Raw genomic sequence first — 51,275 nt, 5'->3', positions numbered from 1 at the left:
TTTTCCTTATTTTGGGCCATTTTACCGCAAAGACGCAAAGGTATTCTCTCTTTGAACTTATATTCGCAAAGGTCGCAAAGCTGGATTTTACTTTGTTTTTCGTTGTCTTTATAACAGTATCATGGTGCAGAGTCTTCCTTTTTCTTCTGGAAACCTTCATCTTCTTTTGAAAACGACTCCCCTAGCCCCGATAGTCCCGAAGCCTCGGGAGGAAATCCTTTTGCTTTTTCCTTTAAAAAGCAAAAGATTGGAACGGATAGCGGGAATAGCTCCTGAATAAAATCCAAATTCCAATTTTCAATTACAAGAGCTTCTCCCAAAGTCTCGGGACGCTCAGCAGGACAAGAGGACTACTCTTATTATATTACAGTAGTATTTCATTCCTTATACATATATATGCATAAAAAACAAACCCGACAGCTTTTGGAAAACTGTCGGGTTAGAAATTATAATGTAGTAAAACAATTAATCAAAACGAATAGCCTTTACCGGTGAGATCTTGGTTATGATATAGGAAGGAATTAATAGTACCAGAAAACAAACCGTAACCGTTAGTAAATTCAACAATATTATATAACCCCAGTTTATATAGACTGGTGCTACGTTGACATAATAATTTTCGGGGTTTAAATGGATGACTCCGAATTGTTGCTGAATTAGCAATAATGAAATACCAATTAAGTTACCCCAGAAGAGTCCTCTTACAATAAGATAAAACGCATTGTATAAAAATATCTTACGAACTGTCCAATTATTTGCGCCGAGTGCTTTTAGAATCCCGATCATTTGTGTGCGCTCGAGAATAAGAACCAACAATGCAACTACCATATTAATTGTCGCCACTAATATCATTACAGCAAGAATGACGATTATATTGAAATCAAAAAGCTGTAGCCAGTCAAAAATGTAACTGTATTTTTCGATTATTGTTTTAGTATCGAGATTTGAAGATGTCTGATCGTAAATTTGATCACCAGTCGTTTTAATGTTGTTAAAGTCTTTTACAAAAACTTCGAATGCACCAATTTGATCCGGTGTCCATTTATTTATTCTTTGAATATGGCGAATATCTCCAATTATATAGGTTGCATCGAAATTTTGGAACCCTGAATTAAAAATTCCTGTGATTTTAAATCGGCGGCTATTAGGCATTTTACCCTGCTCTTCTTTAATAAAGAAAGTATTGAATTGATCTCCTACTTTTAAATTTAGGCGATCTGCAAGAAATCTTGAAATTATAACCTCTTCATTTAATTCTTTGGTAAAATCAGGCAATTTACCTTCGACTAAATACTCTTTTATATTATTCCAGTCATAATCTGCACCTACACCTTTAAAAATAATTCCTTCAAAAGCATTTTCTGTTCTAATGATTCCTGCTTTGCTTGCGATCGCCTGAATATGTTTTACTTCTGGAACTGATTTAAAATTGGGATAAAAATCTTGTTTTTTAGAAATAGGAATTAAGGTTACTTCAGAATTATTATTATCGTAATTTGAAATAATAACCTGACCATTGAAAGCTGAAACTTTGTCGCGTATTTTTTGTTGCAGACCAATTCCGGTTGCTACCGAAACCAACATCATAATAATACCAATAGCGATCGCCGAAATGGCAATTTTAATAATGGGTGCCGAAATACTGCTCTTATAATCTTTAGCAGTAATAAGTCTTTTGGCTATAAAATATTCTAGATTCAATTTATGAGGTCTGATTAATGATTATTTCTTTGTTTGATTTTCATAACTGTTCAAAAATACATTTTAAAAAGCAAAAAAGAATTATCCTGAAAAACAATTACAAAACATTTAAGTTCTAAAGAGGCAGTTTCTTTTTCATTTCTTCAACAATATTATAGGCTGCCGGGCAAATTGCTACATTTTTCAAAGTAAGATCTGCAATCTGATGAAACTTTTTACGATCTGTATGTGGAAATTCTCTACAGGCTTTTGGACGAACATCATAAATCATACAATAGTTTTCATTATCCAAAAAAGTACACGGAACACTTTTTAGAACATAGTCTTTGTCTTCGTCGATTCGAAGATACTGATCGATGAATTGCTGCGGTTTTTGCCTAAAAGATTTTGAAATTCTTTCGATATCGGCCAAAGTAAACAACGGCCCGGTTGTTTTACAACAATTGGCACATTGCAAACAATCCGTTTTTTTGAATTCGGCATCATGCAAATCCTGCATAACGTAATCCAAATTCTTCGGTTGCTTTTTTTTCAGCTTATCAAAATACTTTTTGTTTTCGATATGCTTATCTTTGGCTAACTTATTTAAGTTATTTAAAATTTGTTTCAAGTTTAAAATTTAAAGTTGATCTGCAAAATTAAACAACTTTGAACTTGAAACCTTAAACTTTGAACTAAATTACCATGAAAGATCTTTTTGGAAAAGCGATGTATGATTTTCAGACCAATAATTCACCTGAAAACATAATAACAGAAACTTCTATTTCTGAAGAAGATGAAATGAGTGTCGATTACTTATTCCGTTCTTATAATGAAATGCCAAAACTGGAACAAAAAGCACTACAATTAGCTTTCGGAAAAACCTTAGATGTGGGTTGCGGAGCCGGAAGTCACAGTTTATCATTACAAAATGATCGTAATTTAAATGTAACTTCCATCGATATTTCAGAAAAAGCAATAGCAACCTGCAAACTTCGTGGTATTACCAATGCTAAAGTTCAAAATATATTAGATTTTGATGGAGAAAAATTTGACACCATTATATTATTAATGAATGGGGTTGGGATTTTTGGAAAATTAGACAACTGTAACAAATATTTATCAAAACTTAAATCGCTTTTAAATCCTGGTGGTCAAATTCTATTGGACAGTTCTGATATTATCTATATGTTTGATGAAGATGAAGACGGCGGGAAATGGATTCCGTCTAATAACGATTATTACGGTGAACTAGTATTTAATATTTCTTACAAAGGTGAAAAAGAAGAACCATTTGATTGGTTATATTTGGATTATAATACACTGCAAAACGCTGCTATTGCAAACGAGCTAAAATGTGAACTTCTTTTAGAGGGAGAACATTATGATTATTTAGCCAGACTTTCAATATAAAAATATCATTATACTATTATGGAAGAATTAGATTTAGAGAAATTAAAATTTCCCATTGGGAAATTTAAAACACCTTCGTCCTTTACGCCTGAATACATTTCAGATAAAATCGAAGAAATTGTCACTTTTCCTGAAAGAATAAAAAAAGAGACTCTTCATTTAAACGATGAACAATTAGACACGCCTTATCGCCCTGGCGGATGGACCGTACGTCAAGTAATTCATCATTGCGCTGAAAGTCATATGAATTGTTTCATTAGAATCAAATGGGCTCTGACTGAAAATAATCCTGTGATAAAAGCATACGATGAAGTATTATGGTCTGAATTACCCGATAATTTAAAAATGCCAATTCAACCAACATTAAATTTACTGGAAGGATTACATTATCGATTAGCCTTCATAATGAAAAATTTATCAGAAGCTGATTTAGAAAAATCATTTATTCATCCCGAAAATAATTCTGAATATCGAATTAAACAAATTATCGGGACCTATGCCTGGCATGGAAATCATCATTTGGCACATATCACCAATTTAAAAAAATACAAAAACTGGAAATAAAGCAAAGCTGTTTCTTTTTTACACATTGTAAACACTTTACTAAACAAAAAATCTCTTCAGTTGAAGAGATTTTTTTATTCTATTTACGGAATATTCAAATATTTATGAGTCTGAAGTGAAACTCTCCATTTTGGATTATTCATTACATAATCAACAATCAAAGGAGTCATTTCTTCTTTTTTACTCCATTCTGGCTGAAGGAATAAAATCGCGTTATCATTAACGAGTTCTGCTTGCTCTTCTGCAAAGATAAAATCATGTTTATTGTAAATAATCACCTTTAACTCATGCGCATTATCATATACGGTCTGAGTAGGCAATTTATTCTTTTTAGGTGAAAGACAAATCCAATCCCAGGTTCCTGAAAGCGGATATGCTCCGGAAGTTTCAATATGAACTTTTAAATTTTTATCTTTTAATTGCTGGGTTAACAAACTCATGTCCCAAGTTAAAGGCTCTCCACCAGTAATAACAACAGTATCGGCATAACTTGAAGCATTCTTTACAATTAAATCAACACTTGTTGGCGGATGTAATTCAGCATTCCAACTCTCCTTCACATCACACCAGTGACAACCAACATCACAGCCTCCAATTCTAATAAAATATGCGGCTGTACCCGTATGAAAACCTTCTCCCTGAATGGTATAAAATTCTTCCATCAAAGGCAACATCGCTCCTTTATTAACTTCTAATTGTATTTCTTTTGATAACATTATTTTATTTTAAAGTGCAAAGATAGTCAATTAAATACGGAACAAAAAAAACCGATAGTTCAAGAAACTATCGGTTTTATATTTAGTAAATAACTTTTCTTATTTTAAAGCTTTCACAGATTGAGTAGCGTAAGCATTAGTTGGGTCTAAAGTCAAACTTTTATTGAAATATTCAATAGCTTTTGCTTTATCAGTGTTAGCATAAGCAGCACCAATTGAATTGTACGATTCCACAACTTTTTTAACTGTTGCAGGTTTTGCTAATTCTTCAGCACCTTTTGCAGTTGTTCTAGTGATATACTCCTGGTAGTTTTTGATAATTAAATCATCTTTCTCCAATAAGTTATTGATTCTTCCTTTGTACAAGTAAGCCTCATCATAAGTTGGAGAAGCAACTAATACTCTGTCAAAAGCAGCATCAGCCTTAGTTAAAGCGGCAGCATCCATCGCAGTTTTTTCTTTATTTGCATTTGCATAATAAAGAGAAATACCATAGTATACATTATCATTTAGATAATTTTTTTGCTCAGTATTAGTAGTGCTCAATTCATAAATTGCAGCAGCTTGATTATATTGTTTTTTACCAAACAATTCTTTACCGAAATCCCCAAGATCTTCAACAGCTAATGGCTCCACGGCAACTGCTTTTTTGATTTCAGCTAGACCAGCCTCAAAAGCAGCAGGGTCAACTACACCAGCAGCATCAGTTCCTTTTTTAATTTTAGCAAATCCTAAGTATAAATTATCTTTTGCAATAACTTTGTTAGAAGGCACTTTCATGTAATCTTCTAATGATTTAATCGCAATGTCATAATTACCATTTTCATAAGCAGAATATCCTAAATATCTGTAAATTCTAGGATTAACTTTATCCAACTCAATCATTTTGTTTGCTTCCTTTTCAAGAGCTTTATAATCTTCAACTAAAATCAAGAAATCAGCATGACGCATTCTAGAGTTCATAGAATAATCTGTTAGACTCAGGTATTTCTCGTAGTTTTGAATTGCTTTTTGATAATTTGTTTGTCTTGTAGAAGGTTTGTTTCTTGCCCACTTGTAATAAGTTTCAGCCAATTCTCTGTAAACTGGTCCGTAATTAGCATCAATAGCAATAACTTCATTGAAAGCTTTAATCGCTTCATCATATGATTTAGCACCTTTTAATAAAACACCTAATTGCATTTTCGCTCTTAAAAGTGTTGGATCTGCAGTAAATGCGTCACGATACGCTTTGTAAGCATCATTTTGATTATTTGCTCCATAATAAGCATCACCAATTGCCAAAAGCGCCGTTGCATTTTGAGGCTCAAGTGCTAAAGCACGTTTCAAACTTGCAATTGCATTTGTATAATCAGGACTTGTAGAGTTCATATAGGCTCTACCAATGTAAATAAATTCATTTACATCTTTACGCTTTATATCTTTTGTAGCTAAACCAAAATTAGCCTGAGCAGAAGCTGTATTTTTTGAATCAAGATCTAACTGACCTAAACCAATATAATTTAAGTTTTTCTTGTCAGCAGCTTCTAAACCATTTAAGTAATAAATTTTAGCAGAATCAACAATAGCCTGATTTAAGTAAATATTACCCAATACAAAGTTAGCTTCCCCATCAGAAGGTTTAGCTTTGATGATTGATTTCAGCAAAGATTTAGCTTTCTCAAATTGTTCAGCATCAATTGCCTTTTTGGCCTGGTTTATATCTTGCGCTTTTGCAACAGAAGCTGAAGCAACTAAGGCAAGACTAAAAATTTTAAATTTATTCATCTTTATTGTAATTAATTTATTCTTTATCGTTAATAATTTCATTTCTAATTTTAAGTTTTCTTCCAGGAGTTCTGACAGGCATCAATCCGGATTTCAACACGATTCTTTGTCCAATATCACCTGCGATGAATGAAGCAAAACCCATCCCTAATCCAGAATACCCTTGACAATTTATAATAAACAAATCACGTGCCAAAGGGTATTTTTTTAATGCAATATCAGTTTGGCTTGGGTTATAATACTTATTATCATTTAAGCCTTTTACACTTATAACATTAATTTTCTTAATTGTCTCGATCATATTTGGAGAAGGCTGTGACAACCAATTAACACCAACTACCCCAATCATCCCATCATTTTCAGAAACAAATTTAATCACTTCATCATTTGTTTTAAAAGAAAAAACACCAGTAGCCGGAATCTCTTTTACCTTAGCTAATTCCTTCATATAACGAACCGTGCTTGAATTTGGATTATCAAAAACAAGACCTTTAATTCCTGTATTTGTTTTACCCTGCATAAAATCTAGTACAGCTTTCAACGCAATTAATGTATCATTATTGCTTTTGTTTGAAATTAAAGCAATTGCATCGGTTGCAAATGGAGTAACTCTGGGATTTATTTTATTCTTTTCGAATCTGCTTTTTTCTTCTGTTGTCAAATCTCTCGTAACAACAACTACTTTAGCTTTCTGATCTAATAAATCGTTTATAACCTCCGCTTCAGATTTTGGTTTAACTGTAATTTTTGCATCATAGTAAGTTCCTTCAAAAACAGCAACCTGATCATCAACAATTGGTTTTACAGTTTCATCAACTGTAATTTCAATAGCTCCTTTTAGAATTGTCTCTTTACCTGATTCATTCTTGCTTTTTTGGTTGCACATTGCAAACAAAAAAACAAAAGCTACCAAACCAAAAACTTTACTGTATTTTAACATATTTACTCAGCGTTTGAATTAATTAATCTCAGAAAACGGATTGCCGAATAAACGATCAACAAACCACCAAAAGCATATCTATATTTAGGTTCCATGTTTAACGGCAATTTCTCCCAAAACATAATCATTAAACCAAGCACAAGATATATTAAAAAAAACAGTATTCCTAAAACAAGAAGAAATCGCTCTTTGAGCGATTTCTTCTGAATATTATTAAGCATATCTTTTAACATTATTCTGCAGATTGAATAGTAATAGGAAGAGAATATAATACCCTAACTTTTTTACCATTTTGCTCACCAGGTGTCCATCTTGGACATTTTTTAAGAACACGAATTGCTTCTGCTCCTGTACCGTAACCGATATCCCTTAGAACTTTAATGTCGGTTAATGAACCGTCTTTTTCAACTACAAACGTAACGTAAACTTTACCTTTCAAACCTTCTTCTTCCGGAGTCTTGTAATTGTTTCCTACGAATTTGTAGAACTTCTCAATTCCTCCAGGGAAATCTGGTTTTACTTCGATACCAGCTGTGTTATATACCTGGTTATCTTCTTCTACTACTGCAGCAGTTCCGGTACCTACTGGCTCATCAACAGTTAAAACTGCATCCGGATCTCCTTTGATAGTTTCAGAACCTACTTTTTTATCTTTAAGATCTTCAATTTTTGGAGGATCTTCTGTAACCTCTTCTGCCTTGGCAACCACTGGTTTTGTAAACTTCACCTGATCCACTTTTGGTGGTGGTGGTGGTGGTGGTGGTTGATTCGGTTTTACTTCCTCTTTTTTAGGAGGTAATTTTACTGTAGCAATCTTAACATTGTTATCTACTTCATCTTCACCAGAATCTGGCAAAAAACTAGCAATAAGAGGAGCAGCAACAGCAAAGGCAAATATAACAGAACCAATGATAAGTGCTTTTATCGTTGTTTTACTGTTAGATTTTCTTAACTCATATGCACCATAGATCTTATTACGTCCTTCGAATACGATATCAAGCCACTGATTTTTTATAATATCTAATTTCATTTTTCTTGATTATTAGGATGTTAAAATAAGATAGAACTTACTTTTTCTCTACCAATTTATTTTCTTCTGCTGTAAACTCAGGAACAATAGCATAAGTTTTAACTCCACTAATAGCCATTTCATCCAAAATATCCACTAAATTACGGTAATTCGATTTTTTAGTTGGCTTAATGATAACTATAATCCCACTTTTAGGTTTTCCTATCGAAGCAGCATATTCTGTAGCTAATTTCTTTCGTTTAAGCAATTCCTTACGAATACCATCTTTACCATAAGCAATATCTTTTGGACCAACTTTAGGTGCAGATAATAATCCCATATAGTAGGTCAATTTATTATTTTCTCCTAATATCACAGTCATAGTAAGATTTTCATCTACTTTAGTATCTTCTGTCTTTGTCGAATCCGGATCTTTATCTGGCAGAGACAAATCCATCGATTGAGGTTTTGACAACGATGTGGTTAACATAAAGAATGTGATCAATAAGAATGCCAAATCCACCATTGCCGTTAAATCGACTTTTGAATTTTGCTTTTTACTTCTTACTTTACCACCTTTTCCGCCACCACCGTCGCCGGTATTTAATTCAGCCATTTTAGTGTATCTTTTTTAATTAAAAGTCTTTTCCTCTCGTACCTGTAACTAAGTTAAAGGAATTGATTTTCTGATCTTGTAGAATATCCATAATCTTTTTGATTTGTGGATACTGTTCTTTTGCATCTCCTTTAATTGCAATCTGCAATTCTTTATCATCAATATCGATAGCAGCTCTTCTTGAAACCAAAAGCCACTCTTTTAATTGATTATCCAAAGAATCGATTGGAATTCCAGGTTGATTTGCTTTCACTCTTTCAGATGCCTTCATAGCAATGATTTGCTTTAAATTTGCAACTGGTACACCGAAGTCATCCATTAAAGCAAATTTAGTTTTATCATCTTCTGTAAAAGTAACACCAAATTTCGCCCCCATTCCTTCAAGAGACCTTTTACGAAGTTCTCTTCCTTTTAGGTCAAAAAACACTTTGCTTTTCCCGTCTGCACCTTTTCCTACTGTAATAATTGCCAAATCTGTATCAGGCAATTTAAATTCAGCAACAGAAGCAGGCATATCTACAGGAAGTGCTTCAGGCACCTTAGCAGTAGCGGTCAAAATAAAGAACGTAAGCAAAAGGAACGCAACATCACACATGGCAGTCATATCTGTCGATGTAGACTTTTTTTTCATTTTTATTTTAGCCATTCTCTTTTATTTTTATTCTGATAATTAATATCAAAAATTAATTATTGTTTCAAACTTCCTCTGAATCTTCTGTAAGTATTCACGATTGTAGTACCAGCCTCATCGATAGAGTAAGTTAAATCATCAATTTTAGCAGTAAAGAAGTTGTAAGAAACGATAGCTAAGATAGAAGTAGAGATACCTGTTGCAGTGTTGATAAGTGCCTCAGAAATACCTGTTGCAAGAGCAGCCTGATCTGGAGTTCCAGCAGAAGCTAACGCACCAAACGCTTTAATCATTCCTGATACAGTTCCTAATAATCCTCCTAAAGTTCCTAATGATACTAAAGTAGAGATAATAGTCATATTTTTTTCTAACATTGGCATTTCTAATGAAGTTGCCTCTTCGATTTCTTTGTGGATTACTTCAGAAGCTTCTTCACTGTTGAAACCTTCTTTTTTAACATCTTGATATTTAATCAAAGCAGATTTAATTGCATTTGCAACTGAACCTTGTTGTTTGTCACATGAAGCAATAGCAGCCTCGATGTTTCCTTCTTTGATACTTCCTTGAACGCTTTTCATAAATTTATCTAAGTTCGCTTTTCCAGCAGCTTTTCCGATAACGATAAATCTTTCAATTGAAAAAACAACAACCATTAAAAACATACCTAATAATACTGGTACAATAAATCCTCCTTTATATACCTGTCCTAATGTATTGATTGGGTGACCTGTTTCTGGATTTCCTCCTTCGAAGTTCGCTGCGTCTCCCATGATTACTTTCCAAATAAACACCCCAACTAAAATACACGCAACAATAATGATTCCAGTAATCATTCCTCCTCCATTTGAAGTGCTTTCTTTTTTAACTTTAACGTTTGCCATTTTTTTTAATTTTAATAGTTTTAAATAATTTTTATTTTTTAGTTATATTTAACTTGTAGAGGAGCAAATTTATACGTTTAGTTTAAATAAAAAAACTTTTTTTAATTTTATTGAAGGAAATTTAACGTCAATTTAAAAAATATCTCATTAAATTGCCAACTCTATTTTTTTGATAAAACAAAAAACACGACGAAATATGGGAAAATTACAACGTTTTAGTAAATATTCAAAGATTCCGTTGATATCTTCTTAAAAAGTTGCGAAATTTTTTTTTATCATATTTTTAATCAAAAATAGCTTTTTCCTACTAAAATATATATATCGAAATTCTTAAAAAATTAAGCATTACTCTTATAATCATCTAAATTACAAATAAAACATGAATAAAAAAGATAATTTCATTCAGGATATTAATACAGGCTATCTTTCGAAAGGCGACAGTATTATTTTGGGAGGCGCTATGCTGGATGGGGAGCCAATTGCTGAGGCTCATGTAAAAATCCCTCTTAAAACATTAAATCGTCACGGCCTGATTGCCGGAGCAACCGGAACAGGAAAAACCAAAACTATTCAGGTTTTTTCAGAACAATTATCAAATGCCGGAATTCCTGTTTTGATGATGGATATAAAAGGTGATTTTAGTGGTATTGCAAAAGAAGGAAAAGAAGAAGGTTTTATAACGGAGCGCCACACCAAAATAAACATACCTTATAATATAGCTTCATTTCCTGTTGAATTAATGTCATTATCAAAACAACACGGAGTTCGCCTGCGCGCAACTGTTTCTGAATTTGGTCCGGTATTATTTTCCCGAATTTTGGATTTAAATGATACGCAAGCTGGAGTTGTCGCTGTCATTTTTAAATATTGCGATGATAATCAGATGCCTCTATTAGATTTAAAAGACATTAAAAAAATTATCAATTATATTACTGAGGAAGGCAAAGACGAAATCGCTGCGAGTTATGGCAAAATCTCAACGGCAACAACCGGAACGATTTTGAGAAAAATCATTGAATTGGAACAACAAGGAGCTGATTTGTTTTTTGGCGAATTGTCGTTTGAGATTGATGATTTAATGCGCATTGACGAAAATGGAAAAGGATACGTAAACATCATCCGCCTGACGGATATTCAGGACAAGCCTAAATTATTCTCTACTTTTATGTTGAGTTTATTAGCTGAGATTTACCAGAAAATGCCTGAAAAAGGAGATGCAGAACAACCTGAATTAGTCATTTTTATTGATGAAGCACATTTAATTTTCAATGAAGCCAGTAAAGCTTTATTAGAACAAATTGAAACTATTGTAAAACTGATTCGTTCTAAAGGTATTGGGGTTTATTTTGTAACTCAAAATCCAATGGATGTTCCAAGTGGAGTTTTGGCTCAATTAGGATTAAAGATTCAGCATGCTTTAAGAGCATTTACAGCAAACGACCGTCAGGCCATCAAAAAAACAGCTGATAATTATCCAACCTCTCCTTATTATAAAACAGATGAATTATTGACAAGTCTGGGAATTGGAGAAGCTTTGGTTACGGCTCTAAACGAAAAAGGAGTTCCAACCCCGCTTGTTGCAACCATGATGCGTGCGCCACAAAGCCGAATGGATATTCTGACTTCATCAGAAATCGACGAAATAAACAACAAATCAAAACTGGTTAAAAAATATAACGAGGAAATTGATCGCGAAAGTGCTTATGAATTGTTATGCAAAAAAATCGAAGATGCTACACAAGCTGCAGCCGAGCAAGAAGAACAAACACCAACTAAATCTTCAAAATCTGAACCTAGTACAGCCAGCGTTGTTGGGAAATCAGTTTTGAAAGTGGTAACGAGCGCTACCTTTATAAGAGGTGTTTTTGGCGTACTATCAAAAATCTTTAAAAAATAAAATCTCACCATATAAGTGATATAAGTTCATTTAAAACTTTGCATCTAGATTAAATGAACTTATATGGTGTAAAAAATTACGTGTTTTAAAGCAATAGATTGATTCTACAAGAAACCCGACAGGTTTTTAAAACCTGTCGGGTTTACTGCATATATAAAATAAACTTATATCACTTATATGGTGAAAAAAAATTATGCGTTTTGCAACAACTCCAGAATCTTATTTTCTACTTCCGGGGTGTTCCAAATATTTTCAATATTATTGAGTTTTAGAATCTCTTCCATGATTTCGTTTTGGAAATCTCCAATTGCCAAAGCTTCGGCATAGGGACGGTCGCTAAAAGTTACACGACTGTACAATGGAATCCATTTATCTGGGTATTTATCTGAAAATGCTTTTTCAATTTTCTTTTGTAATAAGAATTTTTCATCGGCAGTTTTGGTACTCATTTCCATGAAATTGCGATATGATAGTTCTGCAATGGCATCGGCATTTGGTTTGCGCGAAATTTGATATTCAGAGAAAATCTTTTTCCAGTCGTTTCCGTATTTTTCAATCATTTCATTCAGAACCGTAATGTCTTCAAAACCGGCATTCATTCCTTGTCCGTAAAACGGAACAATGGCATGACAGGCATCTCCAATTAAAGCAATTTTATCTTCATAAGTCCACGGAAAACATTTCATCGTAACCAAAGTACTTGTTGGATTCTTAAAGAAATCCTCTGCCAGCTTCGGAATCACTTCAATCGAGTCCGGGAAGTTTTTCTCAAAGAAATCTTCGACCATTTTTCGGTCTGTTAGGGATTCAAACGAATTTTCACCCTCAAAAGGCATAAATAAAGTACACGTAAAACTTCCATCTAAATTAGGAAGCGCAATCAACATGTATTTACCGCGAGGCCAGATATGAAACGAGTTTTTATCCAGTTTGTGAGTTCCGTCGGCATTGGCCGGAATATTCAATTCTTTGTAACCCATATTCAAAAATTCCTGCGAATAATTGAACATACTCTGGCGTTGCATTCTGTGTCGAATTCTCGAAAAAGCACCATCGGCACCAAAAACCATATCGTATTTTTTCTCTTCCCACTCCCCTCTTTCGGTTTCGCCAATATGCAAAGTCGCATCGCTCAGCGTTACATCCCAGATTTTTTCTTCAAAATAAAACTCTGCTCCCGCTTGTTCCGCAAGATCAATCATTTTTCGGTTCAAAGTTCCTCTTGAAATCGAATAAATCGATTCGCCTTCCTGCCCGTAATTCTGAAAATTGAGTTTATCCACCAAATGAATCGCACGTTTGTCCATCGGAATCGCGATTTCACGAACCGCATCGCCAACGCCAACACCATCAAGCGCTCTCCATCCCCGGTTAGACATTGCCAGATTTATAGAACGACCCGAGAAATTAATTTTGCGAATATCAGGACTACGATCATAAACATGAACGGTGTGACCTGCTTTTTTAAGGTAAATTGCCAATAGCGATCCTACCAATCCAGAACCTACAACGGCAATTTTTAGTGAAGTTTGCATCAAGAAAAATCTAAATATAAGATCGTAAAAATAGGTAATAATTCTACAAGAGCTTAAAAATAAAGGAAATATTTATGATTTATATGGGCATGACCCGCCGAAAAAAGCGGGTCGGGCTTTCGGCTATATCTTTTATTCCGCTTCTCTCCATAAAAGGATACCGCCTCTATCCCTCATGCAAGACCCGTTTTCATAACAAAATCTCGTTTTTATAAATTTATTAGGAATCTGAAAAGAACTATTTTCGTTGAAGAAATAATCTCGCAAAGGCGCAAAAGCGCAAAGTTTTTTTAACCACAGATTAAAGGATTAAAATGATTTAAAAAAAATCTGCCAGATCTGCCAAATCTGCGAGAAAAAAACTTTGCGTCTTTATGTCTTCGTGGCAAAACAGAAACCAATGAATAGCGAACTATTACAATCAAACATCATTTTAGAAAACGAACGCGTTTTATTACTCCCATTTGAAAACGAAAGAAACCAAGAACTCAAAGAAATCATTTTTGATGATGAAATCTGGAAATATATGGGAATGTATGTGCGAACTGAAACTGACTTCGAAAACTACATAACAAACACCTTAAAACAAAAAGAGGACGGCATTTGTTATCCCTTTTTAATTATTGACAAAGCCACCAACAAAGTTGCCGGAAGTACACGATATGGCTACCTTAACCATGCAAGTCAAAAATGTGAAATTGGCTGGACCTGGTACGGAAAAGCATTTCAGGGAACAGGTTTAAACAAAGCCTGCAAGTATGAATTACTAAATTTCGGTTTCGAAAATATTCAATTCAAAAGAATACAATTTAGTGCTGATTTGGAAAACAAAAAATCACAAAGAGCGATTGAAAAATTGGGTGCCGTTAAAGAAGGTATCTTTAGAAATAATTATGTCGATTCTGAAGGAAAGAGTAAGGATGATGTTTATTATAGTATTATTTTAGAGGAATGGGAAGCTACTAAACGAGAATATTTTTCGGAGTTTAACTAGAAAAAATGCGTTCTGTTATTGTAATGTAAAAAATGGTAATTTAGCGTAGAAATTTCAATTTAAAAACCAGAAAAAACTCTCTAACATAATACAATAAATGAACCTTTATTCAGAACATTATGTCAGCAAAAATTGCGAAAGGTTCGTGAATAAGATTTGGTGTCTTGACAACAGCATCGGCGAAAGCCTGATCGAAAACAAATTGGTTTTACCAAATGGCTGTTTTAATATCGCTATTGTGAGCGGAAATGCAATAGAAGTTCACACAAGCAAAAACAAATATATTATGAACGAAGGTTTTTACTTTTGTTCGCAAATGACCAATAAAGTTTTGGTTAATATTCAACCCAAAACTAAAGTTACGATTATTCAACTACACGCCTGGACACTTTCATTTTTTCCGAATTATGACTTGAATAATTTTGTCGATTCTATTATCAAAATTGATCAATCTGATTTGCCTTTTGTAACCGAAAATGATTCTGTTTTAAACAACGATATCTTTCTTTTATTAAATAGAATCAATACTTACTTTGAAGAATTAGATTCGATTAATTCTTCAAAAAACACAATTGAAAAAATCTGTGAAACTATCAAACTTCGCCATGAAGAGATTTCAGTTTCGGAAATTGGAAAAGTTCTAAATGTTTCTCAACGAATGCTTCAAATCAAATTTAAATCGGCAACCGGACTTACGATTAAAAAATACATTCAGATTCTGAAATTTAGAAAATCGGTCGACCAAATGGTGAATTCTGGTTTAGAAAAACTAAAACTAACCGATGTTGCACTTTACAATCAATATTTTGATCAGTCACATTTTATAAAACAATTCAAAGATGTGATGAAAACAACTCCAAAAATGTTCAATTCGGGTTCGTATTTTCTTTCCAAAAAAAGATAAGATTTCGCATTTATACAATTTTGTGGTCGTTCATTGATTTAATTTTGCAATCATCAATCAATAATAAATCACAAATGAAAATCAATCCATCATTTTTCCATTTAAAAACCATTTTAATTGGAATTCTGTTCTTCCAAATCCATTTTGGATTTTCTCAGGAAGAAAAAAACTCGGCCTTATACAAAACCATTATGTCAAAAGACAGCCTACTATTTAATGTTGGTTTTAATACTTGCGACATAACCCAATTTGAAAACTTATATACTGAGGATTTCGAATTTTATCACGATAAAGACAGTATTTCTGATAAGGCTCAATTTCTCCGTAATCTTAAAAAAGGTCTGTGTGGTTCTCCAGACACTTATAAATCCAGAAGATATTTGGTTCCGAATAGCACCGAAGTTTATCCGTTATATAAAAAAGGTGTTTTATACGGCGCAATACAAATGGGTATTCATCAATTTTATGAAAAATCAGTCGGTAAAAATGAATCACTTGCAGACGCAAAAGAACATTTTGGAAGTACAGCTAAATTTACCCACGTTTGGCTATTACAAAATGGCGTTTGGAAACTAAGAAGATCGTTTAGTTATGATCACCAAACAACCAGCACAGCCGGAACAAAATCAGGCATTTTTGATAATGACAAAGAAATCGAAAAATGGCTAAAACAAAATAATGTTCCAACTCTCGGAATTGGCGTCATTAACAATGGAAAATTACAAGAAATAAAGGTATTTGGCGAACTCAAAAAAGGTGTTTCGGCACCATACAACACCATTTGGAATGTCGCCTCATTAACCAAACCCGTAACCGCAATAGTGGCGTTGAAATTGGTAAGCCAGGGAAAATGGAATTTAGACGAACCTTTATACAACTATTGGATCGATCCGGATGTTGCCAATGATCCGAATCATAAATTACTTACTACAAGAATTGTGTTGAGTCATCAAACCGGTTTCCCGAACTGGAGATATATGAACGAGTCCAAAAAATTAGATTTCAAATTTAAACCCGGAACTCAATATTCCTATTCAGGTGAAGGAATGGAATATTTACGAAAAGCTCTTGAAAAGAAATTCCATAAAACATTAGATCAACTTGCGGATGAATTAATTTTTAAACCGCTAAAAATGAATGATACTAAATTCATCTGGAATGATATAACCGATGTTTCGAGATATGCCATTAATTACGACAATAAAGGAAATGCATATGAACCTGTTAAAAACAAAGTCGCAAATGCTGCTGATGACTTATTAACTACCATTCAGGATTACGGCACTTTTTTGTGCAGCGTAATGAACGGAGATGGTTTGAGTAAAAAGGTTTTTGAGGAAATGAGTTCGCATCAGGTTGCTCAAAAGAAAAAAGATAAATACTTCGGTTTGGGTTTTGAAATCTATGATTTACGAAATGATAATTATGCTTTGTCGCACAGTGGTGCAGATCAGGGTGTGCAAACTCTTTTTTTTCTTCTTCCAAAAACAAAACAAGGCCTTATAATTTTCACCAATGTTGACGATGGCTACAAAGTTTATGAAAAGCTTCTTTTGAATTATCTTGGAGAAAATGGACAGAAACTGATTGATATCGAAACGAAATAATGAATCGCAAGAAAATCAAAACTATGGAACCTATGATGAATGTATTAGTTCTTTTTATGCTTTTTTTAAGCAGGGAGGTGAAAGCGCAGACCAACAGTGAAGTTTTAAAAATGGATGTTTTAAAAACAGAAATTATGAAGATGGACAGTTTGTTATTTGATGTTTCTTTCAATCAATGTGATGCTGCACTTTTTAAAAAAATAATAGCTGATGATATCGAATTTTACGACGATCGTTCCGGATTAAACACCTCAAAAGGAAATGAAATAAAATCATTACTCGATAAATGTGGAAGATCTGAGAAACTGACCAGAAAATTAAATTCCTGTACCATTGATAAATTAGGCGATTTTGGAGCTGTGCAAATAGGCGAACACACTTTCTATGTTGATGGAAAACCCTCAGGAACCGGAAAATTTGTTCATATTTGGGAACGAAAAGATAATAATTGGATACTAAAAAGAATTGTTAGTTATGAACATAGAGCTATTAAAAAATAGCTCTTTTTTTATGTCATTTTATTACTTTTAATAAAAAACACAAAAAAGTTGATTGCTAGTGAAACCAAATCGTATTTGAATCGTCTAACAAGAATCAAACGCAAACATCATCATCGTTTTAATTTGTACATTCGTATAACAAATTAAATTTCAGATGATTAAACAGTTTCAATCATCAATCAAAAAATCAAACAACGGATCATTAATCTTAATCAATAATCACCATGAACAAATCAATCAAACTATTTGCAGTTTGCATTTTGGCACAACTGTTTACCCTTCATGTTGCCGCACAAGACAAAGCAAAAAAAATTGACCAGCTCTTAAGCAAATATAATGAGTACGGACAATTTAACGGATCTGCACTTGTATCAGAAAACGGAAAAGTTATTTTCAAGAAGGGATATGGTTCTGCCAATATTGAATGGAATATTCCGAACCAACCCGACACAAAATTCAGATTGGGTTCAATCAGTAAACAATTTACCGCTTTCTTACTTGTTAAACTGGCTGAAGACGGAAAACTAAAACTTGATGTTCCGATAACTACTTATTTACCGGATTACCCAAAAGCAAACGGCGATAAAATAACGATTCATCATTTACTAACGCATACTTCCGGAATACCGAATTATACTTCGGCCCCCAATTTCTTTAAAGAAAAAAGTAGAAATCCCTATTCACCAGAAGAATTTGTAAAAACATTTTCAAGTTTACCGCTTGAATTTACACCGGGTGAAAAATTCACCTATAGTAACTCCGGATATTTTTTATTGGGTTATATCATTGAAAAAGTTTCAGGCAAAACCTATGAGCAATATTTGCAGGAAGTAATTCTTACACCTTTAAAAATGACCAATACAGGATACGATCACAGTGATGTTATTCTAAAAAACAGAGCTGCCGGATATGAAAAACAAGGCAAGAAAATCGTCAATTCTGCTTATTTAGATATGAGTATTCCTTATGCTGCAGGATCATTATATTCTACTGTAGAAGATTTGTATTTATGGGACCAGGCGCTTTATACCAATAAATTGCTTTCAGCTAAATCTATGGAATCGTTGTTTAAGCCTTATATTAGTACAGGTGGTGATGATTCTTACGGATATGGCTGGTTCTTAGAAGAAGCTCGAAACGGAGACAAAGCTAAATTGAAAATTATTGAACACGGAGGAGGCATCAACGGATTTAACACTGTTATTTCGAGAATTCCAGCAGATAAAAACTTAGTAGTCTTATTAAATAACACTGGCGGAACAATTTTAGGTGAAATGAATGAGGGAATCAGAGCTATTTTATACAATCAGCCTTATAATGAACCTAAAAAATCGATGGCACTTGAACTTTTAGATGTTTATTCAGAAAAAGGTGCAATTGCTGGTACGGAGCTTTATAAAAAATTAAAAAAGGATCCAACTTATCGCATTAAAGAAGGCGACATGAATAGTGTTGGGTATCAATTATTACAAAGCGGCAAAAAGAAAGAAGCCATTGAAGCTTTTAAAATTAATGTTGAAAATTTTCCGAAATCCGGAAATGTATATGATAGTCTTGGCGAAGCTTATTTAGCCGATGGAGATAAAAATCTGGCTATTGCAAATTACACCAAATCTATTGAACTGGATCCAAAGAACGAAAGTGGAAAAAAAGCTTTACAAGAAATTTTAAAAAAATAATTCTTAAAAAGTTACAAAGCAACTTCGATAGTACCAATTTAAAAAAGGTATTATCGAAGTTTTTTTGTTACAATTTCTAACATTGAAATTCGATAATTTATCATAAAAAATACTATTTTAGCCGTGCCCAAAAACACTAAAATAACCTATGAAAAATTTAAAAAAGTTCGCCTTTTTAGCTCTCTTGCTATGTCTTTTTATTCCTGCAATTTCTATTTCTCAAACCAACCCTCCGCCTCCGGCAATGCCGACTCAGCAAAATAAAATTATAGTCGACAGAATTATCGAAGCAGCACATTACAAAACTTATGTTGTTGATTATTGCTTAACCAAAATAAATGAGGCTTCTGCCAAAGAAGGCTGGAATGAGCAAAAAGCAATGGAAATAACAGAAAGCATCAATTACAAAAACTTCAGAGATGCCATTTATAATGTCTTTGCCTTTTATGATGAAGTCGAATTAGAAACGTTATTAAAAGCGTACGAAAAAGATACGGCATACCAGACAACAAACATTATGACAACAAATAAAGTGTTGCTTAATAATCTGAATATTTTTGCGAATGATATTGTGAAAGGAAAATATATATCTAAATAAAGGTTCAAAGGCGCAAAGACACAAAGGTTCAAAGGTTTAAAATCTTTGAACCTTACTGAAACCTGAAACAAAAGAAACTTGAAACTTTTTTATTTTTTTGGTTGCAAAAGCAGCTTTGTCGACGTTTTTATAATCTCCTCTTTATTCAGTTTCATTTTTCTGAATTTACCCGCATTAAACATTTCTGCCTGATCGCTATAATGTTCGCTAAACGGGTTTCCGGATTGTCCGGTTGGAATAATGCTCCAGCTGTTTTCTATATCAGAGAAATCTACAACCCTTCTTGTTGACGGTCCACCTTTTACATAATATTTTCCCTCATCATTAAATCCAAAAAACTGATTATTAATTACTTCATTTGATCCGGGAGCAGCAAAAGGTCCAACATTAAATAATTTGCGAAGCGCAGCCACTTTTCCAAGCGGATGTTCGTGTTCAACGGTATGTACTTTAGCCCAATTCCAATCTTCAACAGCAGTCCCTAATTGTGATGTAAGTTGTGAAACCGCATCATGAAAAGATTTTGAAACAATTTCACTTCTGGTTTCTTTTACATTTTTAGTTTTGATATTATCCCACCAAACCGAATTCCCATTAACAATTTGTCTGGCAATGATTTGTTTCCCTAAATGAGTTCCAAGAAATATATTAAAATCCTCCTTGCCCATTTCGTCTTCAAACGTATTTTTCAAATACAAATAAATCCATTTGTTGTAAATCGTCGGGGCTACATCTTCTAAATTCGTTGTTCCTTTCCATGCTTTCAAAACATTCAGTACTTCTTTTTCTTCAGCTGAAATCGCCTTAGTATTCAAATTCGCAATTAAATTCTGAACAACTCCAGTGGCAGCAGAAGACGTATTGTCAAAAATCATTTTACTAATCGCTTGTTTGTCCCAATCTGATTTTGCATCCATTAAACCTGAAATTCTTTTCGCTCGATCTTCAGGTAAATAATAACCCGGATACAAATAACCGTCGACAGCTTCCGGCTGATTATTTGCTGAATATACGTAACCCCATTCCGGATTTTCAGCCGATGGATTTTTAGTAAAATCTAAATATTCCGTTATATCATCTTTTCCGCTGGCGCCATCCAAAATAAAAAAGGAATTCACTCCTTTATTATGTTTATAAAGCGTTCCTGTCGCCCACCAGGCCACATTTCCTTTGGAATCGCCATACATTACATTCAATCCCGGAGCGGCAACCAATTGTACTGCTTTTCTAAAATCGTCCTTGCTTTTAGCATGCGAAAGTCCGTAAACCGCATCTAAAATTTGAATTGGTTGTTGCGTATAAATCCACGACATTGCGATAGTCTTTTTACTTTTCAGGTTTGCCAGTAAATCGTTCATGATTGGTCCGTGTCGGCTTGATTTAACCGTCAAAACTACGTCTGATGTATCTTTTATTTTTATTGTCTTTTTTCTGGTTTCATAAGTTGCAAAACCCGTTGGTGTCTTATATTGATTTGCATCATCAGCTTTGCTTGTTTCCTGATAAAAATCGATATCATCATTTTCAAACATGGTCAAACCATAAGCATAATCGCGATTGTGTGCCAATAACGGAAACGGAGTTCCGGCCAAATAACATCCATACAATTCATGTTCCGGCGTTACAATATGCGCTTCGTACCAGGTGGCAGGTTGCGAAAAACCAATATGCGGATCGTTTGCAAAAATAACTTTACCGCTTTTGGTTTTGTTTGGGCCAACAACCCAACTGTTACTCCCTACGAATGGCGGAATTGGAGATTTATCCAGCAAACTTGCCACCGATTTTGAAATCTCGGCATATTCTCCCAAATTCTCTTTTGAGCTTCTAATTTTCGTTGTATTAAATTCCCCTTCAAGTCCTAACTCTTTTACGTATGCAGCTCCGTATTTGTCACGAAGATCAGTCAATAAGGGGTCTGTTTTTTGAGCCATCGCAAAACTGAAAGACATGTATCCAAAAATATTATAAACGTCTTTTATCGTAAATTTTTCCTTTTTTACACCTAACAAAGTAAATTCAATTGGCGTAACGCCTTCCTCCAAATATTGATTTATTCCATCTAAATAGGCCATCGTCAATTGATAACTCGGGCTGTTTTTATCTAATTTGGCAATGGCTTTCGCCGAAGCTTCTTCGATACCAATTCCGGAAAAAAACATATCATTTTTAAGGGCCACTGATCCGAATATTTCAGACAAACGTCCTGGCGCAATTCTGCGTAGCAACTCCATTTGCCATAATCTTTCCTGTGCATGTACGTAACCCAGTGCTGTCATCGCATCTTTCTCAGAATCAGCATAAATATGAGGAACACCAAAATCATCAAAATAAACTGTGGTTTCTTTTTGCAAATTTTTCAACTGAACTTCACCTTCGTATTTGGGTTTCAAATGAAAAATATAAGCACATAAACCTATTCCTAAAAAAACAATTATGATAACTAAAACCAACAGTAACTTTTTAATTTTTTTCATATTCAAAAAAAGTATAACAATAAAAATAATTCGGTAATGATGTAACTTAAAGACGTAATCCTATAAAGTAAGGATTATTTTAAAAGCCTAAATTTAGATTTAAAATCAATACGACTAATGTCAATCTACAAAAAAATAGCAATCGGCATAATTTCAGTCTTTGTTTTTGGACTTTTAATCAATTTCGGACTCAATTATTGGATTAAAAAACAGCTGCCGATTATTATTGAGGAGAAAAACAAAACTGCTTATCATATCAATTATGAAAAAATTGAAGTTTCACTTTGGTCAAGAAATATCTATGCCCAAACTTTATTGATACATCCAAAAAACCAACTTGAAAATACTAAAATAAAAACCGGAATTTATTCTAAAATTGAATCGATTACGATCAAGCATTTCAATATTTGGGACTTAGCTTTTCGTGATGTTATTCAGGCTGAAAGTATCATTATTAATAAAGCCAGGGTTATTTTATATAAAAAAAATGACAAACTTTTAAACAACAGCAAAAGCATCCGAACTGAAATTATTGAGCCCTTTCAAAAAGTCATTGCGGTTTCGAATATTTACCTCAACGACGGAAGCGTTGATGTTGTTTACTTAAAAAATAACAAGCCTATTTTCAGCGTTAAAAACATTCTGCTGAAACTCGAAGGCATTTTAATTACAGATGCAACTTTAAAGGAAAAAATTCCGATGCGGTATGAAAAATACGTTTTGGTTTGTGATAGTTTATACTATAAACCCAATCAGTTTTACCGTATCGATATCGGCCAAATCAACACGGAGAACAACTTTTTGAAAGTAAAAAAATTTTCGATGCTGCCCGAATATAACCGAAAAACCTTTGTACAAAAACTGGAAAAAGAAAAAGACATTTATACTCTAAAAGTAGATTCAGTTCACATCAACAAAATGGATTGGGGTTTCAAAAAGGATCGCTTTTTCTTTAAGGCAAATTCTGTTGTAATGAACCATTTTGACGCTAATATTTACCGAGGAAAAATGCCGAAAGATGATTTGAGCAAAAAGTATCTATACAACCATTTATTGCGAAATCTTAAATTTCCGCTGCAAATTGATACTTTACAGGTTCTGAAATCAAAATTGGTTTATGAAGAAGAGATTGACTTTTCTAAAGGTCCCGGAATTTTAAATTTTGATCATTTTCATTTGAGAGCAATCAATCTTCGAAGTAGTTTTGGATTAAAAAAGACAGCTGACGTGAAGATTAAAATCAATTGTCAATTCATGAAAACTTCTCCTTTAAATGTTGATTGGAGTTTTAATGTTTTGGATAAAAAGGACAGTTTTCATATTCAGGGAGTCATTTCAAATTTTGATGTTGCGGCTATGGGTCGATACAGCAAGCCTTATATGAATGCTTCATTTACCGGAGTTTTTAATAAATACCGATTTAATTTTTATGGAAATGACAACATTTCAAAAGGAAACGCTTCTTTAGATTATGATGATTTAAAAGTAAAATTATATAAGAAAAAAAATCCTGAAAAAGAAGCTAAACTAAAATCTGCAATTGCTAATTTATTGGTCAAGAATGATTCAAAAGAAAAAGCAAAAACAGCCGACGTCGAACTAGAACGAATTCAGGAAAAATCATTCTACAACTTTTTATGGAGAAGTATTGCAGAATCTTTGAAGAAGATTTTGATTTAGATCCCGGATATTTTTCCGCCACGACTCAAGCGATAGCGAACAGGCGAAGCAATTCACGAATTTATTTGATTATAATTCGTGAATTCGCGGCGATCTTTTTTACCTCATTACATCTTAAACTGACAATTATCAGGTTTTATGAAAATCCTTTTTCTAACATTTGTTTTTATTTAATTTGAAAACAAATGACAAAAACACCCTTACATACTTTTCATATTCCGGTGATGGGGCTTGCCTATACGATTGACAGCCCGATACGAGTGGCACAATATGGAATTTCGTCTGTAGTCTCAATCGCAGACGATGATTTAATTGAGAAGATGCGTAATTTTTACAGCACTAAATTCAATCTTCCCTACGAAGAAATAAGTCAGAAATTTCATGATTATCGTGCTCAAAGAATTACTTCATATCTTAATTTGGTTGACAAAATTGTAAAACAGAAATTCGAAAATTTTAAAACGGAATTAACGGAAAGCAAAACAACTTTAGAAAATTTTATGTCGATGCTTCCAAATTCATCCGACATTAAAAAAGGCTTTCAAAATTTACTGGAAGATGGAATTTCATTCAAAGAAAATATTCAGCATTATATTGAATCACATCTTTCACCAGGAAATATTGATGTCAATATCATGACGAAACTGGATAAAGACAATTTCATTAAAAATGAACAGCTGCCCATTGAATTTAACGATGCTCATGCCGCTTTACGTGGTTTTGCAAATAGTAATTTAGAATCTTCAGTTGTGCTTTCTGCCGGAATGAATCCGAGACTTTACAGTTATTTTGAAAATTTCAAAGATTTTTATCCGAATGAAAAAAATGAACTTAAAAAGAAAATCATTTTAAAAGTAAGCGACTTTAGATCTGCAATGATTCAGGGAAATTTTTTAGCTAAAAAAGGACTTTGGGTTTCTGAATATAGAATTGAATCAGGTTTAAATTGTGGCGGACATGCTTTTGCAACTGATGGGCTTTTATTAGGGACAATTTTAGAAGAATTCAAACAGAAAAAAGAACAGTTAGTTCAATCTGCTCATGAACTGATGCTAAAAGTGCTACAGCAAAAAGGTGTACCTTTTCCCGAACAACCCTTAGAATTAAAAATTACTGTTCAGGGTGGTGTAGGAACTTCAGAAGAACATGAATTTTTACTGAATACTTATAATGTTGACTCTGTAGGTTGGGGAACTCCATTTCTGTTAGTTTCTGAAGCCACTTCTGTAGATCAGACAACGCGAAATTTATTGATCAGTGCCAAAGAGAGAGATTTATATTTGAGTCATATTTCACCTCTGGGAGTTCCGTTTAATACTTTACGCGGCACTACAAATGAAATTTTAAAACAGAAACGAATTCAGGAAAATAAAGCCGGAAGTTCCTGCCCTAAAAAATTTCTTGCCTTAAGCAAAGAATATGGTCCACACGGAATTTGTACTGCTTCTAAAAAATATCAGGATATCAAACTAGCAGAATTAGAAAACATAAAAGAATCACTTTCTGTTGATGCCTTCGAAAAATCAAAAATAAAAATTACTGAGAAATCGTGTTTATGTGTTGGTTTAGCCAATTCTTCTTATTTGGAAAATGATATTAAAATTAAAGGTCAGGCGCAGGGTGTTGTTATTTGTCCGGGGCCTAATATGGCTTATTTTGATCAGGAAGTTTCCTTAAAAGATATGGTGGGACATATTTATGGGAATAAGTCTGTTTTAAGGACTAACAATCGCCCTAATTTGTTTGTAAAAGAATTGAAAATGTATGTAGATTATTTTAGAAATGAAATTGAAACAATTTCTGGTGAAATCACTGCCAATCAGCTCAAAAAACTGAACAGCTTCAAAACAAATCTTTTAGAAGGAATTAAATACTATTATAATTTGTTCGAATCTACATCCTATTTCAAAAGTGAGACGGAAAAAATCAAATATCAAATTGATTTCTATAAATTGGAATTAACTTCTATAAAGATTCCGGTTCCTGAAATGGTATAAAAAAGTAACCCCCGATTTAGAGTTCTAAATCGGGGGTTTATTTTATATTCAAATTTATTCTTTCTTCTTCTTGCTGCCATCGATTATAGCACCTGTTCCGGCACCAACTCCGGCTCCCGCCAAACCACCAATTATGGCACCTTCGCCTTTTTTCTTACTAATAATAGCTCCGGTTGCGGCACCTACTCCGGCACCAATTACAGCACCTTTAGCAGTTGAGCTCCAACCTTTCTTTTTAGTAGTTGTGGTTGTCGTTGCAGTTCCGCCAGCTTGCTGATGTACTACTACCACTTTTTGCGATTCGACTTTTTGTTCTTCTTTTATTTTTGCCATTTCAGTTTTCATTGAATCAATTACTCTTTGTTTTTCAATTTCAACTTTCATTGAATCAATACTCGCTTGTTTTGCTTTATTGATATCCTCTTTTCCTTGATTTTGACAAGAAACAATAGATAATACGGCAAATAATATGTATAAGGCCTTCATGATTGTAGTATTTATGATTATTACACTACAAAGTAAAGACGATGTTTTTTGTTGGTGTTATATGATTTGGAATAAAGGTTACAGAATTACATGATTGTGAAAAATTAATCTCGCAAAGTCGCGAAGTCGCAAAATTTTTCTTTTAAGCATTTCTTTGTGACTTTTCGACTTTGCGAGATTCTTTCTTTTATAGCTACTACTTCCCTAAAATTCCTTGTTTTAAGATTTGTCCAAAATCGTACATATCTTCATAAGAACAATATAAAGGAACTGGAGCTAATCGAATTACATTTGGCTCACGCCAATCTGTAATCACTCCATTTTTCATTAAATAATCGAATAAACTTCTTCCTTCTCCATGTAAAAAAACGGATAATTGAGAAGCTCTTTCTAAAGGATTTGAAGGTGTGATTACTTCGAAATTACCTTTAACTTCTTTATCAATCTCATGTAAAATGAATTCTAAGTACGAAGTAATGTGATCTCTCTTGGTAATTAAAGAATCCATTCCAACTTCGGCAAACATTTCTACCGATGCTAAATAAGGCGCTAACGAAAGTACTGGTAAATTACTGATTTGCCATCCTCCTGCTCCATGAACGGGATCGAAAGTGGGTTCCATTTTAAAACGGCGTTCTTTGTTATGTCCCCACCAACCAGCAAATCTTGGTAAAGCAGCATCGTTATGGTGTTTTTCGTGAACGAAACAGCCAGAAGCATTTCCCGGGCCCGAATTCATATATTTATAACTGCACCAGGCAGCGAAATCTACATTCCAATCATGAAGTTCTAATTTGATATTTCCAGCAGCGTGTGCTAAATCCCAACCTACTTTTGCACCGACTTTTTGTCCGGCAGCAGTAATGGTTTTAATATCGAAAACCTGTCCGGTATAATAATTTACTCCTCCTATTAAAACCAAAGCTAATTCTTCGCCAACTTCTTCGATTTTTGCCAGAACATCTTCCAAACGGATATTGTGCTCGCCATCACGACGTTTAATTTCTACAATCGCCTCTTCCGGTTTATATCCATGAAAATGAACCTGACTCTGAAACATATATTGATCTGAAGGAAAAGCTTTTTCTTCACAAATAATTTTATATCGTTTGTCTTTTGGCTGATAAAAAGAAACCATCAACAAATGAAGGTTCACAGTCAAGGTATTCATTACCGTAACTTCTGAAGGCAAAGCGCCCACAATTTTACTTAATGGCTCTGCAAATCTTTCCTGATAATCCCACCACGGTTTTTGCGCATAAAAATGACCTTCAACAGCCAATTCTGCCCAGTCGTTCATTACTTCGTCAATATAGGCTTTGGTGCGTTTTGGTTGTAATCCTAAAGAATTTCCGGTGAAATAAATTACGCGTTTATCATTCACTTTCGGAAATATAAATTGATCCTGATAGTGATTTAAAGTATCTTGCGAATCAAGCTCTCGTGCGAATCCGCGTGTATTTTGAAAAGTCATTGTTTTTGTTTTGTGAGGTAAAAATAGGGAAATGTTTCTTTTGTTTCAAGTTTCAGGTTTCAAGTTTTGCTGAACGTGAAACTTGAAACCTGAAACTTTTTAACCACAAAAAAAACCCGTCATCACTGACAGGTTTTTAAATATTTAATACTTCTATGAATTAGATGATCAACATCGCATCTCCGTAAGAATAGAATTTGTATCCTTCCTTGATTGCTTCATCGTATGCTTTTTTCATTAAATCATGTCCACAGAAAGCTGAAATCATCATTAACAATGTTGATTTTGGTGTGTGGAAATTCGTGATCATACAGTTTGCAATACTAAAATCGTGAGGAGGAAAAATGAATTTATTAGTCCATCCTTCGTAAGGATTTAAAGTGTTTTGAGAAGAAACTGAACTTTCAATTGCACGCATTGAAGTTGTTCCAACAGCACAGATACGTTTTTTCTTTGCTTTTGCCTCGTTTACGATATCGCAAGCTTCTTGTTTGATGATCAATTCCTCAGAATCCATTTTGTGTTTTGATAAATCTTCAACCTCAACTGGATTAAAAGTTCCTAAACCAACGTGAAGTGTAACTTCAGCAAAGTTTATTCCTTTGATTTCTAATTTTTTCAAAAGGTGTTTTGAGAAGTGTAAACCTGCAGTTGGTGCAGCTACAGCTCCTTCTTCTTTTGCATAAATCGTTTGGTATCTTTCAGCATCTTCAGCAGTTACTTCTCTGTTGATGTATTTAGGAATTGGAGTTTCTCCAAGTTCTGTCAATTTGTTTCTGAATTCTTCGTAAGAACCGTCATATAAAAAACGTAACGTTCTACCACGAGAAGTTGTATTGTCAATTACCTCAGCAACTAACGAATCGTCGTCACCAAAATAAAGTTTGTTTCCGATACGGATTTTTCTGGCCGGATCAACCAAAACGTCCCAAAGACGTTGCTCAGAATTTAATTCTCTTAATAAGAAAACCTCGATTCTTGCTCCTGTTTTTTCTTTGTTTCCATACAAACGAGCTGGGAAAACTTTTGTATTGTTAAGAATTAAAACGTCTCCGTCATCAAAATAATTGATAACATCTTTAAACATTTTATGTTCTATAGTTTGTTTTTGACGGTCGATTACCATTAAACGAGATTCATCTCTGTTTTCTGCTGGAAATTCCGCTAAAAGTTCTTTTGGTAAATTAAATTGAAAATGTGATAATTTCATATTTGAATTGTTGATTTTAAAGTGTAGATCTTAGATTTTATATCTAAAATTATAAATCGTGTGCAAATATACGATTGTGAGATAGGCGTTGTCAAGTGTTTTGCTGTTTATTTTCAAAAGTCGTTGATTTAGTGGTGTTTCGGATTGACTAAAAAACGTTTTTCCCACCATATAAGTTAAATAAGTTCATTTAAATTGGATTTCTTGTTTTCAAAAACTAAAAGCTCATCTATTTAAACCCGACAGGTTTTAAAAACCTGTCGGGTTTATCACGCAATCTTGTCATTTCGAGCGAAGGGAAAAATCACACTAGAAATTCCGCAATCTAAATCACCAATCTTTGTAGAGTTACGCGTGTGATTTTTCCCTTTGCTCGAAATGACAAAAACTAAAAAAACCTCCAGAAGAAAAACTGGAGGCTATTCAAATTATGCTCATTTTGTTTAAATGAACTTATATAACTTATATGGTGAAAAATTTACAATTCTGAAACCTGGAAGTTTAATGCTTTTAAATCATTCCAGAAATCCGGGTATGATTTTGAAACTACTCCGGCATCTTCGATGATGATTGGAACTTTTAGGGCTAAAGGAGCAAAAGCCATTGCCATACGGTGATCATTGTATGTTGCAATTTTTACATTATGATTGATATTTTCTGAAGCAACTAAAGTCAAACTATCATTTGTAACAGAAATATTAGCTCCCAGTTTTGTAAGCTCGATTCTAAGTGCTTCCAATCTATCTGTTTCTTTAATTTTTAGCGTATGAAGACCTGTCAAATGACAGCCAATTCCTAATCCTAAACATGTAACAACAATGGTTTGTGCAATATCCGGTGTATTGTTTAATTCAAAATTTACGGTTTGGTAGTTAAAATTCTCTTGTTTAACCAAGGTCATTTTATTATTTTGAAATATCGTTTTTACTCCTAATTTCTCGTAAAATGAAACCAACTCAGAATCTCCTTGTAAACTATTTTCTTTATAACTAGTTAATGTTATAGAAGCCGTATCGGCCAAAGCCACTAAACTGAAAAAGTAAGATGCCGAACTCCAATCAGATTCCACCACCATTTCTTTTGAAGCTACACTTTCTTTTGGATAAACTTTAATCACATTTCCTTCAAAAGTGGTTTGAATATCTAAATCATTCAGCAAAGCCAATGTCATTTTGATGTATGGAATCGAAGTAATTTCTCCTTCTAAAGTCAACTCTAAACCATTTTCTAATTTTGAAGCCACTAACAAAAGAGCCGAAATATATTGACTGCTTACATTAGCTGCCAAAGTTACTTTTGAAGCGGTAACTTTTTTTCCTTTAATTTTTATTGGTGGATAACCTACTTCTTTTTCATATGAAATTTCCACACCTAATTGTGCTAAAGCTTCCACTAAAATTTTTATGGGACGTTCCTGCATTCTGCCTGAACCCGTCATTACTACATCTCTACCTTCATTCACAGCAAAATAAGCAGTTAAAAAACGCATTGCCGTTCCGGCGTGATGAATATCTACAACTTCATCATTTCCAACCAAAGCTTTTTGCATTACTTCACTATCATCAGAATTAGAAGTATTTGCTAGTGTTATATTTGGAAATAACGCTTTTAACAACAATAAACGGTTGGTTTCGCTTTTTGATCCTGTTACTGCAATTTGTCCTTGTAAGTTATGTTGAGTTGTCTGAAGTAGTAAATTCATTTTTTTAATTGTAAGTTGTAAATTATGAATTACGAATAATCAGAAACGTAATTCAGCCACGCAATTTACCACTCCTCATTCATAATTCAAAATTCAAAACTCATAATTCAAAACTTATAAGTGATATTTCACAATTATTTTAATTTATCGTTGTTTTTATGGCGATCCTTATCACGAACCGATTTCAAATCCATTTTTTTATCAAAAGCAGTTTGTAAATCGATTCCGGTTTGATTCGCCAAACATAAAACTACAAAAACAACATCAGCTAATTCTTCGCCTAAATCTTTATTTTTATCACTTTCTTTTTCAGATTGCTCACCGTATCTACGTGCAATAATTCGGGCCACTTCACCTACTTCTTCTGTAAGTTGAGCCATATTAGTCAATTCGTTAAAATAGCGAACACCGTGTTCTTTTATCCAGGTATCAACATCAAGTTGGGCATTTTTCAAATCCATCGTTATATTTTTTTAAGAACAATTTTTTCATTTTGACTGGCAAGCATTTTCTGAAAAATATCTTTTAATCCAGTATACTCATCCGCTGCAAAAATACTATTGTTAATCTCTTTTAAACAACTAATTTGAATTTTATTCCCTTCATTAGAAATATTAAAAGTATAAGTTATCGCTTTATCTTCAGTAGAAATTCGAACAGGTTTCGGCATTGACTCTACATTATAACCCTCAGGAATATCTAAATTTAAGTTGAATTTTTCCTGTGTTGGGTAACCAAAATAAATTCCCATTTGCCTTTTCTCCTGCGTAAAAGGATTTTTTGTTCTGGTAAAAAACAATAACGGGTTAATGAATATTTTACCACCGATAATCTCTGATTGATTATCTGAACTAAAAGAAAAAGTCTCTATAATCGGATTAGAAAAATTCGTTTTCTTGTTTTCGATTGCATAATCTGATATCTTCAAATCACCCAATTGCTCTTCGTATTTCTCAAGATAACTTTCCTGATTTTTATCTGCATTTTGAACCCTGAAACTATAAGCATTATAATCTGTTCTTTGCACTCTAACCTTTCCTTCTATTTTTCCGGAAGCATCTAATTTGGCTATTGTATTTGAAAATTCTTTAGATACAGAGGCAGGATATAAATCTATTTCTTTAGAAGTTCCATCTTTTCTAATAAGTCGGCCCTTCCAGTTTAAAAGATTCAGGGGCAAAATATTTGGGGAAGTAAATTTATGGGTAGCATCAAGCAAAATTTGTTTTCCATCAATTTCAGCAGCGGCAATAACATAATTAAAACCAGTTCTCGTAGGATAAACCGGAATTCCATTTTCGACAGTACTAACCAGAACCGGATTCACTTCTACACCCGCTACTTTCAACATATCAATCAATATAAAATTGATTTCAGCTGCATTTCCTGTTTGTTCTTTGTATGCTTTTACAACTCCTTTATCTGTGTAATACCCATTTTCCTCATTCCAGTTCATTTTGTTCTGAACGAATTTAAAAATGATATCTAATCTTTCATTTACAGATTCTACATTTCCTAGTAACTTCCTGACGTCTTCAAGCAAAAAATCACTTTGATTGAGTTCTTTTCCAAAATCTTCATCTTTAAAAATCGTTGAGGCGACACCTTCCCACGTCATGGTAAAGTCTTTTACAGGCTGATCGGGATATCGTATACGTTCTAATTCGTATTGAATACTTCCTTTGTAATTTTCAATATTATTTACATAAGGCTCTAATCTTAGTCCGGAAATATCTTTTCCTGTATGTACGCAATTAACTTGTTGATAAAAAAGCGTGTTGGTTTGATTGTGTTCATTGTCAAAACTTTGGCTTCCAGCACCAATTTTAGCATCGGATGTTATGGGTGTTTTTCCAATTAAAATTGTCTTATAGACATAAAACTCTGGAATCTCTGTTTTGTATTCAAAATAATCAACAGGGATTTCATATTGAAAATCGAAGTCCGGAAGCTTTACAATATTCTCCGTTTTTAAAATATATTTATATTCAATAATCGAACCCAACTTTACATTTGGCAATGTTATGGTTTTCTCGTTCCAATATTTATTTATTTTTTTCTTAAAAGTTCCCTGATTGTCCAGTTTTGTTTTAACGATTGCACCATTTTCTAAATTATATGTAATGGCTTCTGAAAACTCCAATCGGTCTTCGTTTAGTTTTTCATAACCAATATAAAATCGCACTTTTTGATCTGCCCAGGCAAGTCCTTCCTTTTTATAAATTTTAATTTTAAATTCATAAACATGATTGGCAGAAAAACCATTAGTATTATTGTAAGTAAAAAAAGTTCTTCCTTTCTTAAAGATAATTGCAGCCGGTGCGCTAGTGTCTTTTGGATGCACTTTTTCCTGTAATTGTGCTACAGTCACTTTTCCCAATTCATATTTCTGAGCATTGATTTTTGAAAAGCAGAAAAAAACTAAAATTAGTATTAAGGTTTGAAACTTCATTTTATATTCTTTTTAAAACTATTTTCTCTGTTTCTTTTGCAATCATTGCCTTGTAATATTCTTTAAGCATTTGGTATTTATCAGCTCCAATGATCGCCTCGTTAATTTGATGCTGAATTCCTAACTGTATTTTATCACCACTAATAGCAGCTTCATATTTAAAAAATCCTAAATTATCTTCCATAACAATAGAAACTGATTCCGGTAAATTTTCAACAGTAAAATTCTCAGGTATTTTAATTGTTATGGTGTATTTCTCTAAAAATGGAAATCCAAAATCAACCGGATATTCTCTTTTTTCCTGTTTAAAGGGATTTTTTTCATTCGTAAAGAACAACATGGGATTTATATATACTTTCTCTCCAATCTTTTCAAAAAAATTAGAGCCTGTAAATGAAAATGTTTCAAGAATTGGCAATGAAAGTTCTTTTTCATTGGTTCTTTTATAATCTGTTAATTCAATCTCACTATTGTCATTTCCTATTTTTTCCAAATAGACAGTCTCTTTTACGTCGTCTATATTATTTCTGAAATTTAATGCTTTATATTCTGAATATTGCCTTCTGATTTTACCTTCAACATTACCTGTATCATCAATTCCATAACTCATAGAAACAATATCGCTAGAAATTTTTTTAGGCATCAGATCTGTAATTTCAGATGTTCCATCTTTACGCACTAATCGACCAATCCAGTTTAAATCCCTCAAAGGCAAAACATCCACTGTAGAAAATTTATCTGTTGCGTCTAATAAAATATTCCCATTTGATGTTTCAACAGCCACGATTACATAATTGAAAGCGTCTGTATTTGGGAAAAACGAAACTCCATTAGAACGAGTACTAATTAAGACCGGATTGGCATTTAATCCCGCATATCGTAACATTGCAGTCAGCATTAAGTTAATATCAGCACAATTGCCTGTTTTTTCTTTGTATGCTTTTTGAACTCCTTTATCACAGCCATAACCGCCATGATTGTTCCATTTTATGTTTGTTTTTACATAGTCAAGAATAGCTAATATTTTTTCTTCAACTTTGATTTTTCCTTTCAATAACAATTTCAAATCATCTTCAAAATAATCTGTTTTATTTAGTTCAGGTCCAAAGTTTTCAAACTTATAAATAGTTTTAACTACATCTTCCCAATTACCGGAAAATGATTTAAAAGCCTGTCCCGGGATTGATATAGATTCTATTTCATGCGAAATAGCCGATCTGTAATTGTTTATATTGTTAACGAATATTTCTTCTTTCATTGCCGGTAAATCCTGAAAAACATAAGTGCTTTCAGTAGCTAAAGAACCATTTTTATTAACAATTTCGGTTGTAGTTTTCGGAATAAAATATCCTTTTAAATTTCTCTTAAAGGAAAATGAATTTGGAATTATGGTTTTAAGTTCTGAATAATTAACCGGGATATTTTTTTGAAAATCCCAATCCTGAATATTCAAAAAACCTCCTTCTTTATTATATTGATATTCAATTATAGATCCTTCTCTAACATCTGGAAATATTATTTTTCTAACCCAATAACGTTTATTGTTTTTTTCAATAAATTCTCCATCCTGAGATAATTTAGATTTTACAATTTTACCATCTACCAAATTATAGGTATAAACATCTTTTATTCTTAACTCACTTAATTTTCCTGCAGGAAAAGCAATTTGAACATTAGACCAGTCATAACCTTCTTTCTTATAAATTTTTATACGTGTTTGAAAATTGACATCTGAATAACCGGAAGCAGTTAATTTAACTAATCCTTTGCTAAAAAGGATAGCCGCAACAGCTGAAGAATCTATCGGGTGCTTTTTTTGTTCTAATTCAGCAATAGTTACTTTTCCTAATTCATGATTTTGAGCTTTAATATTCAAAAAATTGAAAATTGAAAAAGCAACTACAACTAAACTCTGAAACTTCATTAGATTCTTTTTAAAACTATTTTCTCTGTTTCTTTTGCAACCATTCCTTTATAATATTCTTTTAGCATTTCATATTTTTCAGTTGACACTATAGCCTCATTGATTTGGTGCGAAACCACCAATTGCAACGTTCCATCATTTGCCGCAATGTTAAATTTAAAAGTACCTAAATTATCAGCCATTGAAATTACTGCAGGAGCTGGTAGTGTTTCAACTACAAATCCTTCAGGTATTTTAATAACGATATTATATTTGTCTGTAAACGGGTAGCTAAAATCTACCGGATATTCTCTGATTTCCTGCTTAAACGGATTTTTATCTTCTGTAAAAAACAACATTGGACTCACATAAATTTTCCCTCCAATAACTTCACAAAAGTTATTTCCGGTAAAAGAATAAGATTCTATCATTGGTAATAAAATTTCCTTTTCATTAGTTCTTGAATATTCACTAATTTCAATTTTATTATTTTCATTTTCTAATTTTTCCAGGTAGGCCTCTTCTTTAACCCCATCGATATTATCTCTCGTAACTAAAGCATTATAATCTGTACATTGTCTTCTTGTTTTGCCGGTAACTTTACCTTCGGCATCAATACTGTAATTCATAAAAACGATATCATTTGATGTTTTTTTAGGCATCAAATCAATTTCTTCAGAACTTCCATCTTTACGAATCAACCTTCCATACCAATTTAAAGTTTGGAGCGGTAAAACATTTGGAACTGAAAATTTATCAGATCCATCTAACAAAACATATCCTGTTGGAGTTTGAACAGCTGCAATTACATAATTGAAAGCATTTCTGTTGGGAAACAATGAAATTCCGTTAGAACGTGTACTAACCAAAACCGGATCTGCATTTAAACCTGCAAAACGCAACATTGCAGTTAACATTAAATTGATATCGCCAATATTTCCTGTTTTCTCTTTATAGGCCTTTTTAACCCCTAAATCGGTATCGTAGCCTGTGTAGTGATTCCACTTCACACTTGATTTCACATGATTTAAAATCGCCAATATTTTTTCGTCTGGTGTATTTTTTCCAGCTAACACTACTTTTAAATCCTCTTCAAAATAACCTGTTTTGTTTAATTCAGGGCCAAAAGAATCATAATCATAAATTGTTTTTGCAACCGAATTCCAATCTGTTGAAAGCGGTTTTAAGGGCTGATTAGGAAATTTAACCATGGCTAATTCATGCTCAATACTAGAAACATAATTATCCATATTATTAACAAAAGCTTCCTGTTTCATCGCAGGAAAATCTTGCGCTATATAAGTAGTCTGAGTTTCTATATAATCTAATTTATCAACAGAATATTCGGTCTTTACTGCACCTCCGCCAAATCCTCCGGTAGAAACTCGTTCTTTATTTGTAAAAGTGATTGCTTTATTATTTTTAGCACTTGTAACTTTAGGAAAAATATATCCTTTTTGCCTCGGATTAAAAACATAATATTCAGGAATGTAAGTACTAAATTCAGAATAATTTACGGGAATATTGGACTGAAAATCCCATTCACGAATCATTCCGTCTCTTGGGCTTTTAATAGTATAATGGTACTCAATTACAGAACCTTCCTTAACATTAGGCAGCGTAATCTTTTTTTGTCCTCTAAATTTATTTACCCTTTCATCAAAAGCTCCTTCGCTTTTTAGTTTTGTTTTTTCAATTTTACCATCAACCAAATTATATGTATAAACATCGCTAACAATAACTTTTTCAGTGAGTCCCGGCATATCATAATACCAAATTGCCTGATTGGCCCAATTATAACCTTCCTTTTTGTAAATTTTTATTCTGGCCTCGACATCTGTCAACGTAACAAAACCGTCATCTTGATAGTATTCAATTCTTACTTTTCCCTTTTTATACAAAACAGCTGCTACTGCCGCTGAATCTTTTGGATGCACTTTTTGCTCTAATTCAGCGATTGATACCTTTCCTAATTTAAATTCCTGTGCCGCTACTTTTGAAAAAAATAACAATAGAACAGATAGACTAAAAAGTTTGATAGATTTCATTAGTTGGTTTTTGGTTGGTTTCTGTTAGTTTTTGGTTAGTATAATTTTGGCATTATCGTTTCTTGATACTTGTTCCATAAAAAGACGATACTCATCGTATTCCTTGTTCGAATATTTACCTTTATTTACGAGCATAGAACGTTTGTAAAGCAGTTTATTACTTTCTTTTTTGATGATTTCAGTTTTGTATTCTCCAAATTTCCCTTTCAATTCATAGTTTGAAGGCAAAAACTCAATAGTAAAACCAGCTGGTAAATTAATTTCAATTTCATCTGTATCCAAATAACCACGCTGAATCTCAAAAGGATTTTTTCTATTTCTGATGCGTCTTACATTTTCCGTATTTTGATTAAATGCATCGACAGCAAAAATCATTTTATTAGCCGAAATTGGGGCGTAGTTTATAGCACTAATTTGAATATCTTCAGTAAAACGAATGCTTTCTTTATCGTTAGTAAAGTTTATTTTACCCAATTTTAGATTATTGATATGATCCCAATATTTCTTATAATATTTTTCTTTTTCCGTAGGTTGGCTACTTTCTAATCTTTGTTTAGAATTGTATTGAGAACCTTCTGAAATTATCGAAATTGAACCCGAAAAATTACCGTTTTCATCAATGGTATAAATTCCTTTATCAATTTGCTTATTGCCTTTGTCTTCATAAATTTTAGTTCTGACAATTACACCGCCTTCCGGCTTAACAACCAGAACATCTCTGTCGTCTGTAAATGTTCCCTGATATCCAAAAGGATCGTCCTGACTCGTGCATTCCAGGAAAGTATAATTATCCCCATTAGGAATTGCCAGGATCATATGGTTTCCCTGCATTGACACAAAATCAGACTGGATGTTAGATTTATAAGTATCGCCATATAATATAGTATTATAAGAAGGAATATCAACAGCCTGTAAAAGAGCTTTGGTGTAATTGGACAAAGCTTTGCAATCTCCGTAACCTAAACGATCCACATCGGTTGCGAGCATTGGTTTCCATCCCCCAATACCAACAGCAATATTTACATATCTGGATTTTTTCTGAACATAATCATAAATGATTTTTGCCTTCTTTATCGGATCTTTTTCATCACCAACTAATGCTTTTATTTTTACTTTGGTTTCTTCTGATAAATCGGTTGTTCCGGTTAGAATTTTGTCGCTGTACCATTTACCAAATGCTTCCCAGGTTTTAGCGGTTCCGTCAACACCTTCTAAATGAAAATTCTCCAGACCCATCATAACTCTTGGAAAAAGATCTCTGCCGGACGGGCTTAAACTTTCAGGTTTCTGAGAAAAAATATTGTTAGCAACATAACTTAGTTGTGTATCAGTATCTACCGTTTTCTTGATATTATAACCCGCAAACTGAAACTCTTTCTTTTTAAATCCGAGGTTATTTGGATAAGTAACATTTAAGACGCATTTCTCAATACTTACAGCATAGCCTCCTAAGAAATACCATTGTGGTAAAAAGGCTGTATTTGAGCTCTCTATCTCACTATTATAAACGACAGTAAAAGGATAAGAAACCGGAGTATATTCTAAGAAAATTACACGATTGTCCGAAAAAAGGGTACTACCGCTAACAGCGCTTTGGTCTTTAAAATCTTTACGCTTGATTTTTTTGATTTCATTCCCAAAAGCATCATAAACAATCGCTTCAATATTTTTTACCGAAGTTGATTTATCATAACTCTGATAGGCATCAATGTCACTCAACCCTTCCTCATTAAAAACCGTTACAATTCTTTGTGTTTTTACGGTCATCTCTCTTTGCGAAGCAATGACTATATCCATTTGGTCCAAACGTACCACAGCATCGGCATTAGCCTTAAGGCTATCAGTTAGAGTTAAAACAGAATAGTTGGTCTTCTGAGCAGAAGAAACAAGGGTAAACAATAAAAAAAATAACGCAAAGAAAGGTTTTTTCATTAGTAGGGAATTTCTCCAAATATATATTATTTTTAGAAATCCTTAACATTTGTTTATTACTTTTTATTCCCTGTTTTTGCTGTCTATTAAGATTGTAACTGGCCCGTCATTTAACAAACTGACTTTCATATCGGCACCAAAAATTCCGGTTTGTATTTTTTTATTGAAGTCTTTTTCTAAATATTTTACGAAATTTTCATACATCGGAATAGCAAATTCAGGTTTTGCTGCTTTAATATACGATGGACGATTTCCTTTTTTAGTAGAAGCATGAAGCGTAAATTGACTAACCACGATAATATCACCATCGACATCCTGAACTGAGCAGTTCATGACATCATTTTCATCACCAAAAATTCTCATTTTTATGATTTTCCCAACCAACCAATCGATGTCTTCCTGTGTATCGGCATCTTCAATTCCTACTAAAACTAATAATCCTTTTTGAATATCGGCAGTTTTATTTCCGTCCACAGTTACTGACGCTTGGGAAACTCTTTGAAGAACAACTCTCATATATTTAGTCTTAAAGTTTGAAAATCATAAAGTTGAAGGTCCAAAATGCGTACATTATGACTTTTAGACTTTTGACTTTCGACTGATTTTACTTTTGGTTTCTGGTTTCATCACTAATTTTACGATCTTCATCATAAGTGTCTGTACGATAATTTTCTTCATCGCCTTCCAGAATCTTCAAATAACTATTATAACGCGACCAGGCGATCTCGTCTCTTTCTAATGCAGCTTTGATAGCACAATGTGGCTCTTCTTTATGTAAACAATTGTTAAACTTGCATTGATCTTTTAGTCTGAAAAATTCAGGAAAATAACCACTAATTTCTTCTTTCTCCATATCCACAATTCCAAAACCCTTAATTCCAGGCGTATCGATAATTTTGGCATTAAAAGACAAATCATACATTTCGGCAAAAGTCGTGGTATGCTGACCTTGCTTACTTGCTTCAGAAATGGTTTTGGTTTTAAGATGTAAAGACGGCTCCATAGCATTTACCAAAGTCGATTTCCCGACACCGGAATGTCCTGAAAACATACTAACCTTGCCAATCATCATATCTTTTAATTCGTCAATTCCTTTCATTTCAGTTGAAGAAACACGAAGACATTTGTAACCAATTTGCTGATACACATATTGCATATACAATTGATCTTCTAAAGTTGACTCGTCAAAAGTATCTATTTTATTAAAAACCAAAATAGTTTCAATATTGTAAGCCTCGGCAGTTACCAAAAAACGATCTATAAAATTGAAAGTTGTTGGCGGATTATTAATCGTGATTAATAAAAATACACGATCAATATTCGAAGCAATAATATGCATTTGATGCGACAGGTTAACCGATTTACGAACGATGTAGTTCTTTCTTTCGTGAATATTAAAAATTGTTCCGGTTACAGCATCTGAAGTTTCTTCCAATTCATAATCGACAATATCGCCTACAGCTATAGGATTAGTACTTTTAATACCTTTCATCCTAAACTTCCCTTTCATACGGCATTCTATAAAATCGCCTTGTTCCGATTTTACGGTGTACCAACTTCCTGTAGATTTATATACGAGTCCTGTCATTCTTTAATTTTAGATTGTTGTCCCGAAACTTCGGGATTAGATTTCTGATTGAAAACCTAAATCTTTGCAAAGATAAATGAATAATTTTAAACATAGCCCACGGTTTCAACCATGGGTGATAAAGATTATTGATTACGTCTCCCACGGTTGAAACCGTGGGCTATGTAAAATAAAAAATCTCCAAATCTTTCGAAGAAATGGAGATTTTAAAAAACAATATAATCTTAAAGTTATGATATAAGAAAACTCAAGTTCAATGTTTCCAAGAGCTAAAATTAACTTATATCACTTATATGTTTTTAGAGAAAATTATGCGTTGAAAATTTTCTCCTGGTGACCAATACTTTCCTGGTGGATTGCTTTGAACATTCTCAAAACAAATTCTTCAGTAAGACCTTTTTTCTCACCTTCTAAAATCATTTTTCCTAAGATTTCATTCCAACGGTTGTTTTGAAGAATCGCTACGTTTGCATCTTTTTTCACCTGACCAATTTCGTCAGCAACTTTCATACGTTTTCCTAATAACTCTAATAAGTTCGCATCAAGAACGTCGATGTTAGCTCTTAGTTTCGTCATTTTTGAGCTGTACTCATCTGTAGTATCATCTGTTTTTCTGATAGTCAAATCTTTAATGATTTGTTTCAAAGCATCAGGTGTAACTTGTTGAGCAGCATCAGACCAAGCATTGTCCGGATCGTAGTGCGTTTCGATAATCATTCCATCGTAATTCAAATCTAAAGCCTCTTGCGTTACTTCGAAAATCATTTTACGATCTCCGGTAATGTGAGATGGATCGATGATTAATGGTAAATCAGGAAATTTATTTTGTAATTCGATAGCAATCTGCCATTCTGGAATATTTCTGTATTTTGTTTTTTCGTAAGTAGAGAAACCTCTGTGGATAACTCCTAATTTCTCGATTCCAGCCATGTGTAAACGCTCAACACCACCTAACCATAAAGCTAAATCCGGGTTTACAGGGTTTTTAACCAAAACGATTTTGTCAGTTCCTTTCAAAGTATCAGCAATTTCCTGAACAGCAAAAGGGTTTGCAGTTGTACGAGCACCAACCCATAAAACATCGATATCATGTTCTAAAGCTAATTTACAGTGAGCTGCAGTTGCAACTTCAGTTCCCATCAATAAACCAGTTTCAGCTTTTGCTTTTTGTAACCATTTTAAACCAATTTCTCCAACACCTTCAAATCCTCCCGGACGCGTTCTTGGTTTCCAGATTCCAGCTCTGAATACACTAACTTTTGAATCTTTCAATTCGTGAGCAATTTTCAATACTTGATCTTCCGTTTCTGCACTACAAGGTCCAGCTATCACAAGTGGGTGATTTAAATTGAAATCTTCTAACCACTTTCTCATTTCTTTCTTATTTTCCATCTTAATTCTAATTTACTTTTTAGTTGTTGTTAATCCGTTTAGTATTTCTTTAATTTTATTTGTGCTTTCCATTTCTTCAAAAATGGCATTGTAATTATCTTCTTTTAGCAAATCCCTAAACCGACTGAGATTTGAAATATATTCTTCTAATGTTTCAATGACGTGTTCTTTGTTTTGCTTAAAAATCGGTGTCCACATTGCGGGAGAACTTTTTGCTAAACGAACCGTACTTTCAAAACCACTTCCCGCCATATCAAAAATATCCTGTTCGTCTTTTTCTTTGTTCATTACCGTTTTCCCCAGCATAAACGAACTAATGTGCGACAAATGCGAAACGTAAGCAATGTGTTTGTCGTGTGAAATCGGATCCATATATCGAATTCTCATTCCGATTTCGCTGAAAAGCTGTAATGCCTTTTCCTGCAATTTAAAAGTGGTTTTTTCCACTTCACAAATAATATTTGTCTTTCCTTTAAACAAACCTCTTATCGCCGCCGATGGTCCTGAGAACTCCGTACCTGCAATTGGATGCGTTGCAATAAAGTTTCTTCTCTTCGGATGACTGGCAACTGCATCACAAATAGGCTTTTTAGTGGAACCCACTTCAAAAACAATTGTTTTGTCTCCAACTAAATCCAATACTTTTGGCAAAACAACCAGAGCGACATCAACCGGAACCGAAACAATTACAAAATCGGCTTCAGCCAAATCTTCAAAGTTTCCTGCCTGATCGATAACCCCCAAATCAATTGCTTCCTGCAAATGGTTTTCGTTGCTGTCAATCCCAAAAATAGTCGCATTCGGATGTTGATCTTTGATGTCCAGCACCATCGAACCTCCTATTAACCCTATTCCTATTACATATACTTTCATACTATTTTTTTAATTTCCAAGTTTTAAAATTCCAAATTCCAACCTATTTAACCGCAAAGTTCGCAAAGGATTTACGCAAGGTTCGCAAAGTTTGAAATCTAAAATCTATCAATCGCCTCTTGTACTTTTTCTTCTTTCACACACAACGAGAATCTGATATATCCTTCTCCATTGCTTCCGAAGATTGTTCCCGGTGTAATGAAAATATGTTTCTCGTATAATATTTCGTCAATGAACTTCTCTGCTGATTCGATTCCTTCCGGTAATTTTGCCCAGACAAAAAGCCCAACGCCATCTTTATAAACTTTGCAGCCTAATTTTTCGGCAAGCTTTTCTGTTAATTCTCTTCGGCGTCTGTAAATTTTGTTTTGATCTTCAAACCATGATTTATCACAATTCAACGCCGCAACTGCACCTTTCTGGATTCCGTAGAACATACCGCTGTCCATATTACTCTTTACTTTCAGGACTGCATCAATAATTTCAGGATTTCCTAAAACCATTCCCACTCTCCAGCCGGCCATGTTGAAGGTTTTGCTTAATGAATTCAATTCTAAAGCCACTTCTTTCGCGCCTTCAACCTGCAATAAGCTCATCGGATTATCATTCAAAACAAAACTATACGGATTATCATTGACCAATAATATGTTATGTTTTTTAGCAAAAGCAACCAATTTTTCAAATAACGCTAAACTTCCTCTCGCCCCTGTTGGCATATGCGGATAGCCCAACCACATGATTTTTACTTTTGAAAGATCCAGTTTTTCTAAAGCTTCAAAATCCGGTTCCCAGGCGTTTTCTTCTTTCAGATCATAGTAAACCGGAACCGCTCCAACCAAATTGGTTACCGAAGTGTAGGTTGGATAACCTGGATTCGGAATCAAAACGTGATCACCTTCATTTAAAAAAGCTAACGAAATATGCATAATTCCTTCCTTAGAACCCATCAAAGGCAAAATCTCATTATTCGGATTTAATGCAACACCAAACTGATTCTGATAAAAATCTGCCATTCCCTTTCTCAATTCCGGTAATCCCTGATAGCTTTGATAACCGTGTCCGTTTTCATCTAGTATTGCAGCGGCAACCGCTTCAATTACTGCTTTCGACGGACTCAAATCAGGGCTTCCGATCCCCATATTGATGATAGATTTTCCTTCAGACTGCAGCTGACGAACTTCTCTCAATTTTGATGAGAAGTAGTATTCTTCAACTGTATCTAATCTTTTTGCTGTTGTAATCATTATTTTTTGCTTTAGGCTTTAAGCTGTATGCTTTAGGCTTTCTTTTGTTGACTTTTAAACTTTCGACTTTCAAACTTTAAGACTGACTCAAAGGTTTTGTGTTTTTATATTCTCCCAGAACTTTAAAATATTCTGCCATTATATTTAGTAATGTTTTGGCTTTTGCAAAATCTTCGTATTTTTCAAATGTTACATCTACGAAAAAGGAATATTTCCAGGGAGTTTCAATTTTTGGAAGCGACTGGATTTTTGTTAAATTCAGTTTGCAATCGCTCATTACATTCAGAACTGCCGCTAAACTTCCTCTTTTATGATCTAATTCAAATTTGATGGAAGCTCTGTTGATTTCGCTTTCCGGTAAAAATGAATTTTGTTTTTTGATGATCACAAAACGAGTCATATTGTTTTTGATAGTTTGAATTTCCGGAGCGATAATTTCTAAATCATACATTTCAGAAGCCGTTTTACTTGCAATTGCTGCAATTCCTGTCAATTGTTTTTCCTGAATTCTTCTGGCAGTTTCGGCCGTATCTTTATCCTCAACCAATTTGATGTTTGGATACTGCTTTAAGAAATCCATGCATTGTAATATTGCCATTGGATGTGAATGAACTTCTTTTATATCTTCAATTTTCTGACCTTTCAAAGCCATTAAATTTTGGTGAATGCTCAAATAATGTTCTCCAATGATGTGTAAATTATTCTTATCAATCAAAGCATAATTTGGAATAATTGGACCCGCAATCGAATTTTCAATCGCCATTACTGCCTGATCCGATTTTCCTGAAAGAAGGCTGTCGATTAATTCTTCAAAAGACAAACATTCATCAATAGCCACATTTTCAGAGAAATATTCATTCACTACCTGATGATGAAAAGAACCTTTTATACCTTGTATCGCAATTTTAGTTGTCATATATTCAAAAAAAAATCCTGATTTTCATCAGGATTGTATATTAGTTTTATTTGTCTTTTTAATTTTCTCAAATAACCATAGCACAATCCTCACTTCTACTAAAGAAGAAATAAAAAGAGTTGCTAAAATAAAAACGGTTAGATGCCATTTTGTTTGTGTTATTATTTAAATTCTCTGCGAATGTATAAATTATTTTTACCGCACCAAAAAAAATATTGCATTTTATGAAACAAAAAAGGATTTCTTAACAAAATCTACTGGTTTTGTAGGATAATTTAATAAATCGCTCTTAAAATGCGATTTAGGCAATTGGTTTTTAGTGAGGTACTGAGGTTCTGAGTTACTAAAGGGCTAAGATTGTAGAGATTTATAATCTAATAGACAGCTCTAAGCGCCCCTCCAAACCAATTTCTACTATTTTTTGAAGTGTAGAAAACCTGGCTTCTTTTACATTATTTTCAATCTTCGAAATATAAGATTTTGTTGTTCCTGCTTTTTCTGCAAGTTGTTCCTGAGTCATTCCTTTTTGAAGTCTTGCTTCATGAATCATTGCTCCAATTTTAAAATTTTCATAACCCGCTTCGAGTTCATCTCGTTTTGGTGTTCCAATTTTACCGTAGTGTTTTTCTTTAAACTGTTCTAAAGTGGTAATATTTTTACTTTTCGTTTTCATATTCCTTTTTGATTTTTAATGCTTTTTCAATTTCAAATTTTGGTGTCTTTTGAGTTTTCTTTTGAAATCCATTAGCCAATACAACCAATTTTCCATCATCAAAAAAACAAAAAATTCTAAAAATATCGCTTCCTTGCTGTACTCTAATTTCATAAAGTCCATCTGTATTCTCGATATATTTTAGATACGTTTCAGGAACTCTCTCCAATTCCTCAATTAAATCTATCGTCCAAACAATTTTAGCTCGAACCTTATCTCGTTGTTTTATGAAAAAATCTTCAAAATAATTATTAAAAAAAGTAACAGTCCTAATCTTTTGATTATTACTCATAAATGACAAATATATAAAAGTTGCTCTAAAGTGAAACTATCTAATTTTAAAATCTCACTATCAAAACAAATTTATAAGAAAAAAACTACATTTAAGAACTCTTTATAATTATTTATGAAAACAACCCAGAAACCGGTTTATTCCTAATCCCAATTTTAGAATAATCAAAATTCATTTTTTCTTTTAATAAAGAAGCATAAACACTTCTGAAATCAATCTCATGTTTTAAATCACCATTATCTAAGTCTGCCAAATTTGGATTATTTCCTAAAATCGTTCCTTTATTATTTCCTCCAATAATAAACATTGGGGCCGCAGTTCCGTGATCTGTACCGTTTCCGTTGTCTTTTACTCTTCTTCCAAATTCGGAGAATACAACAACGGTAACATTCTGCATCAATTGTGCTTGTTTTAAATCCTGATAAAAGCTATACAAGGCATCATTCAAATCGGTTAATTTTTTTTCGTGAATCGCAAGTTGATTGTCGTGCGTATCAAAACCGCCAAGTGACGTATAATATACTTTTGAATTTAAGTTCCCTTTTATCAATCGGGCAATCCATTCAAGGTTTTTGGATAATCCTGTCTTTGGATAACTGATTTCTGTTTTGGATTTTGCCAATGCTTTCTGGATTTCATCAGAACCTTCTATTACCGAATTAGCTATTTTTCGAACAAAATCTAATTGTGGATTATCAGACAAGGTTACATTTTCATCCTTATCTGATTTTACTTTAAATCGGTTTGGATCTTTTACCGTGATCGAATTTGGTTCAACACCTTTTAAAGCCAAATTATCTATAGAATCCAAATTTATTCCAGCTGTGACCTCGTGACCGTTGCACTGCAAATCTAAATATCTTCCTAACCAGCCTTCATTTATATATTTATTTGAGTCGGTTGCTGTTTGCCAAATTTCCTGACTGCGAAAATGGGAGCGAATGGGTTCCGGATATCCCACATTCTGAATTACGGTTAAATCTCCATTTTGCTGCATTTGGGCAAAATCTTTTAAGGAAGGATGAAATGCCATTCCCTTACTTTTTCCAATGACCACATCTTTATTCAGGGCAATTTTAGTTCTCAAATCATAGTATAACGGATTATCGTACGGAATAAAAGTATTCAATCCGTCATTTCCTCCATTCAATTGCACAAAAACAATGCACTGTTCGCCGGTTACCAAATTATTTTGTGAGCCAAAAGCGTGCAAAAAATCAGGAAGTACAAGCAGTCCGCCTGTGAGTGTTCCTGTTAATGTTAAAAAATTTCTTCTGTTCATAATTTCAGGTTTTTAAATCAACTGATATTCCGGCAATTTCGTGATGTAATTAAAGAGTCTCGCCACTGCAAAATTGGCGTGCTCGTCTTTTGGGTCAAAATCGTATTTCAGTAAATTCTCCATGTCTTTTTGCATTGCATCATTTACTTTGAACAACAACCTGTCTGACAATTCAGCGATAATGGTTTTATTATTTCCATCGGAATCAAAATCGATTTTTACATTGATTTTTTCGTATTCTGATTTTGGCTTTTCATTTTCAGAATTCATTGTATTTAAAACTCTTTTGGTGATATTTCTTCCGCTACAAAGCAAATCGGAAGTATTATTACGTTGCAGATAAATTTGCGAAGTCAGCCACGAATTTCCGCCGTCCCAACCTTTCACATTTATTTGATTGTACAAATCCATTCCTTGTTGTTTTAGAAAAAACAAAACCATGGTATCGTCCAGATCATCAACATGTAATTCCTCTAAAAGCTGCAAAATATAAACCAACGGATTTTTAATTTTAGTTCCCGAAGTGTCCTTTTTAAATTCTTCTGTAAAAATTTTAGTTAGTAGTGGCTGAATCTCAAACTTTACTTTTCTGAAATAATCTCCATAATAAGTCACCAAATCTTCTGGCGGATTATCATAAACAAACCATTTCAGGATTTTTCGGGTAATTAAATACGGAATGTTTTTCTGTTCAAAAATGATATCAACCAAATCATCGACTTTCCAGTTTCCGGTTTTACCGAAATAAGTCTTATCACTATTATCTTCTATATTTTTTTTATAAACTGCGCCATCATCTCCATAATTCAATCCAGCTAAAGCTTTTGCTCCTTCTTTTATGTCATTTTCAGAATAATTCCCAATTCCAATCGTGAATAATTCAAGTAATTCGCGACTTAGATTTTCATTATATTTACCTTTTTTATTATCGATATTATCTAAATACCGAACCATGGCATTTGATTTCACGATTTGCTTTGTTAATTCCTTGAAATTTCCAAAAGCATGTTCACGTAAAATCATATTGTGCTGATAAATCCAATAATTGACTTTTACTTTTTGCGAAGTTGATACGAAATGATTGTGCCAAAAACAAACCATACTCTCACGTAACGGAAATTCGTCATTTCGCATTTTAGCGATCCACCACTTTTTCAATTCTACATTTGAATAGTTTTCTTTTTTGAGAGCCTTCTTTTTGAATTCGGAGTCGGCATTTTTTATGGATTCGCGCAAAGCTTTGAGCTCAAGAAGTGTTTTAGGATCATCATCCAAAAAAGTAGGAAGTTGTTTGTCAAATTTTGAATCATAGGAATGTTTTAGAAATTTTTCTAATCCTAGTTTTTCAATTTTATCGGCTTCTTTACCGGAAAAACCCAATCGTAACGACCAAAGATTGCTTTTTTTCATAATTCAGAAATTATTACAATAAGACTTGACTTTCTTTTAAAGGTTTAAAGAGAAGGTGCTAAGTTTCTTAGATGCTAAGGAGCTAAGATTTTAAAAGGTCTTTGGTAATAATTAGAACGGGGAATTTTTGGAGATATTGTTTATTTTATATTCAGCAATCATAATCAAACATAGCCCGTGGTTTCAACCACGGGAGACGTATTGGGTAAACGTATTGTGTTCCCGTGGTTGAAACCACGGCTATGTTATTAGAAATTCATCTATGAATTCTTTCTTTTCATTAACATAAAGAAAATAATTGCCTTCTTTTTTTTGATCTTTAAGAAATTCTAATTTAATTTCGATGCAAGGAGTTGGAAGTGGAAATCCTTTTTTGTTTTTTCTTTAAAAATAAAAAAGATTGAAACGAAAAGCGGGAAATAGCTCCTAAAAAACAAAAAGCAGCTATCATTACAATAACTGCTTTCTATAAACGAAAGAATAAATCTTTTCTCTTTATTCTATTTTCTTTCTTCTAAAAAAAATTAAGACCCACACATCTCACAATCCTCTGGATCTGCGGCTTGTGCTTTTAGCAACATTGCTTTGTAGTCTTCAACACTGATTTCTTCTGTCTCTGCAACTAAAGATGGTGCTGTTTCTTCTTTTTTATCATTGTTCAATGTGAATTTAATCGCATCAACTGCTGATTTCGTTCTCAGGTAATACATTCCGGTTTTCAAACCTGATTGCCAAGCGTAGAAGTGCATTGACGTAAGTTTAGAATAGTTAGCATCCTGCATGAACAAGTTTAGTGATTGCGATTGGTCAATGAAATAACCTCTTTGGCGAGACATATCGATAATATCTTTCATCGACATTTCCCAAACCGTTTTGTATAATTCTTTCAAGTCTTGTGGGATGATGTCAATATTTTGAACAGATCCGTTATGACGCATAATTTCTTGTTTCAAATCTTCGTTCCACAAACCAAGTTTTACTAAGTCTTCCAGTAAATGTTTGTTTACGACGATAAATTCTCCAGACAATACACGACGCGTGTAAATGTTTGATGTATAAGGCTCGAAAGCTTCGTTGTTTCCAAGAATTTGCGAAGTCGAAGCAGTTGGCATTGGTGCAACTAACAATGAGTTACGAACTCCGTGTTCCATTACTTCTTTTCTTAATGAAGCCCAGTCCCAACGTCCTGATAATTCTTCATCTTTCATTCCCCACATATTGTATTGGAATTCTCCTTTAGACATTGGAGAACCTTCAAATGTAGAATATGGTCCTTCTTCTTTTGCCATTTCCATAGAAGCGGTTACAGCTGCGAAGTATAAAGTTTCGAAAATTTCCTGGTTTAAAGTTTTAGCCTCATCACTTGTAAAAGGCAAACGCAACATAATGAAAGCATCAGCCAAACCTTGCACACCCAATCCAACCGGACGGTGACGCATGTTTGAATTTTCAGCTTCTTTTACCGGGTAATAATTTCTGTCGATTACTTTGTTCAGGTTACGAGTTACACGTTTTGTAACATTGTAAAGTGCTTCGTGATCAAATTTTCCGTTATCAATGAACATTGGCAACGAAATAGAAGCCAGGTTACAAACCGCAATTTCATCTTTAGAAGTGTACTCCATAATCTCCGTACACAAGTTAGAAGAACGAATTGTTCCTAAATTCTTGTGGTTCGATTTACGGTTTGCTGCATCTTTGTACAACATATAAGGCGTTCCGGTTTCGATTTGTGATTCAAGGATTTTCTCCCATAATTCACGTGCACGAATGGTTTTTCTACCTTTTCCTCTAAATTCGTAATCGATATATAAAGCTTCGAATTCATCTCCGTAAACATCATACAAACCAGGACATTCGTTCGGACACATTAAAGTCCACGTTGTATCTTCCTGTACACGTTTCATGAATAAATCTGAAGTCCACATTGCGAAGAATAAATCTCTCGCACGCATTTCTTCTTTTCCTGTGTTTTTCTTTAAATCCAAAAAATCAAAGATATCAGCGTGCCAGGTCTCGATGTAAATCGCAAAACTTCCTTTACGTTTTCCACCACCCTGATCTACGTAACGCGCGGTATCATTGAAAACTCTCAACATCGGAACAATTCCGTTTGAAGTTCCGTTTGTACCACGAATATAAGATCCGGTTGCACGAACATTATGAATAGAAAGACCAATTCCTCCCGCTGATTGCGAGATTTTAGCCGTTTGTTTTAAAGTATCGTAAATACCATCAATACTATCATCCTGCATTGCCAAAAGGAAACAAGAA

43 protein-coding genes (1 of these 43 cut by a window edge) are annotated in these 51,275 nt (G+C 33.4%); 11 read left to right on the top strand and 32 right to left on the bottom strand.

Translation table 11 applies throughout. The features are described from left to right. Positions 1–465: 465 nt before the first annotated feature. Both ASC72_RS04510 and ASC72_RS04505 read right to left on the bottom strand, forming a co-directional pair. Complete coding sequence (locus ASC72_RS04510) at positions 466–1,701, bottom strand: ABC transporter permease (RefSeq protein ID WP_056187455.1); 1,236 nt, start codon at positions 1,699–1,701, stop codon at positions 466–468. A 115-nt stretch (positions 1,702–1,816) separates the two neighbouring features. Next, positions 1,817–2,311: a YkgJ family cysteine cluster protein gene (locus ASC72_RS04505; protein WP_031455300.1), complete on the bottom strand. Its 495-nt coding sequence runs from the start codon at positions 2,309–2,311 to the stop codon at positions 1,817–1,819. A 74-nt stretch (positions 2,312–2,385) separates the two neighbouring features. Here ASC72_RS04505 and ASC72_RS04500 point away from each other — a divergent pair, with 74 nt between their 5' ends. Both ASC72_RS04500 and ASC72_RS04495 read left to right on the top strand, forming a co-directional pair. Next, positions 2,386–3,093 (top strand): bifunctional 2-polyprenyl-6-hydroxyphenol methylase/3-demethylubiquinol 3-O-methyltransferase UbiG, encoded by a 708-nt coding sequence (locus ASC72_RS04500; protein ID WP_056187452.1) that lies wholly within the window; start codon positions 2,386–2,388, stop codon positions 3,091–3,093. 18 nt (positions 3,094–3,111) lie between these two features. Next, positions 3,112–3,657, top strand: a complete 546-nt coding sequence (locus ASC72_RS04495; protein WP_056187449.1) for a YfiT family bacillithiol transferase — start codon at positions 3,112–3,114, stop codon at positions 3,655–3,657. Positions 3,658–3,740: 83 nt separating this feature from the next. Here the strand turns inward: ASC72_RS04495 and ASC72_RS04490 are convergent, their stop codons facing one another. The 8 genes from ASC72_RS04490 to ASC72_RS04455 all read right to left on the bottom strand — a co-directional run bounded on the left by ASC72_RS04490 (position 3,741) and on the right by ASC72_RS04455 (position 10,217). Then, complete coding sequence (locus ASC72_RS04490; protein ID WP_056187446.1) at positions 3,741–4,373, bottom strand: 7-carboxy-7-deazaguanine synthase QueE; 633 nt, start codon at positions 4,371–4,373, stop codon at positions 3,741–3,743. A gap of 99 nt (positions 4,374–4,472) precedes the next feature. Continuing rightward, the gene (locus tag ASC72_RS04485; RefSeq protein WP_056187471.1) at positions 4,473–6,140 is read right to left on the bottom strand and encodes a tetratricopeptide repeat protein; all 1,668 of its coding nucleotides are present in this window, start codon (positions 6,138–6,140) and stop codon (positions 4,473–4,475) included. A gap of 16 nt (positions 6,141–6,156) precedes the next feature. Continuing rightward, the gene (locus tag ASC72_RS04480; RefSeq protein WP_056187441.1) at positions 6,157–7,080 is read right to left on the bottom strand and encodes a PstS family phosphate ABC transporter substrate-binding protein; all 924 of its coding nucleotides are present in this window, start codon (positions 7,078–7,080) and stop codon (positions 6,157–6,159) included. 2 nt (positions 7,081–7,082) lie between these two features. Then, complete coding sequence (locus ASC72_RS24460) at positions 7,083–7,313, bottom strand: hypothetical protein (protein ID WP_056187437.1); 231 nt, start codon at positions 7,311–7,313, stop codon at positions 7,083–7,085. Further along, a complete protein-coding gene (locus tag ASC72_RS04470) occupies positions 7,313–8,110 on the bottom strand; it encodes an energy transducer TonB (protein WP_056187434.1) in 798 nt (265 codons plus the stop codon). The genes ASC72_RS24460 and ASC72_RS04470 overlap by 1 nt, the downstream gene beginning before the upstream one ends. A gap of 37 nt (positions 8,111–8,147) precedes the next feature. Further along, positions 8,148–8,705 (bottom strand): biopolymer transporter ExbD, encoded by a 558-nt coding sequence (locus ASC72_RS04465; protein WP_056187431.1) that lies wholly within the window; start codon positions 8,703–8,705, stop codon positions 8,148–8,150. Between the two features lie 19 nt (positions 8,706–8,724). Then, the gene (locus ASC72_RS04460) at positions 8,725–9,351 is read right to left on the bottom strand and encodes a biopolymer transporter ExbD (RefSeq protein WP_056187428.1); all 627 of its coding nucleotides are present in this window, start codon (positions 9,349–9,351) and stop codon (positions 8,725–8,727) included. Positions 9,352–9,392: 41 nt separating this feature from the next. After that, positions 9,393–10,217: a MotA/TolQ/ExbB proton channel family protein gene (locus tag ASC72_RS04455; protein ID WP_056187425.1), complete on the bottom strand. Its 825-nt coding sequence runs from the start codon at positions 10,215–10,217 to the stop codon at positions 9,393–9,395. A gap of 379 nt (positions 10,218–10,596) precedes the next feature. On the opposite strand from ASC72_RS04455, the gene ASC72_RS04450 reads away from it, so the two are divergent. Next, positions 10,597–12,114, top strand: coding sequence for a helicase HerA-like domain-containing protein (locus ASC72_RS04450; protein ID WP_056187422.1), 1,518 nt, complete (start codon positions 10,597–10,599; stop codon positions 12,112–12,114). Positions 12,115–12,305: 191 nt separating this feature from the next. Here ASC72_RS04450 and ASC72_RS04445 read toward each other — a convergent pair whose 3' ends face one another. Continuing rightward, complete coding sequence (locus ASC72_RS04445; RefSeq protein ID WP_056187418.1) at positions 12,306–13,649, bottom strand: NAD(P)/FAD-dependent oxidoreductase; 1,344 nt, start codon at positions 13,647–13,649, stop codon at positions 12,306–12,308. A gap of 400 nt (positions 13,650–14,049) precedes the next feature. Here ASC72_RS04445 and ASC72_RS04440 point away from each other — a divergent pair, with 400 nt between their 5' ends. The 6 genes from ASC72_RS04440 to ASC72_RS04415 all read left to right on the top strand — a co-directional run bounded on the left by ASC72_RS04440 (position 14,050) and on the right by ASC72_RS04415 (position 19,931). Beyond that, on the top strand, positions 14,050–14,643 hold the full coding sequence (locus ASC72_RS04440) for a GNAT family N-acetyltransferase (protein ID WP_056187414.1): 594 nt from the start codon (positions 14,050–14,052) through the stop codon (positions 14,641–14,643). 145 nt (positions 14,644–14,788) lie between these two features. Beyond that, positions 14,789–15,547: a helix-turn-helix domain-containing protein gene (locus ASC72_RS04435; protein WP_241775620.1), complete on the top strand. Its 759-nt coding sequence runs from the start codon at positions 14,789–14,791 to the stop codon at positions 15,545–15,547. Positions 15,548–15,621: 74 nt separating this feature from the next. Continuing rightward, positions 15,622–17,154 carry a serine hydrolase gene (locus ASC72_RS04430; RefSeq protein WP_056187408.1) on the top strand — a complete coding sequence of 511 codons (1,533 nt, stop codon included), beginning with the start codon at positions 15,622–15,624 and terminating at the stop codon, positions 17,152–17,154. A gap of 32 nt (positions 17,155–17,186) precedes the next feature. Then, positions 17,187–17,654: a nuclear transport factor 2 family protein gene (locus tag ASC72_RS04425; RefSeq protein ID WP_241775618.1), complete on the top strand. Its 468-nt coding sequence runs from the start codon at positions 17,187–17,189 to the stop codon at positions 17,652–17,654. 224 nt (positions 17,655–17,878) lie between these two features. Then, positions 17,879–19,333 carry a serine hydrolase gene (locus ASC72_RS04420; protein ID WP_056187401.1) on the top strand — a complete coding sequence of 485 codons (1,455 nt, stop codon included), beginning with the start codon at positions 17,879–17,881 and terminating at the stop codon, positions 19,331–19,333. A 148-nt stretch (positions 19,334–19,481) separates the two neighbouring features. Continuing rightward, entirely contained in the window at positions 19,482–19,931 is a 450-nt protein-coding gene (locus ASC72_RS04415) for a hypothetical protein (RefSeq protein ID WP_056187398.1), read from the top strand. 89 nt (positions 19,932–20,020) lie between these two features. On the opposite strand, the gene ASC72_RS04410 is transcribed toward ASC72_RS04415, so the two are convergent. Beyond that, complete coding sequence (locus tag ASC72_RS04410; protein WP_056187396.1) at positions 20,021–22,408, bottom strand: penicillin acylase family protein; 2,388 nt, start codon at positions 22,406–22,408, stop codon at positions 20,021–20,023. A 117-nt stretch (positions 22,409–22,525) separates the two neighbouring features. Here ASC72_RS04410 and ASC72_RS04405 point away from each other — a divergent pair, with 117 nt between their 5' ends. Together ASC72_RS04405 and ASC72_RS04400 are read left to right on the top strand one after the other, a co-directional pair. Next, positions 22,526–24,088, top strand: coding sequence for a hypothetical protein (locus ASC72_RS04405; RefSeq protein WP_056187393.1), 1,563 nt, complete (start codon positions 22,526–22,528; stop codon positions 24,086–24,088). Positions 24,089–24,273: 185 nt separating this feature from the next. After that, complete coding sequence (locus tag ASC72_RS04400; RefSeq protein ID WP_056187389.1) at positions 24,274–26,085, top strand: hypothetical protein; 1,812 nt, start codon at positions 24,274–24,276, stop codon at positions 26,083–26,085. Positions 26,086–26,139: 54 nt separating this feature from the next. Here ASC72_RS04400 and ASC72_RS04395 read toward each other — a convergent pair whose 3' ends face one another. From ASC72_RS04395 to ASC72_RS04300, 20 genes are all read right to left on the bottom strand, one after another. After that, a complete protein-coding gene (locus ASC72_RS04395) occupies positions 26,140–26,571 on the bottom strand; it encodes a YMGG-like glycine zipper-containing protein (RefSeq protein WP_056187387.1) in 432 nt (143 codons plus the stop codon). 196 nt (positions 26,572–26,767) lie between these two features. After that, a complete protein-coding gene (kynU, locus tag ASC72_RS04390; RefSeq protein WP_056187384.1) occupies positions 26,768–28,045 on the bottom strand; it encodes a kynureninase in 1,278 nt (425 codons plus the stop codon). Positions 28,046–28,205: 160 nt separating this feature from the next. Further along, the gene (gene queA / locus ASC72_RS04385; protein ID WP_056187379.1) at positions 28,206–29,255 is read right to left on the bottom strand and encodes a tRNA preQ1(34) S-adenosylmethionine ribosyltransferase-isomerase QueA; all 1,050 of its coding nucleotides are present in this window, start codon (positions 29,253–29,255) and stop codon (positions 28,206–28,208) included. A 478-nt stretch (positions 29,256–29,733) separates the two neighbouring features. Next, positions 29,734–30,957, bottom strand: coding sequence for a 3-phosphoshikimate 1-carboxyvinyltransferase (locus ASC72_RS04380; RefSeq protein ID WP_056187377.1), 1,224 nt, complete (start codon positions 30,955–30,957; stop codon positions 29,734–29,736). A 134-nt stretch (positions 30,958–31,091) separates the two neighbouring features. Continuing rightward, positions 31,092–31,418, bottom strand: a complete 327-nt coding sequence (locus ASC72_RS04375) for a nucleotide pyrophosphohydrolase (protein WP_056187374.1) — start codon at positions 31,416–31,418, stop codon at positions 31,092–31,094. 2 nt (positions 31,419–31,420) lie between these two features. Further along, positions 31,421–33,409 (bottom strand): DUF3857 domain-containing protein, encoded by a 1,989-nt coding sequence (locus tag ASC72_RS04370; protein ID WP_056187370.1) that lies wholly within the window; start codon positions 33,407–33,409, stop codon positions 31,421–31,423. 1 nt (position 33,410) lies between these two features. Then, entirely contained in the window at positions 33,411–35,333 is a 1,923-nt protein-coding gene (locus ASC72_RS04365; protein WP_056187368.1) for a DUF3857 domain-containing protein, read from the bottom strand. Then, positions 35,333–37,360, bottom strand: a complete 2,028-nt coding sequence (locus ASC72_RS04360) for a DUF3857 domain-containing protein (RefSeq protein WP_056187365.1) — start codon at positions 37,358–37,360, stop codon at positions 35,333–35,335. The genes ASC72_RS04365 and ASC72_RS04360 overlap by 1 nt, the downstream gene beginning before the upstream one ends. A 24-nt stretch (positions 37,361–37,384) precedes the next feature. Continuing rightward, on the bottom strand, positions 37,385–39,292 hold the full coding sequence (locus ASC72_RS04355) for a DUF3857 domain-containing protein (protein WP_056187361.1): 1,908 nt from the start codon (positions 39,290–39,292) through the stop codon (positions 37,385–37,387). A 63-nt stretch (positions 39,293–39,355) separates the two neighbouring features. Beyond that, entirely contained in the window at positions 39,356–39,808 is a 453-nt protein-coding gene (gene dtd / locus ASC72_RS04350; protein WP_056187359.1) for a D-aminoacyl-tRNA deacylase, read from the bottom strand. An 88-nt stretch (positions 39,809–39,896) separates the two neighbouring features. Then, entirely contained in the window at positions 39,897–40,880 is a 984-nt protein-coding gene (gene rsgA / locus ASC72_RS04345) for a ribosome small subunit-dependent GTPase A (protein ID WP_056187356.1), read from the bottom strand. Between the two features lie 309 nt (positions 40,881–41,189). Continuing rightward, positions 41,190–42,272, bottom strand: coding sequence for a bifunctional 3-deoxy-7-phosphoheptulonate synthase/chorismate mutase type II (locus ASC72_RS04340; RefSeq protein ID WP_029270594.1), 1,083 nt, complete (start codon positions 42,270–42,272; stop codon positions 41,190–41,192). A 12-nt stretch (positions 42,273–42,284) separates the two neighbouring features. Next, on the bottom strand, positions 42,285–43,145 hold the full coding sequence (locus tag ASC72_RS04335; RefSeq protein WP_056187354.1) for a prephenate dehydrogenase: 861 nt from the start codon (positions 43,143–43,145) through the stop codon (positions 42,285–42,287). Between the two features lie 98 nt (positions 43,146–43,243). Next, entirely contained in the window at positions 43,244–44,389 is a 1,146-nt protein-coding gene (locus ASC72_RS04330) for a pyridoxal phosphate-dependent aminotransferase (protein WP_056187351.1), read from the bottom strand. Positions 44,390–44,465: 76 nt separating this feature from the next. After that, entirely contained in the window at positions 44,466–45,305 is an 840-nt protein-coding gene (locus tag ASC72_RS04325; RefSeq protein WP_056187348.1) for a prephenate dehydratase, read from the bottom strand. Positions 45,306–45,672: 367 nt separating this feature from the next. Beyond that, positions 45,673–45,978 (bottom strand): helix-turn-helix domain-containing protein, encoded by a 306-nt coding sequence (locus tag ASC72_RS04320; protein ID WP_056187345.1) that lies wholly within the window; start codon positions 45,976–45,978, stop codon positions 45,673–45,675. Continuing rightward, positions 45,962–46,309, bottom strand: a complete 348-nt coding sequence (locus tag ASC72_RS04315; RefSeq protein WP_056187342.1) for a type II toxin-antitoxin system RelE/ParE family toxin — start codon at positions 46,307–46,309, stop codon at positions 45,962–45,964. The genes ASC72_RS04320 and ASC72_RS04315 overlap by 17 nt, the downstream gene beginning before the upstream one ends. A gap of 112 nt (positions 46,310–46,421) precedes the next feature. After that, on the bottom strand, positions 46,422–47,591 hold the full coding sequence (locus ASC72_RS04310; RefSeq protein WP_056187339.1) for a DUF1501 domain-containing protein: 1,170 nt from the start codon (positions 47,589–47,591) through the stop codon (positions 46,422–46,424). Between the two features lie 12 nt (positions 47,592–47,603). Then, a complete protein-coding gene (locus ASC72_RS04305) occupies positions 47,604–49,001 on the bottom strand; it encodes a DUF1800 domain-containing protein (protein WP_056187337.1) in 1,398 nt (465 codons plus the stop codon). Between the two features lie 524 nt (positions 49,002–49,525). Beyond that, positions 49,526–51,275 carry the 3' portion of a ribonucleoside-diphosphate reductase subunit alpha gene (locus tag ASC72_RS04300; RefSeq protein ID WP_056187332.1) on the bottom strand. Its footprint extends 644 nt past the window's final position, so only the last 1,750 of its 2,394 coding nucleotides appear in the window; its start codon lies off the right edge, out of view; it ends in the stop codon at positions 49,526–49,528.

It is taken from the genome of Flavobacterium sp. Root420 (genome assembly GCF_001427905.1).
GTDB lineage: Bacteria > Bacteroidota > Bacteroidia > Flavobacteriales > Flavobacteriaceae > Flavobacterium.
This window is presented reverse-complemented; position numbering and strand designations above follow the sequence as displayed.

Bases quoted from the DNA above. Each gene is read 5' to 3' on its own strand.
- ASC72_RS04500 (WP_056187452.1), top strand. From the start codon at position 2,386: ATGAAAGATCTTTTTGGAAAAGCGATGTATGATTTTCAGACCAATAAT.
- ASC72_RS04495 (WP_056187449.1), top strand. From the start codon at position 3,112: ATGGAAGAATTAGATTTAGAGAAATTAAAATTTCCCATTGGGAAATTT.
- ASC72_RS04490 (WP_056187446.1), bottom strand. From the start codon at position 4,373: ATGTTATCAAAAGAAATACAATTAGAAGTTAATAAAGGAGCGATGTTG.
- ASC72_RS04485 (WP_056187471.1), bottom strand. From the start codon at position 6,140: ATGAATAAATTTAAAATTTTTAGTCTTGCCTTAGTTGCTTCAGCTTCT.
- ASC72_RS04480 (WP_056187441.1), bottom strand. From the start codon at position 7,080: ATGTTAAAATACAGTAAAGTTTTTGGTTTGGTAGCTTTTGTTTTTTTG.
- ASC72_RS24460 (WP_056187437.1), bottom strand. From the start codon at position 7,313: ATGTTAAAAGATATGCTTAATAATATTCAGAAGAAATCGCTCAAAGAG.
- ASC72_RS04470 (WP_056187434.1), bottom strand. From the start codon at position 8,110: ATGAAATTAGATATTATAAAAAATCAGTGGCTTGATATCGTATTCGAA.
- ASC72_RS04465 (WP_056187431.1), bottom strand. From the start codon at position 8,705: ATGGCTGAATTAAATACCGGCGACGGTGGTGGCGGAAAAGGTGGTAAA.
- ASC72_RS04460 (WP_056187428.1), bottom strand. From the start codon at position 9,351: ATGGCTAAAATAAAAATGAAAAAAAAGTCTACATCGACAGATATGACT.
- ASC72_RS04455 (WP_056187425.1), bottom strand. From the start codon at position 10,217: ATGGCAAACGTTAAAGTTAAAAAAGAAAGCACTTCAAATGGAGGAGGA.
- ASC72_RS04450 (WP_056187422.1), top strand. From the start codon at position 10,597: ATGAATAAAAAAGATAATTTCATTCAGGATATTAATACAGGCTATCTT.
- ASC72_RS04445 (WP_056187418.1), bottom strand. From the start codon at position 13,649: ATGCAAACTTCACTAAAAATTGCCGTTGTAGGTTCTGGATTGGTAGGA.
- ASC72_RS04440 (WP_056187414.1), top strand. From the start codon at position 14,050: ATGAATAGCGAACTATTACAATCAAACATCATTTTAGAAAACGAACGC.
- ASC72_RS04430 (WP_056187408.1), top strand. From the start codon at position 15,622: ATGAAAATCAATCCATCATTTTTCCATTTAAAAACCATTTTAATTGGA.
- ASC72_RS04425 (WP_241775618.1), top strand. From the start codon at position 17,187: ATGATGAATGTATTAGTTCTTTTTATGCTTTTTTTAAGCAGGGAGGTG.
- ASC72_RS04420 (WP_056187401.1), top strand. From the start codon at position 17,879: ATGAACAAATCAATCAAACTATTTGCAGTTTGCATTTTGGCACAACTG.
- ASC72_RS04415 (WP_056187398.1), top strand. From the start codon at position 19,482: ATGAAAAATTTAAAAAAGTTCGCCTTTTTAGCTCTCTTGCTATGTCTT.
- ASC72_RS04410 (WP_056187396.1), bottom strand. From the start codon at position 22,408: ATGAAAAAAATTAAAAAGTTACTGTTGGTTTTAGTTATCATAATTGTT.
- ASC72_RS04405 (WP_056187393.1), top strand. From the start codon at position 22,526: ATGTCAATCTACAAAAAAATAGCAATCGGCATAATTTCAGTCTTTGTT.
- ASC72_RS04400 (WP_056187389.1), top strand. From the start codon at position 24,274: ATGACAAAAACACCCTTACATACTTTTCATATTCCGGTGATGGGGCTT.
- ASC72_RS04395 (WP_056187387.1), bottom strand. From the start codon at position 26,571: ATGAAGGCCTTATACATATTATTTGCCGTATTATCTATTGTTTCTTGT.
- kynU (WP_056187384.1), bottom strand. From the start codon at position 28,045: ATGACTTTTCAAAATACACGCGGATTCGCACGAGAGCTTGATTCGCAA.
- queA (WP_056187379.1), bottom strand. From the start codon at position 29,255: ATGAAATTATCACATTTTCAATTTAATTTACCAAAAGAACTTTTAGCG.
- ASC72_RS04380 (WP_056187377.1), bottom strand. From the start codon at position 30,957: ATGAATTTACTACTTCAGACAACTCAACATAACTTACAAGGACAAATT.
- ASC72_RS04375 (WP_056187374.1), bottom strand. From the start codon at position 31,418: ATGGATTTGAAAAATGCCCAACTTGATGTTGATACCTGGATAAAAGAA.
- ASC72_RS04370 (WP_056187370.1), bottom strand. From the start codon at position 33,409: ATGAAGTTTCAAACCTTAATACTAATTTTAGTTTTTTTCTGCTTTTCA.
- ASC72_RS04365 (WP_056187368.1), bottom strand. From the start codon at position 35,333: ATGAAGTTTCAGAGTTTAGTTGTAGTTGCTTTTTCAATTTTCAATTTT.
- ASC72_RS04360 (WP_056187365.1), bottom strand. From the start codon at position 37,360: ATGAAATCTATCAAACTTTTTAGTCTATCTGTTCTATTGTTATTTTTT.
- ASC72_RS04355 (WP_056187361.1), bottom strand. From the start codon at position 39,292: ATGAAAAAACCTTTCTTTGCGTTATTTTTTTTATTGTTTACCCTTGTT.
- dtd (WP_056187359.1), bottom strand. From the start codon at position 39,808: ATGAGAGTTGTTCTTCAAAGAGTTTCCCAAGCGTCAGTAACTGTGGAC.
- rsgA (WP_056187356.1), bottom strand. From the start codon at position 40,880: ATGACAGGACTCGTATATAAATCTACAGGAAGTTGGTACACCGTAAAA.
- ASC72_RS04340 (WP_029270594.1), bottom strand. From the start codon at position 42,272: ATGGAAAATAAGAAAGAAATGAGAAAGTGGTTAGAAGATTTCAATTTA.
- ASC72_RS04335 (WP_056187354.1), bottom strand. From the start codon at position 43,145: ATGAAAGTATATGTAATAGGAATAGGGTTAATAGGAGGTTCGATGGTG.
- ASC72_RS04330 (WP_056187351.1), bottom strand. From the start codon at position 44,389: ATGATTACAACAGCAAAAAGATTAGATACAGTTGAAGAATACTACTTC.
- ASC72_RS04325 (WP_056187348.1), bottom strand. From the start codon at position 45,305: ATGACAACTAAAATTGCGATACAAGGTATAAAAGGTTCTTTTCATCAT.
- ASC72_RS04320 (WP_056187345.1), bottom strand. From the start codon at position 45,978: ATGAAAACGAAAAGTAAAAATATTACCACTTTAGAACAGTTTAAAGAA.
- ASC72_RS04315 (WP_056187342.1), bottom strand. From the start codon at position 46,309: ATGAGTAATAATCAAAAGATTAGGACTGTTACTTTTTTTAATAATTAT.
- ASC72_RS04310 (WP_056187339.1), bottom strand. From the start codon at position 47,591: ATGAACAGAAGAAATTTTTTAACATTAACAGGAACACTCACAGGCGGA.
- ASC72_RS04305 (WP_056187337.1), bottom strand. From the start codon at position 49,001: ATGAAAAAAAGCAATCTTTGGTCGTTACGATTGGGTTTTTCCGGTAAA.